The sequence below is a fragment of the Nocardia sp. NPDC057668 genome, from assembly GCF_042799795.1.
GTDB lineage: Bacteria > Actinomycetota > Actinomycetes > Mycobacteriales > Mycobacteriaceae > Nocardia.
Genome location: NZ_JBHVIC010000001.1, coordinates 1,793,712 through 1,850,481, shown reverse-complemented (window position 1 = coordinate 1,850,481; position 56,770 = coordinate 1,793,712). Strand labels below are relative to the sequence as shown.

At 70.0% G+C, this 56,770-nt stretch carries 52 protein-coding genes (2 of these 52 only partly in view); 33 read left to right on the top strand and 19 right to left on the bottom strand.

What is annotated here, in order from left to right:
• Positions 1–684, top strand: the 3' portion of a protein-coding gene (gene dapB / locus ACFVBH_RS08570; RefSeq protein ID WP_354990105.1) for a 4-hydroxy-tetrahydrodipicolinate reductase. 57 nt of this gene lie to the left of the window's left edge; only the last 684 of its 741 coding nucleotides appear in the window; its start codon lies beyond the left edge, outside the window; its stop codon occupies positions 682–684.
• A 62-nt stretch (positions 685–746) separates the two neighbouring features.
• On the top strand, positions 747–1,196 hold the full coding sequence (locus ACFVBH_RS08565) for a hypothetical protein (protein WP_354990104.1): 450 nt from the start codon (positions 747–749) through the stop codon (positions 1,194–1,196).
• A gap of 191 nt (positions 1,197–1,387) precedes the next feature.
• Here the strand turns inward: ACFVBH_RS08565 and puuE are convergent, their stop codons facing one another.
• The 7 genes from puuE to ACFVBH_RS08530 all read right to left on the bottom strand — a co-directional run bounded on the left by puuE (position 1,388) and on the right by ACFVBH_RS08530 (position 8,110).
• Complete coding sequence (gene puuE, locus ACFVBH_RS08560) at positions 1,388–2,305, bottom strand: allantoinase PuuE (RefSeq protein ID WP_379000908.1); 918 nt, start codon at positions 2,303–2,305, stop codon at positions 1,388–1,390.
• Positions 2,302–3,345, bottom strand: coding sequence for an allantoicase (gene alc, locus ACFVBH_RS08555; RefSeq protein WP_379000907.1), 1,044 nt, complete (start codon positions 3,343–3,345; stop codon positions 2,302–2,304). The genes puuE and alc overlap by 4 nt, the downstream gene beginning before the upstream one ends.
• Positions 3,342–4,556, bottom strand: coding sequence for a DUF6986 family protein (locus ACFVBH_RS08550; protein WP_379000905.1), 1,215 nt, complete (start codon positions 4,554–4,556; stop codon positions 3,342–3,344). Before ACFVBH_RS08550 ends, alc begins: the two co-directional genes overlap by 4 nt.
• Positions 4,553–5,299 carry an aspartate/glutamate racemase family protein gene (locus ACFVBH_RS08545; protein WP_354990103.1) on the bottom strand — a complete coding sequence of 249 codons (747 nt, stop codon included), beginning with the start codon at positions 5,297–5,299 and terminating at the stop codon, positions 4,553–4,555. The genes ACFVBH_RS08550 and ACFVBH_RS08545 overlap by 4 nt, the downstream gene beginning before the upstream one ends.
• Before the next feature lie 5 nt (positions 5,300–5,304).
• The gene (locus ACFVBH_RS08540) at positions 5,305–6,822 is read right to left on the bottom strand and encodes an NCS1 family nucleobase:cation symporter-1 (RefSeq protein ID WP_379000904.1); all 1,518 of its coding nucleotides are present in this window, start codon (positions 6,820–6,822) and stop codon (positions 5,305–5,307) included.
• 89 nt (positions 6,823–6,911) lie between these two features.
• Positions 6,912–7,646: a GntR family transcriptional regulator gene (locus ACFVBH_RS08535; RefSeq protein WP_354990085.1), complete on the bottom strand. Its 735-nt coding sequence runs from the start codon at positions 7,644–7,646 to the stop codon at positions 6,912–6,914.
• A 29-nt stretch (positions 7,647–7,675) separates the two neighbouring features.
• Positions 7,676–8,110: a MarR family transcriptional regulator gene (locus tag ACFVBH_RS08530; protein WP_354990084.1), complete on the bottom strand. Its 435-nt coding sequence runs from the start codon at positions 8,108–8,110 to the stop codon at positions 7,676–7,678.
• 86 nt (positions 8,111–8,196) lie between these two features.
• On the opposite strand from ACFVBH_RS08530, the gene ACFVBH_RS08525 reads away from it, so the two are divergent.
• The 10 genes from ACFVBH_RS08525 (at position 8,197) to acs (ending at position 19,739) form a co-directional block, all read left to right on the top strand.
• Positions 8,197–9,627: an MDR family MFS transporter gene (locus tag ACFVBH_RS08525; protein WP_379000903.1), complete on the top strand. Its 1,431-nt coding sequence runs from the start codon at positions 8,197–8,199 to the stop codon at positions 9,625–9,627.
• A 90-nt stretch (positions 9,628–9,717) separates the two neighbouring features.
• Positions 9,718–10,233 (top strand): peptide-methionine (S)-S-oxide reductase MsrA, encoded by a 516-nt coding sequence (gene msrA / locus ACFVBH_RS08520; protein ID WP_379000902.1) that lies wholly within the window; start codon positions 9,718–9,720, stop codon positions 10,231–10,233.
• 175 nt (positions 10,234–10,408) lie between these two features.
• Positions 10,409–10,861 carry a flavodoxin family protein gene (locus ACFVBH_RS08515; RefSeq protein ID WP_379000901.1) on the top strand — a complete coding sequence of 151 codons (453 nt, stop codon included), beginning with the start codon at positions 10,409–10,411 and terminating at the stop codon, positions 10,859–10,861.
• Complete coding sequence (locus ACFVBH_RS08510; RefSeq protein ID WP_379000900.1) at positions 10,858–12,033, top strand: sensor histidine kinase; 1,176 nt, start codon at positions 10,858–10,860, stop codon at positions 12,031–12,033. Before ACFVBH_RS08515 ends, ACFVBH_RS08510 begins: the two co-directional genes overlap by 4 nt.
• Positions 12,034–12,086: 53 nt before the next feature.
• Positions 12,087–12,866 carry a LytTR family DNA-binding domain-containing protein gene (locus ACFVBH_RS08505; protein ID WP_354990080.1) on the top strand — a complete coding sequence of 260 codons (780 nt, stop codon included), beginning with the start codon at positions 12,087–12,089 and terminating at the stop codon, positions 12,864–12,866.
• 610 nt (positions 12,867–13,476) lie between these two features.
• Positions 13,477–13,839, top strand: coding sequence for a hypothetical protein (locus ACFVBH_RS08500; protein WP_354990079.1), 363 nt, complete (start codon positions 13,477–13,479; stop codon positions 13,837–13,839).
• 1 nt (position 13,840) lies between these two features.
• A complete protein-coding gene (locus tag ACFVBH_RS08495) occupies positions 13,841–15,595 on the top strand; it encodes a cation acetate symporter (RefSeq protein ID WP_379000899.1) in 1,755 nt (584 codons plus the stop codon).
• Between the two features lie 168 nt (positions 15,596–15,763).
• Positions 15,764–16,117: a DUF485 domain-containing protein gene (locus ACFVBH_RS08490; RefSeq protein WP_354990077.1), complete on the top strand. Its 354-nt coding sequence runs from the start codon at positions 15,764–15,766 to the stop codon at positions 16,115–16,117.
• Positions 16,117–17,745, top strand: a complete 1,629-nt coding sequence (locus ACFVBH_RS08485; RefSeq protein WP_379000898.1) for a cation acetate symporter — start codon at positions 16,117–16,119, stop codon at positions 17,743–17,745. Before ACFVBH_RS08490 ends, ACFVBH_RS08485 begins: the two co-directional genes overlap by 1 nt.
• A 41-nt stretch (positions 17,746–17,786) precedes the next feature.
• A complete protein-coding gene (gene acs / locus ACFVBH_RS08480) occupies positions 17,787–19,739 on the top strand; it encodes an acetate--CoA ligase (RefSeq protein ID WP_379000897.1) in 1,953 nt (650 codons plus the stop codon).
• Positions 19,740–19,746: 7 nt separating this feature from the next.
• Here the strand turns inward: acs and ACFVBH_RS08475 are convergent, their stop codons facing one another.
• Entirely contained in the window at positions 19,747–20,151 is a 405-nt protein-coding gene (locus ACFVBH_RS08475) for a hypothetical protein (RefSeq protein WP_379000896.1), read from the bottom strand.
• Positions 20,148–20,672: a hypothetical protein gene (locus tag ACFVBH_RS08470; protein ID WP_379000895.1), complete on the bottom strand. Its 525-nt coding sequence runs from the start codon at positions 20,670–20,672 to the stop codon at positions 20,148–20,150. The genes ACFVBH_RS08475 and ACFVBH_RS08470 overlap by 4 nt, the downstream gene beginning before the upstream one ends.
• Before the next feature lie 229 nt (positions 20,673–20,901).
• Here ACFVBH_RS08470 and ACFVBH_RS08465 point away from each other — a divergent pair, with 229 nt between their 5' ends.
• Genes ACFVBH_RS08465 through ACFVBH_RS08455 form a run of 3 tightly spaced genes read left to right on the top strand, consistent with a single transcriptional unit; the run spans position 20,902 to position 23,889 of the window.
• A complete protein-coding gene (locus ACFVBH_RS08465) occupies positions 20,902–21,570 on the top strand; it encodes a response regulator transcription factor (protein ID WP_354991790.1) in 669 nt (222 codons plus the stop codon).
• On the top strand, positions 21,567–22,862 hold the full coding sequence (locus ACFVBH_RS08460; protein WP_354991791.1) for an ATP-binding protein: 1,296 nt from the start codon (positions 21,567–21,569) through the stop codon (positions 22,860–22,862). Before ACFVBH_RS08465 ends, ACFVBH_RS08460 begins: the two co-directional genes overlap by 4 nt.
• Positions 22,849–23,889 carry a hypothetical protein gene (locus ACFVBH_RS08455; RefSeq protein ID WP_354991792.1) on the top strand — a complete coding sequence of 347 codons (1,041 nt, stop codon included), beginning with the start codon at positions 22,849–22,851 and terminating at the stop codon, positions 23,887–23,889. The genes ACFVBH_RS08460 and ACFVBH_RS08455 overlap by 14 nt, the downstream gene beginning before the upstream one ends.
• 3 nt (positions 23,890–23,892) lie before the next feature.
• Here ACFVBH_RS08455 and ACFVBH_RS08450 read toward each other — a convergent pair whose 3' ends face one another.
• Positions 23,893–24,339 carry a hypothetical protein gene (locus ACFVBH_RS08450; RefSeq protein ID WP_354991793.1) on the bottom strand — a complete coding sequence of 149 codons (447 nt, stop codon included), beginning with the start codon at positions 24,337–24,339 and terminating at the stop codon, positions 23,893–23,895.
• Between the two features lie 147 nt (positions 24,340–24,486).
• Here ACFVBH_RS08450 and dapA point away from each other — a divergent pair, with 147 nt between their 5' ends.
• Positions 24,487–25,395: a 4-hydroxy-tetrahydrodipicolinate synthase gene (dapA, locus tag ACFVBH_RS08445; protein WP_379000894.1), complete on the top strand. Its 909-nt coding sequence runs from the start codon at positions 24,487–24,489 to the stop codon at positions 25,393–25,395.
• Positions 25,392–27,491 carry a ribonuclease J gene (locus ACFVBH_RS08440; protein WP_379000893.1) on the top strand — a complete coding sequence of 700 codons (2,100 nt, stop codon included), beginning with the start codon at positions 25,392–25,394 and terminating at the stop codon, positions 27,489–27,491. Before dapA ends, ACFVBH_RS08440 begins: the two co-directional genes overlap by 4 nt.
• A gap of 476 nt (positions 27,492–27,967) precedes the next feature.
• Here the strand turns inward: ACFVBH_RS08440 and ACFVBH_RS08435 are convergent, their stop codons facing one another.
• Positions 27,968–28,522 carry a hypothetical protein gene (locus ACFVBH_RS08435; protein ID WP_354991088.1) on the bottom strand — a complete coding sequence of 185 codons (555 nt, stop codon included), beginning with the start codon at positions 28,520–28,522 and terminating at the stop codon, positions 27,968–27,970.
• 28 nt (positions 28,523–28,550) lie between these two features.
• Entirely contained in the window at positions 28,551–28,940 is a 390-nt protein-coding gene (locus ACFVBH_RS08430; protein WP_354991089.1) for a DUF4189 domain-containing protein, read from the bottom strand.
• Positions 28,941–29,207: 267 nt separating this feature from the next.
• On the opposite strand from ACFVBH_RS08430, the gene ACFVBH_RS08425 reads away from it, so the two are divergent.
• Entirely contained in the window at positions 29,208–29,825 is a 618-nt protein-coding gene (locus tag ACFVBH_RS08425) for a TIGR03085 family metal-binding protein (RefSeq protein WP_354991090.1), read from the top strand.
• 174 nt (positions 29,826–29,999) lie between these two features.
• The gene (locus ACFVBH_RS08420) at positions 30,000–32,630 is read left to right on the top strand and encodes a DNA translocase FtsK (RefSeq protein ID WP_379000892.1); all 2,631 of its coding nucleotides are present in this window, start codon (positions 30,000–30,002) and stop codon (positions 32,628–32,630) included.
• A 30-nt stretch (positions 32,631–32,660) separates the two neighbouring features.
• Here the strand turns inward: ACFVBH_RS08420 and ACFVBH_RS08415 are convergent, their stop codons facing one another.
• Together ACFVBH_RS08415 and ACFVBH_RS08410 are read right to left on the bottom strand one after the other, a co-directional pair.
• On the bottom strand, positions 32,661–33,284 hold the full coding sequence (locus ACFVBH_RS08415; protein WP_379000891.1) for a GNAT family N-acetyltransferase: 624 nt from the start codon (positions 33,282–33,284) through the stop codon (positions 32,661–32,663).
• A 148-nt stretch (positions 33,285–33,432) separates the two neighbouring features.
• Positions 33,433–35,229 (bottom strand): hypothetical protein, encoded by a 1,797-nt coding sequence (locus ACFVBH_RS08410; protein WP_379000890.1) that lies wholly within the window; start codon positions 35,227–35,229, stop codon positions 33,433–33,435.
• 248 nt (positions 35,230–35,477) lie between these two features.
• On the opposite strand from ACFVBH_RS08410, the gene ACFVBH_RS08405 reads away from it, so the two are divergent.
• Positions 35,478–36,638 carry a YncE family protein gene (locus ACFVBH_RS08405; protein ID WP_379000889.1) on the top strand — a complete coding sequence of 387 codons (1,161 nt, stop codon included), beginning with the start codon at positions 35,478–35,480 and terminating at the stop codon, positions 36,636–36,638.
• A gap of 13 nt (positions 36,639–36,651) precedes the next feature.
• Here ACFVBH_RS08405 and ACFVBH_RS08400 read toward each other — a convergent pair whose 3' ends face one another.
• Complete coding sequence (locus ACFVBH_RS08400) at positions 36,652–37,344, bottom strand: hypothetical protein (RefSeq protein ID WP_379000888.1); 693 nt, start codon at positions 37,342–37,344, stop codon at positions 36,652–36,654.
• 149 nt (positions 37,345–37,493) lie between these two features.
• On the opposite strand from ACFVBH_RS08400, the gene ACFVBH_RS08395 reads away from it, so the two are divergent.
• Positions 37,494–38,966 carry a hypothetical protein gene (locus tag ACFVBH_RS08395; protein WP_379000887.1) on the top strand — a complete coding sequence of 491 codons (1,473 nt, stop codon included), beginning with the start codon at positions 37,494–37,496 and terminating at the stop codon, positions 38,964–38,966.
• 42 nt (positions 38,967–39,008) lie between these two features.
• Positions 39,009–39,623, top strand: a complete 615-nt coding sequence (locus tag ACFVBH_RS08390; protein ID WP_379000886.1) for a TetR/AcrR family transcriptional regulator — start codon at positions 39,009–39,011, stop codon at positions 39,621–39,623.
• A 67-nt stretch (positions 39,624–39,690) separates the two neighbouring features.
• On the opposite strand, the gene ACFVBH_RS08385 is transcribed toward ACFVBH_RS08390, so the two are convergent.
• Positions 39,691–40,116, bottom strand: a complete 426-nt coding sequence (locus ACFVBH_RS08385) for a hypothetical protein (RefSeq protein ID WP_379000885.1) — start codon at positions 40,114–40,116, stop codon at positions 39,691–39,693.
• A gap of 234 nt (positions 40,117–40,350) precedes the next feature.
• Here ACFVBH_RS08385 and ACFVBH_RS08380 point away from each other — a divergent pair, with 234 nt between their 5' ends.
• Together ACFVBH_RS08380 and ACFVBH_RS08375 are read left to right on the top strand one after the other, a co-directional pair.
• Positions 40,351–40,608: a GlsB/YeaQ/YmgE family stress response membrane protein gene (locus ACFVBH_RS08380; protein WP_354991099.1), complete on the top strand. Its 258-nt coding sequence runs from the start codon at positions 40,351–40,353 to the stop codon at positions 40,606–40,608.
• 278 nt (positions 40,609–40,886) lie between these two features.
• A complete protein-coding gene (locus ACFVBH_RS08375) occupies positions 40,887–41,735 on the top strand; it encodes an alpha/beta fold hydrolase (protein WP_379000884.1) in 849 nt (282 codons plus the stop codon).
• Positions 41,736–41,788: 53 nt separating this feature from the next.
• On the opposite strand, the gene ACFVBH_RS08370 is transcribed toward ACFVBH_RS08375, so the two are convergent.
• On the bottom strand, positions 41,789–45,712 hold the full coding sequence (locus ACFVBH_RS08370) for a BTAD domain-containing putative transcriptional regulator (RefSeq protein ID WP_379000883.1): 3,924 nt from the start codon (positions 45,710–45,712) through the stop codon (positions 41,789–41,791).
• A gap of 543 nt (positions 45,713–46,255) precedes the next feature.
• Between ACFVBH_RS08370 and ACFVBH_RS08365 the strand changes: the two genes are divergently transcribed.
• The 4 genes from ACFVBH_RS08365 to ACFVBH_RS08350 all read left to right on the top strand — a co-directional run bounded on the left by ACFVBH_RS08365 (position 46,256) and on the right by ACFVBH_RS08350 (position 50,782).
• Positions 46,256–47,758, top strand: coding sequence for an MFS transporter (locus ACFVBH_RS08365; RefSeq protein ID WP_354991832.1), 1,503 nt, complete (start codon positions 46,256–46,258; stop codon positions 47,756–47,758).
• A gap of 103 nt (positions 47,759–47,861) precedes the next feature.
• Complete coding sequence (locus ACFVBH_RS08360; RefSeq protein WP_379000882.1) at positions 47,862–48,887, top strand: NAD-dependent epimerase/dehydratase family protein; 1,026 nt, start codon at positions 47,862–47,864, stop codon at positions 48,885–48,887.
• A gap of 237 nt (positions 48,888–49,124) precedes the next feature.
• Positions 49,125–50,360: an MFS transporter gene (locus tag ACFVBH_RS08355; protein ID WP_379000881.1), complete on the top strand. Its 1,236-nt coding sequence runs from the start codon at positions 49,125–49,127 to the stop codon at positions 50,358–50,360.
• 29 nt (positions 50,361–50,389) lie between these two features.
• Positions 50,390–50,782: a nitroreductase family deazaflavin-dependent oxidoreductase gene (locus ACFVBH_RS08350; RefSeq protein ID WP_354987089.1), complete on the top strand. Its 393-nt coding sequence runs from the start codon at positions 50,390–50,392 to the stop codon at positions 50,780–50,782.
• A gap of 19 nt (positions 50,783–50,801) precedes the next feature.
• Here the strand turns inward: ACFVBH_RS08350 and ACFVBH_RS08345 are convergent, their stop codons facing one another.
• Complete coding sequence (locus tag ACFVBH_RS08345) at positions 50,802–51,689, bottom strand: LysR family transcriptional regulator (RefSeq protein WP_354987090.1); 888 nt, start codon at positions 51,687–51,689, stop codon at positions 50,802–50,804.
• A gap of 223 nt (positions 51,690–51,912) precedes the next feature.
• Between ACFVBH_RS08345 and ACFVBH_RS08340 the strand changes: the two genes are divergently transcribed.
• Together ACFVBH_RS08340 and ACFVBH_RS08335 are read left to right on the top strand one after the other, a co-directional pair.
• Entirely contained in the window at positions 51,913–53,151 is a 1,239-nt protein-coding gene (locus ACFVBH_RS08340; protein WP_379000880.1) for a hypothetical protein, read from the top strand.
• A 22-nt stretch (positions 53,152–53,173) separates the two neighbouring features.
• Positions 53,174–53,809, top strand: coding sequence for a class F sortase (locus ACFVBH_RS08335; protein WP_379000879.1), 636 nt, complete (start codon positions 53,174–53,176; stop codon positions 53,807–53,809).
• 108 nt (positions 53,810–53,917) lie between these two features.
• On the opposite strand, the gene ACFVBH_RS08330 is transcribed toward ACFVBH_RS08335, so the two are convergent.
• Entirely contained in the window at positions 53,918–55,381 is a 1,464-nt protein-coding gene (locus tag ACFVBH_RS08330; protein ID WP_379000878.1) for an MFS transporter, read from the bottom strand.
• A 155-nt stretch (positions 55,382–55,536) separates the two neighbouring features.
• On the opposite strand from ACFVBH_RS08330, the gene ACFVBH_RS08325 reads away from it, so the two are divergent.
• From ACFVBH_RS08325 to ACFVBH_RS08315, 3 genes are all read left to right on the top strand, one after another.
• Positions 55,537–55,902 (top strand): metalloregulator ArsR/SmtB family transcription factor, encoded by a 366-nt coding sequence (locus tag ACFVBH_RS08325; RefSeq protein ID WP_379000877.1) that lies wholly within the window; start codon positions 55,537–55,539, stop codon positions 55,900–55,902.
• Positions 55,899–56,408 (top strand): SRPBCC family protein, encoded by a 510-nt coding sequence (locus ACFVBH_RS08320; protein WP_379000875.1) that lies wholly within the window; start codon positions 55,899–55,901, stop codon positions 56,406–56,408. The genes ACFVBH_RS08325 and ACFVBH_RS08320 overlap by 4 nt, the downstream gene beginning before the upstream one ends.
• Positions 56,409–56,544: 136 nt before the next feature.
• On the top strand, positions 56,545–56,770 hold the 5' portion of the coding sequence (locus ACFVBH_RS08315; RefSeq protein WP_354987096.1) for a hypothetical protein. 308 nt of this gene lie beyond the right edge of the window; only the first 226 of its 534 coding nucleotides appear in the window; it begins with the start codon at positions 56,545–56,547; its stop codon lies beyond the right edge, outside the window.

Sequence of the window (56,770 nt, the reverse complement as noted above, 5' to 3'; positions counted from 1 at the left end):
GTCGAGGCGGCCGCCGATCTGGAGCTCGTGGCCCAGGTGGACAAGGACGACGCGCTCGAAGCCTTCGTCGAATCCGGCACCCAGGTCGTCGTCGACTTCACCCACCCCGACGTGGTGATGCCGAACCTGAAGTTCCTGGTGGAGAACGGCATTCACGCCGTGGTCGGCACCACCGGCTTCGACGCCGACCGCCTCGAGCAGGTGCGCGGCTGGCTCGCGGGCAAGCCGGAGACCGGCGTGCTCATCGCCCCCAACTTCGCGATCGGCGCGGTGCTGTCCATGCGCTTCGCCGAACAGGCCGCCCGCTGGTTCGACTCGGTCGAGGTCATCGAACTGCATCACCCCAACAAGGCCGACGCGCCCTCGGGCACCGCCTTCCGCACCGCCGGCATCATCGCCGCGGCCCGGGAGAAGGCCGGGGTCGGCCGCAGCCCCGACGCCACCAGCCAGGAACTCGAGGGCGCGCGCGGCGCGGACGTGGACGGCGTGCGCGTGCACTCGGTCCGCCTGGCCGGTCTGGTCGCGCACCAGGAGGTGCTGTTCGGCACCCAGGGCGAGACCCTGACCATTCGCCACGACTCCATGGACCGCACCTCGTTCGTGCCCGGCGTGCTGCTCGGCGTGCGCAAGATCCCGCTGCTGCCCGGTCTGACGGTGGGCATCGATCCGCTGCTCGACCTGTGAGCGCCGCCGACCCGAAGAAAGTCAATCGCGACGTCCTCAAGGTCGTCGCGTTCATCGGGGTCATGGCCCTGGTGCTGGTCTTCTACTTCCTGAGCCTGGGCCACCGTGCGATCTTCCTGCTGACCACCGACGACGAGCAGTACAGCGGGGTGATCTTCCGGGTCGTCGGCGTCGGCATCCTGATCCTGCCGTTCGTCGGCCTGTGGGCGCTGTCCTCCACGCTGCGCGCGGCCTGGGATCACCAGCGCCTGGCCCGGCGCGCCCGCGAGGAAGGCTTCGAGGTCGACGTCTCGGACCTGCCGCGCCGCCCGTCCGGCCGGCTCGAACGCGCCGCCGCCGATCAGCTCTTCGAGACGGTCAAGACCGAATTCGAGGCCGATCCCGACAACTGGCGCACCAACTACCGCGCCGCCCGCGCCTACGACTACGCGGGCGACCGCACCCGCGCCCGCGAGATCATGCGCCGCGCGGTCGACCTCGAGCGCGCGGAACGCACCGCCGCACAGTCCTGAACGGATACTTGCCCTTCGGGCTGACGGCCCGCCACGCGCGGCGCTGACCAGGCACCGCGCACGGAGCTGCTCGGCGGTCCGGATCAGCACCCGCCGCGGCCTCGATCCGACTCGGCGATCCGCCGCGGTGCGTCGTCCTCCCGTCATTCCGAGTGCCCGCCGCCCGGGTCCCGCGGCGGCGGGCGATCCCGTCAGCGGGGCGGGTGCGTGGCGCGCCAATGGTCGGCGATGTCGATCCGCCGGGTCAGCCACACGCCCTCGTGGGAGCGCACGTAGTCCAGGAATCGGGCCAGCGACGCGGCCCGCGCGGGCTTGCCGACTATGCGGCAGTGCAACCCGACCGACAGCATCTTCGGCGCGCCGGCCACCCCTTCGGCGTACAGCACGTCGAAGGCGTCGCGCAGATACGCGAAGAACTCCTCACCGTTGGCGAAGCCCGCGGGGGAGGCGAACCGCATGTCGTTGGTTTCCAGGGTGTACGGAATCACCAGGTGATCGGTGTCCGCGACCCGCACCCAATAGGGCAGGTCGTCCGCGTAGGAGTCCGAGTCGTAGGCGAAGCCGCCGTGCTCGACGATCAACTCCCGGGTGTACGGCGAATCGCGCCCGGTGTACCACCCGCGCGGCGGCGCGCCTAAGAGCTTGGTGATGATCGCGACGGCCTCCGCCAGATGCGCGCGCTCGGTCTCGCGATCGCTCATCTGATACGAGATCCAGCGCAGCCCGTGACAGGCGATCTCGTGGCCCAGCCGGGTGAAGGCCGCCACCACCTCGGGGTTGCGCTCGAGCGCGCGGGCCACCCCGAAGACGGTCAGCGGGATGTCCCGCTCCTCGAACAGCCGCAGCACCCGCCAGACCCCCGCCCGGGACCCGTACTCGTAGATCGTCTCCATCGACTGGTGCCGATTCGGAAACGATTGGGCGGGAACGATATCGGAGAGGAAGGTCTCCGAGCCCGCGTCGCCGTCGAGCACATTGTTCTCCCCGCCCTCCTCGTAGTTGAGGACGAAGTTCACCGCGATGTGCGCGTTGCCGGGCCAGTGCGGATGCGGGGGATTCGGGCCGTATCCGACCATGTCCCGGGGGTAGTCGAGATCGAAATCGCTCATCGGCGTTCCTCCTGTCCGTCCGCGAAGTACTGCGCGCGCAGGCGATCTCGCGCGTCGGCGGTGAGATTCCCGATCAGCCGCAGTCGCGCCAGCCCGCCGTCGGGGAAGGCGTCCAGGCGCACCGCGGTGACCGGCGTCGCCGACTCGATCGCGAAACGATGCCGGGTGTCGGGCTGTAGCACGGTGCGCGGCAACAGTTCCACTTCGGACCCGTCGGCCGTGATCCCGGTCAGCGCGGCCGCCCCGGGACTGTTGTACAGGAAGTACGAGGTGTCGATCTCGGCCAGGGTGAGCACACCCGCCCCGGCCAGGCGCACCAGCACCCAGTCGTTGCTGTCGCGGTCGCGCCGCCGCGCGGTCTCCCAGCCCTCGCCCATGCTGCGTGCCGGACCGGGCATGAGCAGTTGCTGCGGATGGGAGTAGAACCGATTCGAGCAGTCCTGTACGAGACCGCCGTGCTCGAGCGCCGCCAGGTCGAAGGGGCCCGAATCCAGCAGCAGCGGATCGGGTGTCGCGATGCCGTGCACCCGCAGCCGGGCGACGCCGCCGTCGGGGAAGATGCGCAGGCGCACGTGGGTCCAGCGCCGGGACGATTCGACCGGGAACGGATTGCGTGCGTCACCGAGCACCTCGGAGCGTTCCACGATGGTGGTCCAGTCGGTGCGCGCGGCCAGTTCGGCGGTGGACGGATAGCCCTGCACTGCAACGGCTTCCACCGATGCCTCCGGGGGGTAGTTGCCCTTGAACCACGCGGTGTCCACCACGATCCCGTGAATGATCCCCGGCACGCCCAGCCGCACGATCGCGGTGTCGCAGTCCGATTTCGCGGGGGCGTCACCGCCCGCGCCGCGCCGCCGCCGGGTCTCCCACCCGTCGTACACCTGCCCCCTGTGCCCGAACGTCGCGGGCGCGTACACCGATTCCGTTGCCCGGACGAGATTTTCCTTCTCCGCGAACGACTCGTCGTTCGCCCACACCACCGCACCACCCAGGGTGCGCACCGCCAAATCGGGCAGCAGCGTGAAATCAGTCTCGCTCATAGCGCCGGAATCTTCCTCTCTCGCAATTGACGCAGCACCTCGACGGTGGCCGCCGGGGTCAGCGCTGTCACCTCATCGGCCTCGATCGCCCCGCAGTCCAGTCCGCGCAGCACGACCGTGGCCAGGGCCTGGGCGGTGGCGGGTTCGTCGACCACCGCCCCGCCGCTGCGCTCCAGATACCGCCCGATCCGGGGCGCGGCCACCTCGAGCGCGCTCCGATAGAAGGCGATGGTCGCCAGCCAGCGCGTGACCAGGTGCCCGGCCCCCATGTCCCAGCCCTGGTAGTAGCCCCGTTCCAGCGATCGGGTGACCAGCCGGTAGTGCCGGGCCAGCGCCTCGCGGACCTGCACGTCGGAGCCGATCGGCAGCACCTGGGTGGAGCCGTCGCACACCCACACCCCGGTCTGCGCGGCGGCGGCCTGCATGACCGCCTTGGCGTGGTCGGCGACCGGATGCTCCAGGGACTGGAACTGCGGGGCGATACCGCAGGCGGCGCTGTAATCGTAGGTGCCGTAGTGCAATCCGGTGCAGCGCCCGGCCGAGAGCGCGATGGCCCGGGCCACCGTGGCGGTGCCGTCGGCGGCGATGACCGCCTGCGGACTCTCGATCTGCAGCTCGAATCGCAGGGACCGCTCGGGCAGTCCGTGCGCGGATTCCATGGCCTGGCACAGCAGTACGGCCGCCTCGGCCTGTTCGGCCGCGCGAATCTTGGGCAGGGTGAACACGAATCCGGGCGGCACCCCGCCCGCGCCCTCCAGCACCTTCTCCAGCGTGCGCACCGAGCGGCCCCATTCGGCGGGGGTGAGCCCCTTGGTGCGAATGCCGCGCGAGCGGACCTGTTCCGGTAGCGCGGCCAGTACCGCGCCCGCGCGCAGGGCGTCCCGGTCCTCGACCTCGTCCGCGCGCGTGCCGTAGCCGTCCTCGAAGTCCAGCCGCAGATCCTGAATCGGCCTGGCGCCCAGCATCGTCAGGGTGCGCGCCAGCGCCTGCGCCCCGCCCAGTTCGGTGAGCAGTTCACCGTGCCCGGCGGCCAGCTCGATCGCCGCCGCACCCCACTGCCCCGGCAGCCCGGCGTCCGCCTCGGCCGCGCTCACGTACGCGGTGTGGATGGGCTGGCCGGACCGATCACCCGGATAGCGCTGTGCCAGTTCGGAATCGAGGGCCCGGATGCGGCCTTCGAGATTGCCCAGCACATACGACGGCAAACTCACGCGCGCGGCTCCTTGTCATCGGTGGAGAATTCGGCGAGCAATCCGGTATACCGCTTGGGCAGCGGCGCGGCGTACTCGCCGCGCCCGGACTTGCGCAGCCCCATGGTGACCAGCGACTGCACGGTCAGCGTCGCCGCCGCGACCCCGTCCACCACCGGCACGCCCGTCTCCCGGGTCAGGTACTCGCACAGATCCGCCATGCCCGCACAGCCCAGCACGATGGCGTCCGAGCCGTCCGCCGCCACCGCTTCGCGGCACGCGTCGGCGATCACCGTGCGCGCCTTGGGATCCTCCAGTTCCAGCACCGGGATCTCGCACGCGTGAATGCCCAGGCAGAACCGTGCCATGCCGTACCGTTCGGCCAGTTCGGCGGCCCGCCCGCGCGTGCGGGCCAGGGTGGTGACCACGCTGAACCCGCGCCCGAGATGGCTCGCGGTCTGCATGGCGGCCTCCGCGACGCCGATCACCGGCCCGCGCGCCAGTTCCCGGGCCGCGTCCAATCCTGGGTCGCCGAAACACGACAGGACGTACCCGTCCACGCCCTCGGCCTCGCCGCGCGCGATCTCCGCGAGCAATCCGGGTACCGCGAGCGCCTCGTCGTAATGACTCTCGATCGAGGCCGGGCCCATGGCCGGGTGCACCCCGTCGACCAGGGTGCCCGGTGCGGCGACCGCACGCGCCGCCGCGGCGGCCATGACTGTCATGGCCGCCGTGGTATTGGGATTGATTACTCGAATGAGAATGTGTCTCACCTACTTTCGATCGTCTCCGGGGTCGTGATGCGCAGTGGTCCGCGGGTGGCCAGCAGGTAGTAGCAGCCCAGTGCCAGGCCGCAGCCGATGAACCAGCTGTACTGTGCCGCGGTGTACATCCCGGTGATCCGGCCCGAGGTCAGCACCGGGAAGACCGCCACCAGCGCGCCGATGATCGTCGTGGCGACCGCGGCCGGATTGTATCCACCCCGGTACCAGTAGGTTCCGCTCCCGGACATGGTGAACAGCTCGTCCACCGCGACCCGCTGTTTGCGCACCAGGTAGTAGTCGGCGATCAGGACGCCGAACAGCGGTCCGATGAACGCGCCGAGCGTTTCCAGGGTGTAGTGGATGACATCGGGATTGTTGTACAGGTTCCACGGCGTGATGAGCACCGACCCGATCGCGGCGATCATGCCGCCCATGCGCCAGCTGATGCGCTGCGGGCTCACGTGCGAGAAGTCGAAGGCGGGGGAGATGAAGTTGGCCACGATATTGATGCCGATGGTGGCGATGGTGAAGGTCAGCGCGCCGAGCACGATCGCGAAGGTGTTGTCGATGCGCGCCACGGTCGCCACCGGATCGGTGATGAGCTCGCCGTACACCGGAATGGTCAGCGACGCGGTGACCACCACGAGCAGCGAGAACACCAGGAAGTTCACCGGCAGCCCGAGCAGGTTGCCGCGCTTGACCGCCGCGAAAGTGCGTCCGTACCTGGAGAAGTCGCCGAAGTTCAGCATCGGGCCGGAGAAGTACGACACCACCAGCGCGATCGCGCCCAGCATCACCGGCACCGCCGACCAGCCCGTCAGGGTGACCCGCTGGCCCATGTTCAGATCGATTCCGCTCCAGCCGGCCTTGTAGATCAGGTAACCGCACAGGATGAACATCACCACGTAGACCGCGGGCCCGCAGAAGTCGATGAATCTGCGAATCGATTCCATGCCGCGCCAGAACACCGCCGCCTGCAATACCCACAGGATCAGGTAACTCGCCCAGCCCAGCGCCGACAATCCGAGAAATCCGTAATCGGCGACCACCGCGTACGGCGCCAGGTCCGGAAACAATTTGATCAATGCCACATTCAGCGCCGCCGAGGCGAGAAAGGTTTGAATGCCGTACCAGGCCACCGCGATCAGGCCGCGAATAATGGCCGGGATATTGGCGCCCAAAACCCCGAACGCACTGCGGCACATGACCGGATAGGGCACGCCCGTCACCTGACTGGGCTTGGCCACCAGGTTGCACAGCCCGTACACGATGGTGATGCCCACGACCAGCGCGACCAGCACCTGCCAGCTGTGCAGGCCGAGCGCGAACAGGCTGCCCGCGGTGACGTAGCCGCCGACCGAGTGCACATCCGACATCCAGAAGGCGAAGATGTTGTAGGTGCCCCACGTCTGCTTTTTCAGCGGCGCGAGGTCGTCGTTGACGAGCCGCGGGTCGTAGTCCGGAACACCGGTCGCTACGGGGGTCTGCACACTCGGTAATTCCGGCGCAACGGTATCGGTCATGTCGCACATCCGATCTCGAAATGTTCCGGCATCGCGGAACGTCGTGTGCGAAACGGTACTGAGCGGGTATTGCCCCGGCGTTGCGAAAACTATATATCTTTCGGCGGCGTCGAATCTGCGAACAATCCGGTATCGGTGGGCAGTCGCGACAGTACCCCGTGCAGGCGCGTGTGATGCGCGGCGGTGGCCGCCAGCAGGGCCTGCGCGTCCCCGGCCACGAAGGCGGCCAGCTGCCGGCTGTGGTCGGCGTGCAGCACCACCCGGTCGCCCGCGGAGGCGTGCACCATGGGCTGCACCGGTTCGGTGATGTTCCAGGCGTATTCGAGCATGTGCAGCACCCGCGGCATGCCGGAGGGCCGCACCAGCGCGAGGTGGAATTCCCGGGTCTCGCGGTGATAGGCGACCGCGTCCTGGGCCAGAGCGGCCTGTTCGAGCCGGGCATGGGTCGCGGTCGCCAGATCGTGATCGGCCGCGGTGGCCCGCCGGACTGCGGCCGCCAGCGCGGCGGTCTCGAGGCTCTCGCGCACCACATAGAGTTCGCGCAGTTCGGCGGCCGTCAGCAGCGTGACCTGGTAGCCGAAATTGGCCTTGTGCTCGACCAGGCCCTCGCCGATCAGCACCTGCAGCGATTCGCGGACCGGAATCACGCTCACCCCGAACGCGCGCGCCAGCTCGCCCAGCGGCAGTCCGGCGCCCGGGGGCAGGTTGCCCTCGCGGGTCAGCCGGCGCAGTTCGTTCAGGATCTCGGGCTGCGAATAGCCGCGTTTGGCGTCTTCGGCCGGGGTGAAGGTCGGCAGTACGGGTAGCCGCGGGCGCGGAGGCATCGGACCACGGTAGCGGTCCGATGGATTTTTCACAGTTCGGAGGCGTCGTATCCCAGGGCCTTGAGGGCCAGCTCGTGCAGGGTCGTGCGTTCGCGCGGGGTGAGGCGCACCAGCAGGGCGTCGGTGGCCGCGGCGATACGCACATCGGTCTCGAGGCGTTTGCGGTCGCCGGCGGGTGTCAGCGCCAGCCGGTACTTGCGCCGATCCTGGGCGTCGCGGGTGCGGCTGACCAGACCCGCCTTCTCCAGGGTGTCGATGAGCCGGACCACTTCGCTGCGGTCGATGGCCAGGGCATCGGCCATGTCCTGCTGGGTGATCTCGGTGAATTCCGCGAGGTAGGTCAGCACCCAGTGTTCGCGCAGTTCGGTGCCGAGCTCGGCGTGCACGCCCTTGTGCAGCTTCCCGAGGGCGTACGTGGGATATCGCAGCAGGCCCCGGGGGTGGTAGTCGCGGTCGTCGGTCACCCGCCGATTATATCTATTGTTGAGTTACTCAATCATTGTTAGCCTCAGCAGTGGAGGAACTCAATCACAACCGTAGGAGGGGTCCGATGACGCGTATGCGTTCGGATACCAATGCCCCCAACGACTTTCAGGAAGAGACTGCGGATCCGGACCGGATTCCGTCCCATGTGTGGCGCACCGCCGCGGTGGTGGTCTTCGGCGCGGTCATGGGCATGCTCGACACCTCGCTGGTGAACATCGGCCTGCACACCATCGGCGCGGACCTGCGCGCCGATCTGGCCACGATTCAATGGGTGGCCAGCGGATACCTGCTCGCCCTCGGTGTTTCGCTGACCCTGTGCGGCTGGCTGGCCCGGCGCGTGGGGGTCGGGCGGCTGTGGCTCATTGCCCTGGCCGGCTTCACCGTCGCCTCGGCCGCCTGCGCCTTCGCTCCGACCGCGGGCTGGCTCATCGCGTTGCGCATCGTGCAGGGCCTGGCCGCCGGGGTCATGATTCCGGCCGGGCAGACCATCCTCGGACAGGCCGCCGGACCCGCGCGCATGGGCCGGGTCATGGGTGTGGTCGGGATCGCGGTGGTCGGCGCGCCCGCGCTCGGGCCGACCATCGGCGGGCTGATGCTGGCCCACTGGAACTGGGAATGGCTGTTCCTGATCAACATTCCGTTCGGGCTCGTCGGACTGGCCCTGGGCTTTCGCTACCTGCCGCTGGGCAAGGGCGCGCCCGTGCAGCGGCTCGACCTCGCGGGCCTGGCGCTGGCCGCCGGTGGTGTGACCGCGGTGGTCTACGGACTGTCCGAACTCGCGGTCGACACCGCGTCGGCGCTGGTGACGGTCTGGCTCCCGATCGTCCTCGGCCTGGCCGCGCTCACCGGATTCGTGCTGCGCACCGCGCGCAGCGCCCGCCCGCTGCTGGACGTGCGCATGTTCACCGACCGGGTCTTCGCCGCGGCCAATACCGCAGGCTTCTTCGCGGGCGCGTCCATGTTCGGGGTCATGGTGTTGCTGCCCCTGTACTTTCAAGTGTTGCAGGGCCACGGCCTGATTCGCACCGGACTCTCGCTCATGGCGTTCGGGATCGGCGGGGTGGTGACCGCGCCGCTGGGCGGGCGGCTCGCCGATCGGTTCGGCGGCGGCGTGATCGCGGTCGGCGGCAATCTCGCGGTCGCGGTCACCATGGCTCCGTTCGCCTTCCTGCCCGCCGACGCCGATGTGGTCCTGGTGCAGGCGCTGCTGTTCGCGGCCGGGGTGGCGACCGCGCTGGCCGGATTCCCGCTCATCGCGGCCGCCTACGCCGCCGTGCGGCCCGAGCAGCTGCCCGACGCCGCGGCTTTCGTCAACATCCTGCAGCGGGTCGGCGGCGCGGTCGGCGTGGCGGTGATCGCGGTGATCCTTTCCCGCGCAACGGCATCGCGGTGGGACCTGGTTTCGGGCTACCACCTGGCCTTCGGCGCGGTCACGGCGATGTCGGTAGGCTCGGCGGTGGCGTCGACCGTCCTGCGCCGCCACCAGCGACGCTAGTCACGATCGCGGACGCCCCGCCCGGGATTATTCGGGCGGGGAAGTGGGTTCTACCCAAGCCGAAATGACACTCTTCGTGAAGGAGGCGGCGTGAGCGACACGCGCAAGGCGATTCTGGCCGGTGGCTGTTTCTGGGGTATGCAGGATCTGATCCGCAAGCAGCCGGGGGTGCTCGAGACGCGAGTGGGTTACACCGGCGGCAGCAATGACCGCCCCACCTACCGCAACCATCCGGGCCACGCCGAGGCCGTGGAGATCGTCTACGACCCGGCCGTCACCGACTACCGGGCGCTGCTGGAGTTCCTGTTCCAGATCCACGATCCGACCACCCTGGACCGCCAGGGCAACGACATCGGCTCGAGCTACCGCTCCGCCATCTTCTACCTCGACGAGGACCAGAAGCGGGTCGCGCTCGAGACGATCGCCGACGTCGAGGATTCGGGCCTGTGGCCCGGCAAGGTGGTGACCGAGGTGACGCCCGCGAGCACGTTCTGGGATGCCGAGCCCGAGCACCAGGACTACCTCGAGCGCTACCCCGAGGGGTACACCTGCCACTTCCCGCGCCCGGGCTGGAAGCTGCCCAAGCGGCAGTCGACCGCGAGCTGACGCGGGTCCCGGATCCGGCGGCGTTGTCCGCCGGGTCCGGCCGGTAGTCCGGGCCGCCGGTTCCTTCGAACCGGCGGCCCGTTTCGTTCTCCCACCCGAGCCGTGCTTGAACGACCACCGGACGCGGCCCGCGACGACGACGGAATCATCCGGACGCGGCGCTAGGCTCGACCCCGTGCCGACGCTGCTGCTGATCCACCACACGCCGTCCCCGCATATGCAGGAGATGTTCGAGGCGGTGGTGGCCGGGGCCACCGACCCGGAGATCGTCGGCATCGACGTAGTGCGGCGGGCGGCGCTCGCGGTGACCGCGAGCGATGTGCTCGCCGCCGACGGCTATCTGCTCGGCACGCCCGCCAACCTGGGCTACATGTCCGGCGCGCTGAAGCACGCGTTCGACACCTTCTACTACCCCTGTCTCGACTCCACCGGTGGCCGGCCGTACGGGCTGTACATCCATGGCAATCAGGGCACCGAGGGGGCCGAGCGCAGCGTGCTCGCCGCCGCCACCGGGCTCGGGTGGGAGCCGGGCGCGGCGCCGGTGATCCTGTCCGGGCCGCCGGGCAAGGCCGATCTGGAACGGTGCTGGGAACTCGGGGCGACCCTGGCCGCCCAGCTCATGCCGTGACCGCCACCGCGGTAGCGATTCTGGTGGCCGGGGCGCTCGTCGCGGCCGCGCTGCTGGCCTGGCCGCGCACGCGGCGCTCGGTGACGACCCCCGCCGAGCGTGCGGTACACGCGGCCCTGCACACCGCCGCGCTCGCGGCCAAGCCGCTGCGCCGGGGGCTCACCGTGGAATCGGCCGAGGCGGCCGCGCCGCACCTGCGTGCGCTTACCGGGGCCGAGGCGCTCGGGATCGCGGGCCCGGACGGTGAGCTACTGGCTTGGGACGGAACGCATTTCGGGCTGTCGGAGGTGTTCGGGGCCGCAGCCCGGCGCGCCATCACGGGAGAGCGGTCGGTCCTGATCCCCGGCGACGACGGATACACCCTCATCGTCCAGCCGTTGGTGAGCGAGCACAGCGGCATGGTCGGCGCGCTCGGTGCGGTGACCCGCGAACAGCCCGGTCCCGGTCTGCTCGGCGCGGTCGCCGAAGTTGCCCGATACGCCTGCGGCCAGATCGAATTGGCCGAACTCGACGCCTCGCGCGCCCGCCTGGACCGCGCCGAGGTGCGGGCGCTGCGGGCGCAGATCAGCCCGCATTTCATCTACAACGCGCTCAACACAATCGCCTCGTTCGTGCGCACCGATCCGGCTCGCGCCCGCGAACTCATCCTCGATTTCGCGGACTTCACCAGGTACTCCTTCCGTACGGCGGGCGAATTCACCTCCCTCGCCGACGAATTGGGCAACATCGACCGCTACCTCGCGCTCGAGCGCGCCCGCTTCGGCGACGCCCTGCGCGTGCGGTTGCAGATCGCACCCGAGGTGCTGACCGTGGTGCTGCCGTTCCTGGCCCTGCAACCCCTGGTCGAGAACGCCGTCCGGCACGGCCTGGCGGGTAAGCCCGGCGGCGGCACGCTCAGCATCCTGGCGGAGGACGCCGGCGCGGACTGCGTCATCAGCGTCGAGGACGACGGGGTCGGCATGGATCCCGAACTGCTGCGCTCGGGCGCGCTCGACGCCGTCGAAACGGGCTCCGGCACCGCCGAATCCGCCCACGTCGGCCTGGCCAACGTCGATGACCGGCTGCGGGCGGCCTTCGGCGACGACTACGGCCTGGTGGTCGAGACCGCACCGGGATCCGGCACCAAGGTCAGCATGCGGGTGCCCAAGTTCCGCGCCGGCATCCGCGCCTGAATCGTCCGTATCGCCCGGGCTATTCCGTTCGCTGCCGTTACTATGTACCGACTGTGACCAGGACCAGCGAGAACTCCGCCGGCGCGCTGCGCGTGCTCGCCGTCGACGACGAATCCCCGGCCCTGGACGAGCTGGTCTACCTGCTGCGCGCCCAGCCCGGCATCGGCGAGATCCACGCCGCCGGCAATGCCACCGGCGCCCTGCGGCTGCTGCGCGCCCACCAGATCGACGCGGTCTTCCTCGACATCAACATGCCCGGCCTGGACGGCCTCGAACTCGCGGGCATCCTCACCGAGTTCGCGCGCCCGCCCGCGGTGGTGTTCGTGACCGCCCACGAGGACCGAGCCGTCGCCGCCTTCGATCTCGGCGCGGTCGACTACCTGCTCAAACCCCTGCGCGAGGCCCGCCTGGCCGAGGCGATCCGCCGCATCGCCGCCGCCCGCGCCCAGCCCGCTCCCGCCGCGGTCGCCCCCGACCCGCACGAGGTCATCCCCGTCGAGCTCGGCGGCGCGACCACCCTGGTCCCGCGCGCCGGCGTCAGCTGGGTAGAGGCCGACGGCGACTATTCCCGTCTGCACACCACGACTGGCTCCCACCTGGTCCGCATCCCCCTCTCCGAACTCGAATCCCGCTGGCAAGACGCCGGTTTCGTCCGCATCCACCGCTCCTACCTGATAGCCCTGCGCCTGGTGACCGGCCTGCGCACGGTAGGCACCGGCACGGTGGTCTGCCTCCAAGCCGAAGGCACCGCCCGCGCGGTGGAGCTCCCCGTGAGCCGCCGCCAGGTCCGCGACCTGAAACAACGCCTCCTCCACCCCCGCCCCGGCCGATGACCCCCGCTCCCCACCACCCCCGGGCCGCCGTCCCCGCGATCGGCTGGCCTGCCCGCGTCGGCTTCCGGTTGCCGGGCGAACCCACCTGTTGGTCGGCGATCACCGGCTCGATACGGCGTACAGGTGCCCGCCCGATGACCGTGCCGTGCACCGAGAGCGGGAGGCGAAGCGCTGCGTGCGCCCCCACCCCGTCGAACTCGCGCGGCGGTGGGTCATCGGCCTCAGTGGCGGTCTTCGGACTGGGTGATATACCGCGCGCCACAGCGAGGTCGGCTCCCATGGTGACGCAGAGCGGCGTGCGAACAGCGGTGCCGTCGCGCCTCCGTGGTGCGCGGATCGCCCTGTTACTGGTCGGGTTTCGCGAATCGCGGCGCGGTGCGGTGCGCCCGGTTTCCGTGGTGGCGCGCGGCGGTGTGCGACCAACTCCCGCGATGTCGTTGCACGTCCGTGGTGCGCGGATCGCTGTGTTGCTTGTCGGGCTTCGTGATTTGCGGTGCGGTGCGGTGCGGCCCGTCCCCGTGGTCGCACACGGCGGGGTACGGGCAACCCCCGCGACGTCGGCGCGCGTCCATGGCGCGCGGGTCGCTGCGCAACCCGACGGACCCCGGGCATGACGGGGGAGCAGCGGCCTCGGGAGCGGGTCGTGCTGGCGGAGAGGCGGGGGGCGCGGCTCGTGCGGACCCGGGTCGAGGTGGCCGAGCAGACCGAGATCGGGGCGGCCATGATCGGGGGGTTGATCCGGGCGCAGTTCGGGCTGGCGGTGCGGGTCGCGTTGGTCGTGGTGGGGGTGTTGGGAGCGTTGCCCTTGTTGTTCACGTTGGGGCCGCTCGGGGCGGCGACGGTTTTCGGGGTGCGGGCGCCGTGGCTGCTGCTCGGGGTCGCGGTGTATCCGCTGCTGTACGCGGCGGGGCGGGTCTTCGTCCGGCTCTCCGACCGCAACGAGCAGGACTTCGGCGAATTGACCGGGGACTGAGGTGAACTCGCAACCGGTGTCGGGGCTGACCGTGGCGGCGCTGCTGCTCGCGGCGTTCGCCAGCATCGCCATCGGCGTCTACGGCGTGCGCCTGGCCCGCACCACCTCGGACTTCCTGGTGGCCTCGCGCTCGGTGGGCCCGCGCTGGAACGCGGCCGCCATCTCCGGCGAATATCTCTCGGCCGCATCGTTTCTCGGCGTGGCCGGGCTGATCGCCAAATACGGCGCCGACGCCCTGTGGTACCCGGTCGGCTTCACCGCGGGCTACCTAGGACTGCTGCTGTTCGTGGCCGCTCCGCTGCGCCGTTCCGGGGCGTACACCATGCCGGACTTCGTGGAGTTCCGGCTCGGCTCACGGCCGGTGCACAAGCTCGCCGCCCTGGTCGTCGTGCTCATCTGCGCGGTCTACCTCATCCCGCAATTCCAGGGCGCGGGCCTGACACTGCGGATCCTGCTGGGTGTTCCGGGCTGGGTGGGCGCGGTCGCGGTGGGCGCCATCGTCATCGGCACCGTGGCCGGCGGCGGCATGCGCTCGATCACCTTCGTGCAGGCCTTCCAATACTGGCTCAAACTGACGGCCATCGCGATCCCGGCGCTGGTGCTGCTGGCCCATTTCCTCGGCTCCGATCGCGAGATCGGCTCGCCCGCACCGCCGATCGTCGCCGAGCGCACCACCGTCGACATCACCACCGGCGTGGTGGTGCGCCTGGACGAGTCGCAGCGGCTGTGGGTCGAGGGCACCCTGGACGACCGGCCGATCGCGGACACCGTCCTGCTGCCGCCGGGCGAGCACGAGTTCGGCGCGGGCAGCACCCTGGTCCTGGACCCGGGCGCGCGCGTCCCGGTGGTCGTCGGCGCACCCGGCTCCGGCGCGGAATGGCTCGCTCCCGGTGGCGGACTCGGCGGCCCGCACCCGCTCTACCAGGTCTACTCGCTGATCATCGCGACCTTTCTGGGCACCATGGGCCTGCCGCACGTCCTGGTGCGCTTCTACACCAATCCCGACGGACGAGCCGCGCGCACAACGGCTTCCGCGGTGATCGGCCTGGTCGGCTTCTTCTACCTGTTCCCCGTGCTGCTCGGCGTGTGCGCGCGGCTGTACGTCCCGCAATTGCTGATCACCGGAGCCTCCGACGCGGCGGTGCTGCTGCTGCCCGGTTCGGTCCTGTCGGGACTGCCGGGCCAACTGCTGGGCGCCCTGGTAGCCGCGGGGGCGATCGCGGCGTTCCTGTCCACCTCCTCGGGCCTGCTGGTCAGCATCGCGGGCGTGCTCGGCACCGACGTCCTGCGGGGCCGCATTCGCGACTTCCGCCTGGCCGCGATCGTCGCCGGCGTTGTCCCACTGGTGCTTTCGCAGGCGGTGACCGCCCTGGACCTGTCCCGATCGGTCGGCCTGGCCTTCGCCGTGGCCGCCTCCACCCTGTGCCCGCTGCTGCTGCTCGGTATCTGGTGGCGCGGGTTGACCGCCACCGGCGCGGCGGCGGGCCTGCTGGTCGGCGGCCTCCTGTCGGGCGGCGCGACGGTGGTGTCGGTGCTCGGCGGCGTCCCCGGTGATCTCGCGGGTGGCTGGCTCGCGGCCGTGCTGAGTTATCCGGCCGCGGTCAGCGTGCCCCTGGCCACGATCGCGATGATCCTGGTCAGCCTGGCGACCGATCGGCAATCCGAGCGCACCATCGGCCGCGTCTTCATCCGCATGCACGCCCCCGAACCGCTGGGCATGGGCGCGGACCGCGAACGCGGCCTGCGCTCGGCGTGATCACCGCCGCGACCGGGTGATCGTCGCCCAACCGTTCGTCGCGCGAACCCGACCGTTCACCGCACAGCCCGGCACCTTCACCGAGTGAGCCAGGCCACACCATGTTTCGCGCCCGCCGACCTCGATACCGTTCCCGGTAGTAAGCCACATCACACGCTAGGAACACCGATGAGCAGTATCGAACTCGGGAAGGGTGAGCCCCCGCACACCCCGACCGCAGCGGACTTCGTCGCCGCCCAAGCCAGTCCGCAGTTCCAGGAATTGCGAAACCGGCTGCGCCGCTTCGTTTTCCCCATGACCGGACTGTTCCTGGCCTGGTACGTGGTGTACGTGCTGCTCGGCGCGTACGCCCACGACCTGATGGCCACCGAGGTATTCGGCAACATCAACGTCGGCCTGCTGCTGGGCCTGGGCCAGTTCGTGTCCACCTTCGTGATCACCGCGCTGTATGTGCGCTTCGCCGATCGTGAACTCGACCCCCGGGCCGCCGCGCTGCGCGCCGAGCTGGAAGGAACCAAGTGATGAGCCTGCTGGCCAGCGGCGAAACGGTCGGCAGTCCGATCGCCAACATCTCCATCTTCGCGGTCTTCGTCGCGGTCACCATGGTCGTGGTGATCCGCGCCAGCCGCAACAACTCCAGCGCCGCGGACTTCTTCACCGCGGGCGGCGGCTTCTCCGGCCCGCAGAACGGCATCGCCATCGCGGGCGACTACCTCTCGGCCGCCAGCTTCCTCGGCATCGCCGGCGCCATCGCGGTCTACGGCTACGACGGCTTCCTGTACTCCATCGGCTTCCTGGTGGCCTGGCTCGTCGCCCTGCTGCTGGTAGCCGAAATGCTCAGGAACACCGGCAAATTCACCATGGCCGACGTGCTGAGCTTCCGGCTCAAGCAGGGCCCGGTGCGCACCGCGGCCGCCCTGTCCACCCTCGCGGTGTCGCTGTTCTACCTGCTCGCGCAGATGTCGGGCGCCGGTGGCCTGGTGGCGCTGCTGCTCGACATCGATTCGCGCGCCGGGCAATCGGTGGTCATCGCGGTCGTCGGCGTACTCATGATCCTGTACGTGCTCATCGGCGGCATGAAGGGCACCACCTGGGTACAGATCATCAAAGCGGTGCTGCTCATCACCGGCGCTGCCGTCATGACCTTCATGGTGCTGGCCAAGTTCGGCTTCAACCTCTCCGAAATCCTCGGCTCCGCACAGCAGCACGTCTCCGAGTCGACCAACAAGGCGGTCGCCGCCCGCGACGTGCTCGCCCCCGGCGCGCAGTACGGCGGCAGCGAGACCTCCAAGCTGAACTTCGTCTCCCTGGGCCTGGCCCTGGTACTGGGCACCGCCGGCCTGCCGCACGTGCTCATGCGCTTCTACACCGTCCCGACCGCGAAAGAGGCTCGCCGCTCGGTGGTCTGGGCCATCGGCCTCATCGGTTCGTTCTACGTGTTCACCCTCGTGCTGGGCTACGGCGCGGCCGCCATCGTCGGGCCGGACAAGATCCTGGCCGCAGCCGGCGGGCAGAACTCCGCGGCTCCGCTGCTGGCCTTCGAACTCGGCGGCGTGGTGCTGCTGGGCATCATCTCCGCGGTGGCGTTCGCGACGATTCTCGCGGTGGTCGCCGGCCTGACCATCACCGCCTCGGCCTCGTTCGCCCACGACATCTACGCCGGGGTCATCAAGCGCGGCAAGGTCGGTGAGGCCGAACAGGTGCGGGTCTCGCGCATCACCGCCGTGGTCGTCGGCCTGCTCGCCATCGGCCTGGGCATCCTGGCGAACGGGCAGAACATCGCCTTCCTGGTGGCGCTGGCCTTCGCGGTGGCCGCCTCGGCGAACCTGCCGACCATCCTGTACTCGTTGTTCTGGAAGCGCTTCAACACCTCCGGCGCCCTGTGGAGCATGTACGGCGGCCTGATCTCCACGATCGTGCTGATCGTCTTCTCCCCGGCCGTGTCCGGTTCCAAGACCGCCATGCTGCCGAGCCGGGACTTCGACTTCTTCCCGCTCTCGAACCCGGGCATCGTCTCGATCCCGCTCGCGTTCGTGCTCGGCATCGTCGGCACCTTCCTGAGCCGGACCCCCGAGGATCCGGACAAGGCCGCCGAGATGGAGGTGCGCGCCCTCACCGGCGTCGGCGCCGAGAAGGCCGTCTCGCACTGAAACACCCCGCCCCGCCGCCCTTTCGAATGGAGACCCCAGCAATGACCAGCATGATGGAACGCGACCACGACGACCGGGCCGCCTATCCGCCCAGCGCCGAGTTCGCCGCCTCCGCCAATGCGAACCAGGCTCTCCTCGATCGGGCGGCGGCGGACCGGGAGGCCTTCTGGGCCGAACAGGCGAGCCGCCTGCACTGGGCCGAGCCGTGGAACCGCGTATTGGACTGGGACGACGCGCCTTTCGCCAAGTGGTTCGTCGGCGGCAAGCTGAACGTCGCCTACAACTGTGTGGACCGGCACGTGCTGGACGGGCACGGCGAGCAGGTCGCCATCCACTGGGAGGGCGAGCCCGGCGATTCGCGCGACATCACCTACGCGGATCTGCTGGCCGACGTATCCAGGGCGGCCAATCAATTCACGGCGCTGGGCCTGCGAGCCGGTGACCGGGTCGCGGTGTACATGCCCATGGTTCCCGAAGCCATCGTCACCATGCTGGCCTGCGCGCGACTCGGCCTGGTGCACTCGGTGGTCTTCGCCGGGTTCTCCGCGGGCGCGCTGTGGAACCGGATCGAGGACGCGCAGGCGCGCCTGGTGGTGACCACCGACGGACAGTGGCGGCGCGGTAAGGCCGCCCCGCTCAAGGAATCGGTCGACGAAGCGCTTGCCGGGCAGGAGAACTCACCGGTCGAGCACGTTCTGGTGGTGCGGCGCACCGGGATCGAGACCCCGTGGACGGCCGGGCGTGATCTCTGGTGGGACGAAACGGTTTCCGCCGCGTCGCCGGTGCACGAGGCGCAGGCGTTCGATGCCGAGCACCCGCTGTTCATCCTGTACACCTCCGGCACGACCGGTAAGCCCAAGGGCATCCTGCACACCTCGGGCGGGTACCTGACCCAGACCTCGTACACGCACCACAACGTGTTCGATCACAAGGCCGGGACCGACGTGTACTGGTGCACCGCCGATATCGGCTGGGTGACCGGGCACTCGTACATCGTGTACGGGCCGCTGTCGAACCGCGCGACCCAGGTCGTGTACGAGGGCACCCCGAACTTCCCCGACGAGCACCGGCACTGGCAGATCATCGAAAAGTACGGTGTGAGCATCTATTACACCGCTCCGACGCTGGTGCGCACGTTCATGAAATGGGGGCGGGAGATCCCCGACGCCCACGACCTGTCGAGCCTGCGGGTGCTGGGCAGCGTCGGCGAGCCGATCAACCCCGAAGCGTGGCGCTGGTATCGGGACGTGGTCGGCGCCGGCAAGACCCCGGTGGTGGACACGTGGTGGCAGACCGAGACCGGCGCGATCATGATCTCCCCACTGCCCGGCGTCACCGCTACGAAACCGGGCGCGGCCATGACCCCGCTGCCCGGCATCTCCGCGACCGTGGTCGACGAGGAGGGCAAGCCCGTCGTCCTCGGCGAGACCGAGGCGAACGGCTACCTCGTGCTGGATCAGCCGTGGCCCTCGATGCTGCGCGGGATCTGGGGCGACAACGACCGCTACCGCGAAACCTATTGGCAGCGTTACGCCGAGCAGGGCTGGTACTTCGCCGGCGACGGCGCCAAACTCGACACCGACGGCGACCTGTGGGTACTGGGCCGCGTCGACGACGTCATGAACGTCTCGGGCCACCGCATCTCCACGGCGGAAGTCGAATCCGCTCTGGTCGGCCATTCGGGTGTGGCCGAAGCGGCGGTGGTCGGCGCGTCGGACGACACCACGGGGCAGGGCATCGTCGCCTTCGTCATCCTCACCGCCGAGGCGAAGGACACCGGTGAGGACCTGGTCGCCGAACTCAAAGCCGAAGTCTCGAAAGAGATTTCACCGATCGCCCGGCCCCGGGAGATCCACGTGGTCCCGGAGCTGCCCAAGACCCGCTCGGGCAAGATCATGCGCCGGCTGCTGCGCGATGTGGCCGAGGGCCGCGAACTGGGTGACACCTCGACCCTGGTCGACCCCAAGGTCTTCGAGGCGATCACCCGGCGCTGACGGCCGCTCAGGCGCCCCGATACACCTTGCGCGCGGCCAGGATCATCGGAATCTGCAACGGCAGGCGCAGCAGCGCACCGGCCTTGAGCGCGGTGGGCTTGTCGCTGCGGACCCATTCGCGAGCCATGTAGAGATTGCCCGGGAAGACCCCGAGGAACAGCAGTGCGGCCAGCGCACCGCCGAGCCGCCGCGTGCGCGGCACGGCGAGCGCGGTGGCCACCGCCAGTTCCGCGACGCCCGAGCCGTGCGTGTAGGTGCGCGGCTTGCCCGGCAACTCCGGGGGGATCAGCGCGTCGAACGGTTTGGGGGCCACGAAGTGCAGCGCCCCCATCCCGAACAGGATCGCCGACATAGCCTTCGCGGTGCCGTGCGCACCCGAGGGTTCTTTCACCAACTCATGACTTTCGCTCATGACTCCGAGCGTACGGTCAGATCATCGAGCAGGATCATGACCTCACCCGCCGTTTTCACTACCTCCACGAGCCGGATCCGCAACCCCAGCAATTCCGCGTCCGCGATCGGCGGATGCAGCTTCACCCCGGCCCGCTGCCACTCCGGGCTCGCGTTCGAGCGGCTCAGCAACTCCTCGCGGGTTTCGTCCCCGGCCCCGGCGAAGCGCGCGAACACCCAGATCGCGGCGTGCGGCGACCGGACGAACAGATTCAACTCCGCGAGCGTGCCCGCGATCGAGAACGGCTGCCCCGGCTTGGCCGCGAGATCGACCTCGAGCCCGTCGGCCGCGTTCTTGATCAGCAGGGCCAGCGCCCGCGCGTCCTCGCCCGCTTCCCCGTCGGCGTACACGCCCGGATCCTTCACCGGCGCGCCCTCGGCGAACGTGGTCAGATGCGTCTGCGCCGCCCCGGCCCCCGCGAGTTCCCACTTGCCGGTGTCCTCGAAGTCGTCCAGCAGCACCTCGTTCGATGCGTCCGACATCCTCGACCGTCCCTTCATCAACCTCGTACGAGGGTCGTGTGACCCCGCCGGAAACCCTACAAGCCGAACATCCCCCGGTCAGCGCGGAAGAAGTGGCGTGCGGGCGCTCCGCGACAGATGTGCGTGAGTGCCCGGTTCCCCCGATTTCTGGTGGCTGACGCGTTGCGCACCTTTACGGTCATACTCGGTACGACGTTGTTCGGGTGTGTGGGAAGAGGTGACGGCCGCCATGGAGGCGCAGGATTCGGGAGTACGCCGCATCGGGCTGGTCGAAGATCATGAGTCGGTGGCGATCGGTTTGGCGGCCATGCTGGCCCCGCAACCCGATCTGGAATTGGTGATCACCGCGGGCACGGTCGCGGAATTGCTCGCGGCCCGGCCGCGATTGGATCTGGTGGTGCTGGATCTGCGGCTCGCCGACGCCTCCTCCCCGGAGGCCAACGTGCGCGCGCTGCGCGAATGGGGGACCGAGGTCCTCATCTTCACCGGCGCCGACAATCCGTTCATGGTGCGCGAGGCCGCCCGCGCGGGCGTGCTCGGCGTGGTCCGCAAGTCCGAGGACGCGCCGACCGTGGTCGCGGCGGTGCGCCGCGCCGCGCAGGGCGAACAGGTGGTGACCACCGATTGGGCGGCCGCCATCGACGGCGACCCGCAGCTGTCCAATGTCGGTCTGAGCCCGCGCCAGCAGCAGGTGCTGCAGCTGTACGCCTCGGGGGAGAAGGCGTCGCGGGTGGCCCGCATGACCGGGTTGTCCGAGCAGACGGTCAACGACTATCTGGGCCGCATCCGCCAGAAGTACGCGGACGCCGGCCGTCCCGCCCCGACCAAGACCGATCTGTACAAGCGTGCCGTGGAAGACGGCTGGCTGCCCGTGCCCGAGCGGAACCCGCGCGCGTGACCGCGACGGGCACGCTGGATGCCGCGCCCGCGCCGTACACCGACACCGCTCTCACCACGCTCGTGCGGCGCATGCGGGGTGAGCTGACCTCGAACTCGCAGGACGATCCGGCCACCGCCGCCTACGACCGGATCCTGCGCAGGCTCGGCATCTCGTGCGGCATCGCCGGGGTGATCGTGGGCCTGGTGGAACTGCCCGAGATCGCCGAGCAGGGCCGCCTGGTCCCGGGGTGGTGGACGGTCACCGCGGTCGTGCTGGCCTTCGGCTGGTATCCGGTGCTGGCGGTGGCCTCGGCGGTGGCGGGCTCGCGCGCGATCCGCTTCGCCGCGGGCTGTGCCGCACTGAGTTTCCTGGGCGCGCTTCTCACCATGCCCTTCGCCTGGGAGGCGTCGAGCGTGGCCGCCACCATCGTGTGGCCCTACCGGGTGACCGCGCTCGCGGTCACCGCGGGCGTGCTGGCCTGGCGACCGCGCTGGGCGGTGGCCTACCTGTTCGCGGCCGCGTCGGGCGCGGCCCTGGCCACGATCTACACGATCGCCGGCATCACGCCCTTCGCCGCGGTCGAGAACTTTCTGCGCGTCATGGGCCTGTCCTCGCTGTTCGTCTGGTGCTGCACCGCCGCCACCGGCGCCGCGGCCCGCGTCGACCGGGAATCGGCCATCGCCTCGCGGCGCGCCGCCGCGACGGCCGCCGCGCAGGGCCGGGACCGCGAGCGCGCCCGCTTCGCCGCGCTGATCCACGACGCCGTGCTCTCCACGCTGCTGGAGGCTTCGCGCGCGGGCGCGCAATCCGATGTGCTGCAACGTCAATCCGAGCGCACCCTGGAACAGCTCGACGAATGCCGCGGCCGCGAACGCGATCCCGATCTGCTCGACGCCCGCTCGGCGCTGTTGTTCGTGCGCCAGGCCGTACTCGAGGTGAATCCGAGCGTGCGCTTCGCCACCCGCACCTGGCCCGGCTACGACGATCTGCGGATGCCGGTGCACGCGGCGAGCACGATCGCGGCGGCGCTGACCGAGGCGGTCCGCAACAGCCTGCGGCACGGCGCGGTGCCCGGTCGCGAGGTGCGGCGCACGGTGACGGCCACCGTCAGCGCGGGCAGCATCCGCATCGTATTCGCCGATGACGGTGCGGGTTTCGACCTCGCCGCCGTCTCGGCCGACCGGCTGGGCGTATCGATGAGCATCCTGGGGCGCATGCGCCAGCTCGGGGGCGGATCCGGTTTCGTGGAATCGCAGCCGGGCGAGGGCACCACCGTGACCCTGGTGTGGGGTGGCGATGGCTCCCGCTGATCACGCCCTGGACCTGGACACCCGCTACAGCCTGCGCGAACTGCTCGGCCTGCGCGGCAGCGCGGCCTGGACCTTCCTGCTCATCCTCGAGGTGACCATCGCGCTCTACATGGCGCGCAACTTCGGTCAATCTCCGCTCTGGGCGGCCATTCTGGGCATGACCCTGCTGATGAGCGCCGGTGCGCTGGTGGTGGTGATCCCCATCGATCCGCTGCCGCTGCCGATCGCGGTGTTCGTCGCGGTCTCCGGTCCGGTGGCCACCGCGCTCACCATTCTCAATCCGACCGACAATCGCGCGCAGCCCTCGGTATGGACGGCCTTCGTGGCTTCCTATGTCTTCACCGGTCTGGTGCTGCGCGGCCGGGTGCGCACCGCGTGGGCGGGGGTGGCCGCCACCGCGGGCGTGCTCGTGGTGGCGGGCATCGGCGCGCATCTGCGCCCGAGCACGGTGCTGGGCACCCTGGTCCCCATCGGAACCGTCGCGGCCATCTCGGTTTTCGTCGCGGTCATGCGGCCCATGCAGAAGACGCTGATCATCCTGCGCGAGGACGCCATGATGCGGGCCTCGGCCGAGGCCGACATGGACGCCGCCGAGGGCGAGCGCTCCCGCCAGCTCGCTCGCCTGGACCGGGTGGCGCGCCCGATTCTCGAGCGCATCGCCGAGGGCGCGGAACTCACCACCGCCGAACGCGAGGAATGCCGGCTGCTCGAGGCCGAACTCCGGGACGGCCTGCGCGCACCGCAACTGGTCACCGACGAGCTCAGCGGCGCGGCCCGCGGCGCCCGCTTCCGCGGGGTCACGGTCGTGCTGTTGGACGACGGAGGCTTCGCGGGCGTGCCCGAATGGGTGCGCAAGCGCGTGATCGACGCGGCGACAAAGGAGTTGGACGCCGCCAATAGCGGGTCGGTAACCGTTCGCGTGCTGCCGATCGGCCGCCGCGTCCTGGCGACGGTGCTCGCGCACTCGTCCGACGACGACCGCCGCACCGAGATCGACACCGACGGTCAGGTCACCGTGATGGATTGACGCTCAGGCGTCCCAGCGTCCGCCCTTGCGCATCTGATCGCGCAGTGCGCCCTGCACCGCGGAGGACAGCCACGAGTTCAGCGATTGCCCGTTGTGCGCGGCGGCCTCCTCGGCGCGGGACTTGATCTGCTCGACCAGCCGCAGGGTGACCCGGCTGATGTCGCCGGTCATCTCCTCGAATGTCGGGGGCTGTTCGTCCTCGGGGCCAGTGGTTTTGCGCACATCCACGTGCGCGTCGGAGCCGACCACCGAGACGTGCACGGTGCGGTCACCGACCGCCGTGCTCACCTCGGCGGCCAGGTCCGAGAGCGCGGACAGCAGCACCAGGCGCGCGGCGTTCTCGGTGGCGGCGGCCAGCGCGGCGGCGGTGGCCTGTGTTTTCTCGTCGCCGAGCGCGGCGGCGGAGATCAGGTTGTCGCGCAGCTGCGCGGTGTACTTCTCTAGGTCCATGACACCAGTGTGATGTCATCGCTGACATCATTCAAGGAGAGATTTGCTGTCACCCCGAACCTTCGGCTACGAATTGCCGACACCGCCGCAACGGTTCAGGTATAACGATGCAAGAGCCGTTTCGATGACCGGGTAGCCTTCTGGACTATGACGAACGGTGAATCGACGCGGATTGAGCTGCACGCGTCCGGCACGGTTGGTGTCGCGATGGTGACCCCCTTTACCGCCGAAGGCAAGCTCGATGTCGACGCCGGTGTGGCCTTGGCCGCTCGCCTCGTGGACAACGGCGTCGATTTGCTCGCGATTTCCGGAACCACCGGTGAATCGCCCACCACCACCGAGTCCGAGAAGTTCGATCTGCTGCGTGCCGTCGTCGACACGGTCGGCGATCGGGCCACCGTCATCGCCGGCGCGGGCACCTACGACACCGCGCACAGCATCGAGCTGGCGCGTAGCGCCCAGCGCGCGGGTGCCCACGGTTTGCTGGTCGTCACCCCGTACTACTCGCGTCCCAGTCAGGAAGGGTTGCTCGCGCACTTCACCGCCGTCGCCGACGCCACCGACCTGCCCGTGACCCTGTACGACATTCCGCCGAGGTCGATCGTGCCGATCGCCTCGGACACCATTCGCCGCCTGGCCGAGCACCCGCGCATCGTCGCGGTCAAGGATGCCAAGGGCGATCTGAACGCGGGCGCGGAACTCATCGCCGAGACCGGGCTGTCCTATTACTCCGGTGACGACGTGCTGAACCTGCCGTGGTTGTCGGTGGGCGCCGTCGGATTCATCAGTGTCATCGGTCATTTGGTGCCCGACCGTTTGCGGGCCCTCATCGACGCCTACACCGCCGGCGATGTCGTGCGCGCCCGTGAGATCAATGCCAGCATGCTGCCCCTGAACCGCGCCATGGCGCGGCTGGGCGGCGTGTCCATGACCAAGGGGGCGCTGCGCCTGCTTGGTATCGAGACCGGGGAGCCCCGTTTGCCACAGATCATGCCTACAACCGAGCAGCTCGACGGCCTGGCCGTCGAGCTGCGCAGCGCCGGGGTGCTTGCATGAGCAGCCCCGAAGGACGCCGCCCGCGTCGCACCGCGTCCCGCGCCGCCGGCGCACCCGCCCCGGTTCCGGCCGAGTCGAAGCCGCCGGTAGCCGAAACCCCGGCCGCGCCGCGCGAGACCAAGGCCGCCCAGGCCGAGGCCCCGGCCGCGAAGACTGAAGCTCCGGCCGCACAGGCTGCCGCGCCGGCCGAGGCCGCGGAGACCCGGAACGGCCGCTCGCGCAACGGTTCCGCCGAACGTGCGAGAGCTGCCCAGTCCAAGGCCGCCGCGTCCGCCGAGTCCGCGCCCGCCAAGGCGCGCCAGGACGATTCCGCGCCCAAGTCGCGCCCCTCGGAGCGTTCGCGCAAGCCCGGCGGCGGTGGCCGTTCGCGCCAGTCCGGTCGCGGAGAGCGCACCGATCAGCAGCCCTCGCAGCAGCAGCGCCGCTCGATGCCCGCCCCGCCGCAGGCCCCCAAGGGCGGCCTGCGCGTGTTCGCCCTCGGCGGCATCGGTGAAATCGGCCGCAACATGACCGTTTTCGAGTACGGCGGCAAGCTGCTCATCATCGACTGCGGCGTGCTGTTCCCCGAGGATCAGCAGCCGGGCGTGGACCTGATCCTGCCGGACTTCGGTCCCATCGAGAACCGCATCGACGACGTCGAGGCCGTGATCCTGACCCACGGGCACGAGGATCACATCGGCGCGGTGCCGTTCCTGCTGCGCCTGCGCCGCGACATCCCGGTGATCGGCGCGAAGTTCACCCTCGCCCTGGTGGCCGCCAAGTGCCGCGAACATCGCCTGCAGCCCAAGCTGATCGAGGTCATCGAGGGCCAGCGCACCCAGCACGGCCCGTTCGACTGCGAGTACTTCGCGGTCAACCACTCGATCCCGGACGCGCTCGCCATCGCGGTGCGCACCCCCGCGGGCATGGTGCTGCACACCGGCGACATCAAGCTGGATCAGCTGCCGCTGGACGGCCGTCTCACCGACCTCGCGGGCTTCTCGCGCCTCGGTGACGAGGGCGTCGACCTGTTCCTGGTCGACTCCACCAACGCCGAGGTCCCGGGCTTCGTCACGCCCGAGCGTGAGATCGGCCCGGTGCTGGACAACGTGATCGGCAAGGCCAAGGGCCGGGTCATCGTGGCGTCCTTCGCGTCTCACGTGCACCGCATCCAGCAGGTGGTGGACGTGGCCAAGCGCTACGACCGCCGCATCTGCTTCGTCGGCCGGTCCATGGTCCGCAACATGCAGATCGCGGTGGACCTGGGCTACCTCGACATTCCGGACGGGCTGGTCGTCGACATCGATCAGGCCGCCAATCTGCCCGTGCACAAGCTGGTGCTGATCTCGACCGGCTCGCAGGGCGAACCGCTGTCCGCGCTCTCGCGCATGGCCCGCGGCGATCACCGCCAGATCAACATCCGCGCCGACGATCTCGTGGTGCTGGCGTCCTCGCTCATCCCCGGCAACGAGAACGCCGTCTTCGCGGTGGTCAACGGCCTGGCCCGCGTGGGCGCGACCGTGGTCACCCAGCAGAACGCGAAAGTCCATGTCTCCGGGCATGCTTCGGCGGGTGAGCTGCTGTACCTGTACAACGCGGTGCGGCCCACCAACGCCATGCCGGTGCACGGCGAATGGCGGCACCTGCGCGCCAACGCCGCGCTCGCGGTGGCCACCGGCGTGCCGGAGGAGCGGGTCGTGCTGGCCGAGAACGGCGTCGTGGTCGATCTCGTCGACGGCATCGCCTCGATCACCGGCCGGGTCCCGGTCGGCCAGGTCTACGTGGACGGCCTCTCGGTCGGCGACGTCGGCGAATCCACCCTCTCGGACCGTCTGGTTCTGGGGGAGGGCGGCTTCATCTCGATCACCGTCGCCATCGACGCCACCACCGGCAAGGCGGTCAGCTCGCCGGGCGTCAGCGGTCGCGGTTTCTCCGACGATCCCGACGCCCTGGCCGATACCCACGAATTGGTCGAGGCGGAGTTGCGCCGCCTGGCCAACGAGGGCGTGACCGACACCCACCGCATCGCCCAGAGCGTGCGCCGCGTGGTCGGCCGCTGGGTCGCGGAGAAGTACCGCCGCCGCCCGATGATCGTCCCCACGGTCATCGGCGTCTAGCTCGACCGCCCGAAAGGGCAAGCGCCACAACCCGGAAGCGCCCGGCAGCACCCGCTGCCGGGCGCTTCCGCGTAGTGCCCGCGGTGCGATGCGCCGAGCGGATGATCCCGGGATACCTAGATTGAAATATGCGCATTCAAGAATGTTGCGCGGGCGTGGCCGCCTGCCGCCGATTCGAATGATCAAGCGGTATGAACAAATTCGCCGCTACGCCCGGGGGCCTCGAGTCGGCCCCGCCGGTGTATACACGGCGCTCCCCGTTCGGGCGAGGGCATCCGGGTCCAGGCCGTCGAGGTCTTTGGCGGCGTGGATGAGTGAGTCCGGCACGCTGCGGCCCAGGCCGGTAGTGGTATCGCCGATCAGGCGACGTCGTCACTCTCGGCCGGACGGGTGTGGGTTGCCTTACGAGCGGTCGGCGAACCCGGGTTGCCCTGCGCCCCGGCAGCGGGGCTGCCGGGGCGGGTGTCAGCGAACGCTCACTCGTCCTGGCAGGCGGCGGAATTCAGGTTCGCGGCCCGCACCACGCGGCACGCGAACTGGTGGTCGACCTTCCACTGGTTGTCCTCGGCGACGAATTCGACGGTGGCATTGTCGACGGGTGCTCCGCCGATGGTGACCTTGGCGTCGGCCTTGATCTTGCCGTCGACGGGCTCGGGCACGCTGATGACCTCGACCTTGACGTCGTTCTTCTTGGCGGCGTCGACGAGCTTGGCGACCAGTTCGGGATCCTGGCCGGCGTCCTCGATCCAGGAGACCTTGGTCTTGGCGTCGATGGTCGGGTCGAACGCCTTGGTGATCTTGTCGTTCAGCTCGGCCACGGTGGGCTTGGCCAGATTCGGGATCTCCGGGGTGGACGGCGCGGCGCCGGTCTCCTGGGCATCGCCGGCACTGCCCTCGAACTTGCCGCCGGCCGCGGAGGTGGTGGTGCTCGGGCCGTCGGAGGTGCTCTCACTGGTGCTGCAGGCCACCAGGCCGAAGGCCGAGGCAGCCAGCGCCACGGCGGCGGTGGCGCGGAAAATGGTGTGCTTCAACGAATTTCTCCCCTGATGTAATTCGGAATTAGAGCGAGTAGCCGCTGGTGCAGTTCCAGTGGATGACCGAGGCGCCGGCGCCGTTGCGGTTCAGCGCCTGCGTGCGGGCGGCGGCCCGCGAGGAGTTCGCGCCGTAGGTGTACATCCGGGTGCGCGAGGAATACGCCACCGCGCCACAGCCGTTGGAGAACCACGCGACCACGCGGCAGTCGTTGTAGCTGCACTCGCTCATCGCGCCGTCCTGCGCGGCATTGGTGTTGCCGTAGTCGGCGGAGTAGCCGATGCGCCCGGTCGAGGGCGAGAGCGCGATGGCGCCGTAGTTCTGTGCGTATTGCGCGGTGGCGGGAGCCGTCGTACCGGCGAGCAGCGAGCCGATGGTCGCAACCATCACGGCCGCGCCGCTGACGATCTTCTTCAAGATGTTGCCCTTCGTAAGCTACGGTCCATGACCCTGATGGACCGAGTGATCAAGCTACCGACCCGAATTGGATGACGCCAACCCGGAACCGGGTGCGCGGCGGCGGTTTAGCGGTAGCCGTTCATTTGCCGCTGATGGATCCGATGCCATTCATGATCGGCGGCCGGGCTTATGGCGAACCGGGTGATTCGCTTAAGAAGGCTGCGGGGTGATGCCTCCCGGCTACCGCACGATGCGAGGGATGGTTTGTCCGGTTAGGGTTCGGGTATGAGCATGGCCCAGCGGGAACGTCGAGCAATGGTGCAGACGATGGCCGAAGTTGGCCCGGATGCCCCCACCCTGTGCGGGGAATGGACGGTGCGTGATCTGGCCGCCCATCTGATCGTGCGCGAGCGCCGCCCGGACGCCGCGCCCGGCATCCTGCTGAAGCCCTTCGCTCCGCATCTGGAGAGCGTGCAGCGCAAGGTCGCGCAGCGGCCCTTCCCGCAATTGCTCGAGCAGGTGCGCACCGGCCCGCCGCTGCTGCTGCGCCCCTTCGACTCCCTGATGAATCTCACCGAGATGTACGTGCACCACGAGGACGTGCGCCGGGCGAGCCCGGACTGGGTCCCGCGCGAGCTGTCCGCCGCGGACGAGACCGCGCTGTGGAACGTGCTGACCAAGCTGTCGCGCATGGCGTATCGCAAGTCCCCGGTCACCATCGCCTTGACGACCCCGGAGGGTGCGCGCGTGGTGGCGCACAAGGCGGGGGAGCGCACGGTGGTCCTGGCGGGCAAGCCGTCGGAGTTGCTGTTCCACGCGTTCGGCCGCAACGCGGTGCGCCTGGAGGCCACCGGTGATCCCGCGGACGTGGAAGCGGTGTACGCGCTGGACCGCAGCGTCTGATCCGTTCGCTGCCCGGGCGTGTTTTCCCACCGGTTCGGCCACACCTGTGTTCCACTCGATAGCGGCCGCGACCACCTGATCACCGGTGGACGAGGTGAGCGCCACATGGCCTGATATGCGTGGGTCGTGTGTTGCGGATGGTTTGTATGGTGCGGTTGCGGCTAGCCTGGACGCATGGCAGGGAAGGCCCGCGGTACCGCAAACCCACGTTCGCGAGCGGGATCGGCGCGGGGCCAGACGCCTGCGCGGTCCAAGGCCCGCGCTCCCCGTACGCCCGCGCGCGGTGCGCAACCGGCGGCCGGGCGAGCCCCGCGCCCGGCACGCCGCCCGGCTCCGGCGCGGCGTCCCGCGGTTCGAAGGTCCTCTGACACCGCGCCGCTGGCGGTGGTGCGCCGGGGAGTCACCACCGGCTGGAACATGCTCGCGCGCGGACTCGGCGCGGCCACCCGGGCGGTCAGCAAGGCCGGCGACATCGAGCACGGGCACCGGCGGGACGGGATCGCGCTGGGCCTGTTCGCCGTCGCGTTCGTGGTGGTGGCCGCGGTCTGGTTGTCCGCGGGCGGCCCGATCGGGAACTGGGTCGAGGCGGTGACCCGCTGGGTCGTCGGATCCGTCGCGGCCGCACTGCCTTTCGTTCTGGTCGGCATCGCGGTGATCCTCATGCGCACCGAGGCGAATCCGGAGATCCGCCCGCGCCTGGTGCTGGGCAGTCTGCTGACCGGGCTGCCGGTCCTGGGCCTGTGGCATCTGGCCGCAGGCGCGCCGACGGACTATCACGGTCGTGCGCATGCGGCCGGGTTCGCCGGTTTCGTCATGGGCGGTCCGCTGCGCGACGGTCTCAGCGCTTTCCTGGCGGTGCCCCTGCTGCTGCTGGCCGCGGGTTTCGGGCTGCTGCTGCTCACCGGCACGACCGTGCGAGAGGTTCCGGACGCGCTGCGCGAGATCTTCGGGACGGGCAGCGGCGGTGACGAATACGAGCGTTACTCCGACGAGCCCGGGCTCTACGATCCGGCCAACTACGACGCGGACGGCTTCCCGCTGCACCAGGGCACGCGCCGCCGGCGCGGGCGCAACCCCTCGGACAATTACCCGCCGGACGAGTTCGGCGGCTCGGATTCGGTCACCGAGATCATCGGCGAACCGCCGCTGCAGGCCGCCAAGAACGCGGTGGCGCCCGTGCCCGCGGCCGCCGAGGAGAAGCCGAAGGCCAAGGCGCGCAAGGCTCCGCCCAAGGTCGTCGATCAGACCCCGCCCCCGCCGCAGCAGCTCGAGTTCGTCACCGACCGCGAGGTGGACGGCGACTACCAGCTGCCGCCGCTGTCCCTGCTGACCGATGGCGAGCCGCCCAAACAGCGCAGTGCGGCCAACGAATCGATGATCGAGGCGATCACCGAGGTCCTGGTCCAGTTCAAGATCGACGCCGCGGTCACCGGTTTCGTGCGCGGCCCGACGGTCACCCGCTACGAGGTCGAGCTCGGCCCGGGCGTGAAGGTCGAGAAGATCACCGCGCTGGCCCGGAACATCGCCTACGCGGTCGCCACCGAGAACGTGCGCCTGCTCGCGCCCATCCCCGGCAAGTCCGCGGTGGGCATCGAGGTTCCGAACTCCGATCGCGAACTGGTGCGCCTGGCCGACGTTCTGAAGGCGTCCTCCACGCGCGGGGATCATCATCCGCTGGTGATCGGCCTGGGCAAGAACATCGAGGGCGAGTTCGTGGCGGCCAATCTCGCGAAGATGCCGCATCTGCTGGTCGCGGGTTCGACCGGTTCGGGTAAGTCCAGCTTCGTCAATTCCATGCTGGTCTCGCTGCTGCACCGGGCCACGCCCGACGAGGTGCGCATGATCCTGATCGACCCGAAAATGGTGGAACTGACCCCGTACGAGGGCATTCCGCATCTCATCACCCCCATCATCACCCAGCCCAAGAAGGCCGCGGCGGCCCTGGCCTGGCTGGTGGAGGAGATGGAACAGCGCTATATGGATATGCAGGCCAACAAGGTTCGCCATATCGACGACTTCAATCGCAAGGTCAAGTCCGGGCAGATCACCGCGCCGCTGGGCAGCGAGCGCGTGTACCGCCCCTACCCGTACATCCTGGCGATCGTCGACGAGCTCGCCGACCTGATGATGACCGCGCCGCGCGATGTGGAGGACGCGATCGTCCGCATCACCCAGAAGGCCCGCGCCGCCGGTATTCACCTGGTGCTGGCGACCCAGCGTCCGTCGGTGGACGTGGTCACCGGCCTGATCAAGACCAATGTGCCCTCGCGGCTGGCGTTCGCGACCTCCTCGCTCACCGACTCGCGGGTCATCCTCGATCAGCCCGGCGCGGAGAAGCTCATCGGCATGGGCGACGGCCTGTTCCTGCCGATGGGTGCGAGCAAGCCGACTCGCCTGCAGGGCGCCTTCATCTCCGACGAGGAGATCACGGCCGTCGTCGATTTCGCCAAGACGCAGGCCGAACCCGAGTACCAGGACGGCGTCACCGCCGCCAAGGCCGGGGAGAAGAAGGATGTGGACGCCGATATCGGCGACGATCTCGAATTGCTGGTCCAGGCCATCGAATTGGTCGTGACCTCGCAGTTCGGCTCGACCTCGATGCTCCAGCGCAAACTGCGCGTCGGGTTCGCCAAGGCCGGCCGCCTCATGGACCTGATGGAGACCCGCAACGTGGTCGGCCCGAGCGAGGGCTCCAAGGCCCGCGATGTGCTGGTCAAGCCCGACGAGCTCGACGGTCTGCTGTGGAGCATTCGCGGCGGAGGCGACGACGGGGGACCGGATTCCGGGGACGACGCCGACGACTGACCGGTGGCGCGGTGGCGCGTGTCGCCTGGCCTAGGGCTCGTACCGCATCGCCCATGTCCGGGGGCGACCGCCGGGTGGGTCGAGGACCCCGGTGGTCTCGAAGCCGAACTTCTCGTAGAACGCGACGTTGTCGCCGTTGCTCGTTTCCAGATGGGCGGGCAGCCGGTCGGCGTGGCAGCGTTCCAGGCCCCATTCCAGCAGTTCCCTGCCGTAGTGGAGCCCGCGCATGTCCGCGCGGGTGCCCAGGGAGGTGAGGTGCCAATGGTGTTCGGGCGCGTGCAGGGCCGCGACCGCGTGCGCCTGTTCGGTGGCCATGCGCGCGCGTCGCCCGAACATCCGCCATCCCTGTACGCGCTGTTCGAACGACGGACCGACCCGCCACGGGTACTGCGTGCTCTGCCACAGCGCGGCGCCGGTCATCACCCCGGCCGTGTCGGTCGCGATGTCGATTCCGTCGTTGCGGCGGTAGGCGTCCCACGCCGAGGACGCGATCAACCGTTCCACCTGTGCCTGGCGCCGGCTCGCTACGGGGAACCACCATCGGCTCAGCGGGTCGTCTTCGAGCGCTCGGGCCAGCAGCCGGGCGACGATCGGAATGTCCCCGGGTGTTCCCGGCCGCACGATCCGGTGGGAGGGCTGTCTTTCTGCGCGCACTTACGGATGTTAACGACATTTCGGGCCGTTTCACCAGCAATTTCGCGCGGGCGGGGCGGTTGCCGCGGGAGCGGATGTGCCGCCGCGGCAAGGAGTCGGCGGCCGCCGCCCGAAGGCCGCAGCCGCCACTGGGGTGCTCGGGTCGCCGTTAACCCAGGCTCTTGATGAACGCGGCCAGTTGCTGCCCGCTGTGGTCGGGTTGGCCGTCGTTCTGCACGGCCGCCGCGCCGATGGTGTCGACGTGGTTGTAGCCGGCCAGGGTCACCACCTGAGCCAGAGCCGGGGCGGGGAACAGCGTTCCCACGGCGGGCGGGACGGGGCTGTCACCGGCGAAGGCGACGAAGTTCGGCTTGGTGCGCGAGAGCGCACGCCCGGTCAGGGCCGCCATCTCGCCGGTGCGCGAGCCGCCGAATCCGGCGCCGATGTCGATCACCAGGCGCAGCGGGAAATAGGTCTCCCAGTAGGCGCCGGGCGATCCGGTGCCGAGCTGGCGGGAGACCTCGACGATGTCGGCGACCTCGTGATTCGGTGCGGTGTAGGGGATTCCGCGCACATCGTTGTAGTTGCGCCAGGTGTAGAGCGCGGCGCGGTCGGTGGGGAACACACGCTGCTGCGTGCCGGCGCTCATGCGCAGGAACGATCCGATCAGCGGAATCTGGGTGACCTCGCCCGGGGTCGGGAAGGACTTGAGCTCGACGGGTCCGCCGTCCAGGGCTCCCAAACCCTGCTGGGTCAGCACGAAGTTGGCCGAGTTGTTGTCGATCAGCATGCCCAGCAGCGCGGTGTTGGTGAACCGGAACTCGCGGATGGCGGCCGATCCGTCCGCGCCGTTGGCGGCGAAGCCCGCCCAGGTCGGGGAGGTCAGGAAGTTCAGGGTCAGTTCGATTTCGGGATCGCGCGGCAGGTGCGCGAGCAGTTGGCTCTCCCCGTCCGGGTCCAGGTGCGCGGCCAGCCCGGCCAGGCGGTACAGCAGGAAGGTCCGCGCGCCCAGCACCGGAATGGATCCGAAGGTGCGCGGTAGCATCCCGGCCCTGAAGCCGGTCTGCAGCACCCCGTCCAAGGGGGTGATCAGCGCGTCGGTGAGGTCGCGCAGGATCGGGGTGTTCTGCAGCGCGACGGGATCGGAGGAGACCATCGAATCCTGCGCGGCGAACGCGGCGCACTGGTCGGCGCCGTGCCCGGCGGCCCCGAAGTTCCAGTCGGCGAAGAACCCGGTCACCAGCCCGCCGAGCGAGATGCCGGTGCACACGAACTTCCGCTGCCGCTCTTCGCGTGTCGGCAGTTCGTGCCGCATGACCTCGAATTGATCCCACAGCACGCGCTCCATTCCCATGGAATCGAGCACCGCGAGTTGATCATTGGTTTTGAACCCGGGGAATCGCCGCCCCTCGAGTTCCTTGCCGTTGAAATAGAAGTCGACCGCGTCGAGGTAGTTTCCACTGCGCAGCGCGGCATCGAATCCGAAGGTCTCGTCCAGGCAGGTGCTGCGCCGTGCGAGCGCCCAGAACTCGATGTGCTGCCCCATCGATCGCGCCGACCGCACCGTATTGGCCGCCACCCCATCGGAATTGACCGCCCCGCCGCCGAGTCCCTGTTCCTGGATCACGATCCGGTCGGCTCCCGAGGAGTCCGCGGCCCCCTCGGCGGTCCGGTACCGCAGATATCCGACCCGGTCACACTCGGCCGGATGCGCCGGAGCGCCCGCCGGTAGCGGCAGCAGGTAACTCACGGACGAGACCACGATCCCGTCCCGCTCCGACAGCACCCGTTCCTGCCGGTCCACCGCCGCGCTCACGGCCTCGGGCTCCGCCCCGGCCGTCCCGGGCGTGATCGACAATCCCGCACACACGCCCAGTGCCACCGCGAGCGCGAAGTTGCTGCGGCGCGCCGAATTCCGCCCCCTGTGAACACGGGTACGCCATTGCACCCGAGTGCTTCTCGTCATAACTTGGGATGTTTTCACTATCCGAAATCACTGTCACTCGGCAGTTGAACGGAATTGTCGCCGCGCCTTTGTGCACTGTGATCGCGAAGGAATGGCCGATCGTGCCCGGCGCGGCGGGCCTTGATACGGTCGGGGCCGGTTCGCCGGGGACGAGTGGGGGTTGACGGGCAATGGACGAACGGATTGTGCGGGGCGATGCGGGTACCGCGAACGCGGTCCCTGCCGGCCGGGCCGAACCAGTGGTGTCGATGACCAAAGCGCCTGCGGCGCAGTACTATCCGGCCCCTGTGCCCGGACCGGCGAACTTCCCGGCGCCGGCGCCCGGCCGGCCGGGGTCGAACCGGCCCCGGATCTTCGCCGCGGTCGGTGCCGCCGTGGTGGTTCTGCTCGTTCTCGTCGGCGTCGTGACCCTCGCCGGAAAGGAATCCGGCGGCCCCGAAAGTCCTTCCTACGCGGCGATTTCGGTCGGCAGATCGACGGAGTTCGCGGATCCCGCGGTGGATTCCGGCACCGGATCGATCTACGTGTCCAATCAGGACAAGACCGTGTCGGTCATCGACGGCAGGACGAACCGGGTGACGGCCACCATCGCGCTCGCCGAGAGCGTGACCCAGCTTGCCGTCGACCCCGCACTGAGCCGCCTGTACGCCGTGTACCCCGGCGATCAGCGCGACAATCGGCCGGGCGGCGTCATCATCGTGGACACCGCGACGAACACGTCCGTCGCGACCGTGCAGACCGGCAAACAGGCACTGTCCATCGCTGTCGATCCGGTCACCCATCTGGTGTACGTCACCAATCTTCAGAGCTTCGAGTCGGTGCATCAGGCGCCCGCCGACATGGCCAACCGCCACTCCGCTCTCACGGTGATCGACCCGCGAACCGCGTCGGTTCTGGAGTCGATCTCCGTCGGTAGCGCGGCCTTTCACACCGAAATCGACGAGACCGCGCGCACGGCCTACGTCATCACCAAGTACCAGAATCCCGATCGGATGAATCCGGAGACGGGCATTCTGGTCGTGGATCTGGACTCCCGCCGGACGATCGATTTCATCGCGCTGCCCGCCGCCGGCAACGGCAACGATCTCGTGCTGGATCCCGTCTCGCGCACCGCGTACGCGAAGTACGACGACCTGATCTATGCCGTGGACCTGGCCCGCCGGACGGTGCTCGCCACCATCGACACCGACGGCCACGGCCTGCTGACCGCAGACCGCGCCACCCACACCGCGTACGTGACCCAGGCGGAATACCTCGACGGCGAGATCCTCGTCATCGACACCCTGAACGGGCAGTCGAAAGATTCGATCCCCGCGGGCGATTCACCGTTGTTCGGATTCGCGGCGGATCCGGTGACTCACACCCTGTACCTGCGCACCGCGGGTGAGCTGGTGGTCGTCCCGCGCTGAACGGCGTGCCGCATCATCGTTTGGGCAGTGGGGAATTGATCGTCGTGAAGTACTGGGCGGCGGCCAGCAGTGTCACGGGAGCGGTCACGAGCAGGGTGCCCGCGAGGGTGCCCAGCGGGCCGAGCGCCACGATGCCGCCAAGGCAGCCGACCGCCGCGGCGGGGATGAAGCCGCCGAACAGGCCGATGATCGCCGCCGAAGCGATGGTGGCCCCGGCTATTCCGCCCAGTACGCAGCCCACGGCCGCGCCGCCGATGCCGCCGACGGCGGTGCCGATGGCCGCGCCCAGTTGCAGGGTCGAGGTGAGCCGGGCCCAGGCGGCCTGTTCGCGTTCGTACTGGGTCTTCCAGGGGGCCTCGTTCTCGAAGGGCAGGGCGACGGGCCGGTAGGCGGCGTGCGCGAGATCCAGTCGCGGAGTGAGGGTGGCGTCGCGGCCGGTGATGGCGGCATCGATGGGGAAGACGAAATCGTCCACGCGGAAGGACATCTCGGCTCGGGCGAGGGTGTCCCCGCGCGGGGACTCGATGCTGAACACCCCGTTCTCGACCCGCAGTGCGCCGGCGTCGATGGTGATCGCCGTGGCCGTCTCGCCCGGTGTCACCGTGAACCGCACGTCGGCGGGGGACGCGGTGTCGGCGTGCGCGACGGCGGTGGCGAGGTTCGCGGCCGCGAGCAGCGAACAGGCCAGGATCAGGGGTTTCTTCATGGATTTCCTTAGTGCCGGAGCTGAGAATCCGTCACGTGCCGAGTGGCTCGCTGTGACGTGGGCAACACGATAGCCATAGAATCAACGATATGTCCATATTTCTCGACACAGTGTTGACTATTGCTCGCCGGGCATGAACCATGGCCTGCGTGAGCGATGTCCAACCCTTGAAATCCCTGAACCGGCGCACCCTGCTGGCCGGCTCCCTGGCGGCGCTGGGCGCACTGGCGCTGCCCCGAGGAGCCGCCGCCGCTCCGCCCGGCCCCGGCCTGCTCGACGCCGAGACGATGTGGCGCTGGGTGGAGCGCATGGCCGCGTGCGGCCCGCGATTCACCGGAAGCCCCGCGCACCGGCGCTGGATCGACTCTCTCGCAGCGGAATTGGCGTCGTTCGGCCTCGAGGTCGAACGGTTCCCGACCCCGCTGAAATATTGGAACGCCCGCGACTGGTCACTGACGGTGACCGAGGTGACGGGGGAGACGCACCGGATTCCGGTCGCCTACTACTGGCCGTATTCGGGTACGACGCCGGCCGCGGGCATCACCGGGCTCGTGGCCGACGCCGCGGGCGGAGCCGACCTGACCGGCCGGATCGCGCTCGTGGACCGGCCCGTCACCAAGCTCGTCGCGGGCGTGTTCGCCCCGGTCACCGTGACCGCGCGACCGCGCACGCTGCTACTGGACTCCGCGCTCGAGGACATCTCCAGGCTGTGGCTCGGCGCCACGGGGGAGAAGCTCAGCGCACTGCGTGAACGGGGCGCGCTGGCGGCGATCTCGATCCTGCCGTTCGCGCCCGAGGACGCGCGCGGTCAGTACACCCCGCATCAGCAACCGCAGGACGGGCTGCCCGGGCTGCACCTCGACCGCGAGCAGGGCGCCCGGCTGCGCGCCATGCTCGCGCGGGGACCGGTCACCGCGACCCTGACCCTGACCGCCGACACCGATCCCTCCGCCACGATCGACTATCTGGTCGCGAATGTGCCCGGCAACGGCAACAAGCCGGGCGCGGTACTGCTCATGACGCACACCGACGGTCAGAACGCCATCGAGGAGAACGGCGCGGCCGCCGTCCTCGCCATAGCCGACTACTTCACGAAAATCCCTGTCGAGCACCGCGATCGGGACATCTGCGTCGTCTTCTCGCCGACCCACATGACGGCGTCGAGCAGCGGCGTGCATCCGGATCGATGGCTCGAACAGCATCCCGAGATCAGGGATCGCATCGTGGCCGCCGTTGTCCCCGAACATCTCGGTGCGCTGCAATGGGATTCGGGCGCGGACGGCTCGTGGCAGGCGACCGGTGCGCCGGAAATGCTCGTCCTCGGCGTCGGCAACAACGAGCAGCTCACCGGAACCGTCGCGGCCGCACTGGATTCCAGCGATCTGGACCGCACCATCGTCGCGCGCCCGTACACGAACAACCTCTACGGTGAGGCGACAGGTCCCTTCCGCCTGGGTATTCCGACGGTGACCGCGATCGCCGGTCCGAACTACCTGATTCGGGTGAGTCCCGGCGGCGAGCTCGACAGGCTCGATCCCGTGCTGGCCCACCGCCAGACCCGATTCCTCACCGGCCTCACCGAGCAACTGCTGCGCGCACCCTGGCTGCCCGGCCCTCGGTAAGCTCGCCCGTGTGTATCGGGACGAACTGGCGAACGGGACGCGGTGACCGCGCAACAGGGCCGCGCGCCCGCTCGCGGCCGCCGCGGTCCCAGCAAGGGTGACCAGCGCGAGGCAGCCATCCTCGAGACGGCCCGCCAGCTGCTGGCCGAACAACCCCTGTCCGCCATCACCGTCGATCAACTGGCCAAGGGCGCGGGCCTGTCCCGCTCGACGTTCTACTTCTACTTCGACTCCCGCGACACCGTCGTCTACACCCTGGTCGCGGACAGCCTCGCCGAGCTCGGTGAGCTCATGAACGACCTGACCCCGCCCCTGCCCGAGGCTTTCCACCGCGCGATAGCCCGCTACCTCGACCGCTGGCGTCACCACGGTCCCCTCCTGCGCGCCTTCGGATCCACCGAGCGCGACGAGCGGGTCGAGACCGCCTGGGCCGAGGCGCACACGCGTATCCGTACGAGGCTCTCCGCCCTGATCGACGCCGAACGAGCCGCGGGCCGTGCCCCGTCCGGCCCGCCCGCCCCGCTCCTGGCCGATGCGCTGATGGCGATGATGTGGCGCGCCGGCTACGAACACTCCCTCGCACCCGATACCGACCCGACCGCCAAGGTCGACACCCTCACCGCGGTCTTCACCCGCACCATCTGGTGCACGCCGTAGCCGGATCGTCGAATGCGATGGCGGCCCAGCGGCAGTGGCGGTTCCGGATCGCCCGGCGGCGGGGTGCTCAGCCCCGCGCCGAGGCCGGCCGCGCGCGCCGCGTCCGCAGCGCCATCGACAGGCCGGTGACCAGCAGGGCCAGCAGCGGGAACAGCGGGATGTAGGACACCCATTCGATCGGCTCGGGCAGCGACAGGGCGACCGAGGTGGCGAGCACGCTCAGGGTGAAGATCACCGCCGACCAGCGGTGCACGGGCCGGACCCGCGACGCCGAGCCGGCCGCGGCGACGGCCGGGGTGCGCCGTGCGCCGGTGTACCAGCGCACGTACAGGTACGCCCCGGTGAGGAACGACAGCGCCAGCGGGAACAGCGGCAGGTAGTACAGCCAGTCCGGCCCGGACAGCGCCAGTCCGAGGAACACGATCAGGATGGTCGCCGCGAACGCGATGCCCAGCCACCGGTGCGCGCGCCGAATCCGGATGTTCGAGTCCATCGAGTCCTCCACGTTCCTGGTGCCGTTGACCCCGGCGATCTCCTCGCGCGGGTTTCCGTGCCGAACGCCTGCTACGAGCCTGTGACCAGCGATTCTCGGTTCTCTCTCGATACTGCCAGCAAGAAAACACAGATTTCGATGTCCGCGACCGGCGTGTCAGCGTCCGATTTCCGCCGATGGACGGGTGACCATGGGAAGACCACGGAACTGCACCGGCGATCGGTAGGAGATGTGATGCTCGCACTCGGGTTCTTCGGATGGATCATCATCGGCGGTCTGGCCGGCTGGATCGGCAGCAAGATGATGGGTACGGACGGTCAGCAGGGCGTGATCATGAACGTCGTGGTCGGCATCGTCGGCGGCCTCCTGGGCGGGTTCCTGCTCAACCTCCTGGGCGTCGACGTCCGAGGCGGTGGCCTGATCTTCAGCTTCCTGACCTGTCTCGGCGGCGCGGTCCTGCTCCTGTGGATCGTGAACAAGGTTCGCGCTTAACCCCTTTCGCCCTGTTCCACCGACGGCTCATCGGCCCGCCCAACGGGTCCGGTGAGTCGTTGTCGTTCTCCGCCGCCGCACTCGCCCGGCCCGGTGAATCACGCTGCGGGCGCCATGAATTCACCCCGTGAGCTGCCCGTTCCGAGATCGTTCAGTCGTTGTTGAGTCGGTGGGACAAGTGTTGGGGCCGGCGCTCACCCCGAGTGCCGCGGCCGGACGATTCCGGCCGGTTGCGCAGACACCCGCGACGAACGACTTCGGAAGAGGCATCACCCCCCATGCGTACATCGCTTCGCCGGTCCGGCCGCACCATGATCCTCATGGGCGCGCTCACCCTCACGCTGGCCGCCGCGGCCTGCTCCGCCGACAAGCCCGCCGCCGCCCCCGAGGCCGCACCCGCCACCGTGCCCGCCGTCGACCCTGGCAAGCCCGGCGTCCTGCTGGTGCACGGCGCGTTCGCCGACGGATCCAGTTGGGGTGGCGTCGCGGAACAGTTGCAGGCCAAAGGGTTTCGGGTCACCACCGCCGCGGTGCCGTTGCGCGGGCTGACCTACGACAGCGCCTACATCCGCGGTCTGCTCGACGCCATGCCGGGTAGGACCCTGTTGGTCGGGCATTCCTACGGCGGCGCGGTCATCACCAATGCCGCGGCCGGGTCGGCCAAGGCCGCGGGGCTCGTCTACGTCGCGGCGTTCGCCCCGGACCAGGGCGAATCCCTCGGCGAACTCGACGGCCGCTTCGGCGGGCCCGCAACCGAGATCACCGTCCCGCACCCGGTGGGCGGCGACCCCGTTCCCGAGTTGCGCATCGCGGACGAGAAGTTCCCCGGGTACTTCGCCCAGGACGTCGCCCCCGTGCGGGCGGCGGTTCTCGCCGCCGGTCAGCGCCCCATCTCGGTCGCGGCCTTCACCGAGCGGACCGCCGAACCGGCCTGGCGCACCCTGCCGTCCTGGTACCTGGTCGCCACCGACGACCGCATGATCCCGCCCGCCGGCCAGCGCGAGATGGCCGGCCGCGCCAAGGCCGTCGTCACCGAGCACGCGGGCAGCCACGCGATCGCGGTCTCGCACCCCGACGCGGTCGTACGCGTCATCGACCAGGCCGCGGCGGCGGTGGCGGCCCGCTGATCCGCGCTCGGCTGTCCCGGATCCTGCACGGCAGTTCGTTGTGAGCGTCCGTACTAGGTGATCGGGTCGGCGGGATTCGCGGCCGTCGCGGCGATGGCCGCCGTCATCGTGTCGATGTCGGTGAGTTCGCGGGCACCGATGCGGGCGGCGAGTTCCCGAGCCTGCCCGAGCAGGTGTGCGGGGCGGGTGGGATCGCCCGTCGCGTGGAGGGCGCGGGCGAGGTCGATCAGGGCGGGGATCAGTTCGACGGGGCTGTTCTGGGTGCGCAGGATGGTCACGGCCTCGTCGAGCATGTTCGCCGCCGGGCCGTCCGGGGCTGCCGAAGCTCTTGCGCGCAAGGCTCTTCCGATGGTCGCGGGAGTGTTCCAGCGTTCGGCCAGGGCCAGTTCCTCGTCCGCGAGTTCGCGTGCCCGGTCGAGTTCGCCGAGCCGGGCGAATTCCATGGCCGCCGCACTGCGCCAGGGGATGTGGGCGGGGTTGGTGATGCCCACGACTGCGGCCCGTCGCCCGCATTCGAGGAAATAGCCGATCGCCGCGCGGGATTCGCCGCGCGCGGCGCACAGCAGGCCGCGAATGTGCAGGACCACCGTCCACTCCCAGGTCTCCGGGCTCGCGCCGGCGGTGCGCCGGTCCAGCCAGTGCCCGGCCTCGCGCAGCCGCCCGAGGCCGATCAGCGCGTGCGCGTACTGCGCGACCACCGCGGCGGGCGGAGCGATCAACTCGTCGTCGATATCGCCCAGCACCGGCCCCAATTCGGCCAGCACGCCGCGAAAGTCGCCCGCGCGCAGCATGATTTCGGAGCGCAGTATGACCCGATAGGTGTCGATCGCACCGAAATGCTGGTCCGCGCGCTGCTCGGTGAGCGTCAGCGCGGTGTCCAGCTCACCGGCCCACATGCGCAGGTGCGCAAGCAATCCGAGCAGCCGGCTCGGCAGCGTGCCGTCGGCGTGCCCGGGGGCGAGCGCGCGCACTGCGGTCCGCGCGTCGATCCGGACGCCGAAGGCGTCGGACCAGGTCATGACGGACGCGGAGATGAGATCGGGTGCGGCGCGATCCCGCTGCGCCGCGACCAGTTCGCGCCACGTCTGAGCGGAGAGCCCGGCGATCATCCACATCGAGGCGCGAATCGCCGCCGCGCCGTGCGGATCCCGGTCCTCGGTCTCCGCGACCACGGCGTCGAGCATGCGCATGGCGGCGCTCGCCTCGCCGCGAATCGCCATCGTCCAGGCCAGCGGCACGGCCGCGGTCGTCGCCGTCGCGTGCGCGCGCTGCCCGAGCAGCGCCTCGGTCAAATGCGCCCGCGCCGCAGCGGGATTGGTCCACAGCTGCACCTGCCCGAGCCGCACCAGCAGCTCGTCCCGCTGTTCCGGTGTGCAGATCCGCAGCGCCAGCTCCAGCCAGCGCACCGCCTCCACGATGACGCACTCGCGCAGGCACTCCTCGGCCGCGTCCACCAGCACCACGGTCCAGCGGCTGAACTCCGGTCCGCACAGATCGCGCAGATAGCGCGCCACCCGCCGCGCCGAATAGCCCCGGCCGCGTTCGTGTTCCGCGGCCGCGGTCCGGAATCGGGCCGATTCGCCGAGGCTGCCGAGCCAGTGCAGGGTCGTGGCGATCAAGCGGTGCCGGAACCGCGGCGGTTCGGCGGCCGCGAGAATCCCGGCGTCGGTGAGCAGTTCGCAGCGGTGCCGGACCTCGCTCGGCGGCTGATCGCACGCGGCGGCCAGCGCCGTCACCCCGGGCTCGAACTCGTCCAGGGCGGCCAGCGCCCGCGTCATCGCCGACCCGCGCGCGGAGAACCCGCGCAGCAGGAGTTGCGTCGCCCGCGAATAGCGCCCGTCCAGCAGCTGTTCCGGCACCCGCCCGCGATCACCGCGCTCACCGATGTCCGCGATCAGCGCGTCGACCAGCAGGGGGATGTCCGCGCCCGCGGCCGCGATCTCCGCCGCCAGCTCGGGTGGGCACGCCACCCCGGTCCGCCGCCGATACAACTCGCCGACCGCGGCGAGCCCCAGCCGCCGCAGCCGCAGCACCGCGACCGCCACCGGCTCGAGCCGCGCGTGCAGCTCCACCGCCCCCGGATCCCAGAAACGCCCGTCCAGCGCCATCACGATCAGCGCCCGCGACCGCCGCAACGCCGGCGCCAGCGCGATGAGCACCCGCACCGACCGCTCATCCATCACCTCGGCCCCGTCGACCAGCACCAGCACCGCCTCGCCGCTGCCCAACTCGCCCAGCGCTTCTCGCAACCGCCCCGCGATGGCGAGCTCCCCGTCCCTCCCCGCCGTCGTCACCGACGTGCCGTGGGGGAGCACTCCACCCGGGTTCCGGCCACCGGCCGCCGTCGCCGCGGCGCGTACGAGAACCGCCGTCAGTTCGCCGGCCAGGTCCTCGTTCCCCGCGGTCAGCTCGATACTCGACGCGCGCGGGCTCCGCAGCGAAAGTTCCCGCAGCAGTGCGGTCTTGCCGTATCCCGGCCGGCCGGTGATAACGACCAGCCCGCCGGCTCCCGCTGCCGCCCGGCGTTGCAGAGCGGCGAGCTCGGCAAGCTCCCGATCCCGGTCGACCAACGCTGACACCTGTGTATCAGGCGTCGGCACAGCACCATTGGCGATCAGGCCCATCCCCGATGAACCAATAGCCGGTGCCACGACCGCCGCCGAGGAATTGTCCGCATGTACGACCACTGCGGGCGCTGCGGCTGCCGGTTCAATCGATACGGGTGCGACCGCCGCCGATCCGACCGCCGGCGGGGCCGTTGCCGATCCGACCGCCGCCGAGTCGAGTGCTGCCGGTGTGGCCGCTGCCGATCCGACCGCTGCCTGTGTGGCCGTTGCCGAGTTGTCCGGCGCTGGTGTGGCCGTTGCCGATTCGGCCGCACTCGAGTCGGCCGTCGTCGATCCGGCCACCGCTGGTGGGGCCGTCGCCAGTGTGGCTGTCGCCGAGCCGGGCGTTGCAGGCGTGGCCGCTGCCGAATCGAGCGCTGCGGGTGTGGCGGCCGCAGCACCGAGCGGCGCCGGAATGTCCGCCGTCGAGTTGGCCGCTGCATGGGCCGTTGCCGAGTTGGCTGTTGCCGGTGTGGCTGTACTCGAGGTGGTCGTTGCGGGTGTGGCTGTACTCGAGTTGACGGTTGCAGAGGTGACCTTTGCCGGTGTGGCCGCTGCCGATCCGGCCGACGCCGGCGCGACCGGCGGCGTCGGGGGCACGGCCTCCCAGCCGGCGAGAATCCGATCCTGCAGGGCGCGCAGCTCCGCGCCGGGTTCCACGCCCAGCTCGTCGACCAGCAGCCGTCGCGTATCGCGATACACCGCCAGGGCCTCCGAGCGCCGGCCGCGATCGGCGAGCGCCCGCATCAGCACCGCCCGCGGGCGTTCCCGCAGCGGGTGCTCGTTCGTCAACCCCCGCAGCGTGTCGATCGCCTGGTCGGCCCGGCCCCGCGCCACCGCGAGTTCGAGGCTGTCCTCCAGGATCGCGAGCCGCCGTTCGGTCAGCGCCGCGCGCTGCTGCTCGGCCCACGGACCCGGAATGCCCGCGAGCGGCTCGCCCGAGCACAGCGCGAGCGCCTCGGCGTACCGGCGGGCGGCGAGCTCGCCGTCGTCAGCGCGGCGCGCCCGGTCCGCTTCGGCCACCAGCCGCTCCAGCACCCCGAGGTCGACCTGATCGTCATCGATCCGCAGCTGGTACCCGCCGTGCCCGGACAGCAGCACCGCCGCCGGGGTGCGCGGCGCCCGCGTCGGTTCGAGCACCCGCCGCAACGCCGAGATGTGGGTTTGGATCACCGCGGTCCCGCTGGCGGGCGGCTCGTCCTCGTACAGCGCGGTGAGCAGTGCCGCGGCCGAAACCCATTGCCGCCGCCGCATCGCCAGCACCGCGAGGATCCCGCGCCGCTGCGGCGGGCCCAGCGACCGCACCTCACCGTCGATGCGCGCCTCGACCCCGTCGAGCAGGATCAGCTGTAGCGCGCTCGCCCGCCCCATGCACCTCTCCACGCCCGTAGCCGAATTCACCGGCGCGACCCCGGGGGCTCGCGCCACGCCCGCGTCGTATCCGATGGCGGCGGGCGGCCGATCAGTCGCTTCCGGCCTGCCTCGCGCCCGGAAAATGACATGTCACCGACGCGGAGACTCTACTGAGTCCGGAGCCGTTCGCCCCGCGGGCCCTCGCCCGTGCACCACGCCACGGGGCCGCCGCACCCGGCATGTCATGGCCGAACACCTATGTGAATCAGGCCGAACCGTGCGGCGCCCGCGCGCTGCGCGACCCCGGCCTGTGACCGCCTCTGCGCCGCGCGACCCGGCACATGACCGCCTGCACCGCGCGACCCGTCACGTCACCGCCTGCACCGCGCGACCCGTCACGTCACCGCCCGCGCCGCGCAACCCCGCCCGCGCCCGCCCGCGCCCGCCCGCGCCGCGCGACCCGGCGTGATCTTCCGGATTCGGGGTATCCGCGTACCGTTGCGCTCGCTGATCAGCGCAATCGCGGGTAAGTCGGACGTGCTTCGAAACCGAGGAGTCGTGATGGCGGAGCAAGCCGGTGCGGACGGCACCGTGCGGACATTGATCCCGGCCCGGATCGATCGATTGCCGTGGTCGAGATTCCACACCCGCATGGTGGCCGCGCTCGGGGTGGCGTGGATCCTGGACGGCCTCGAGATCACCGTGGCCAGCGCGGTCGCCGAGACCCTGACCGAGCCCGAGACCCTGAACCTGTCCTCCACCGCGGTCGGCCTGCTGGCCACGGTGTACCTGGCCGGTGAAGTGGTCGGCGCGCTGGTGTTCGGCAACCTCTCCGACCGGCTCGGGCGGCGCAAACTCTTCCTGATCACCTTGGGCGTGTACCTGTTCGGCAGCGGCCTCACCGCGCTGACCCTGGGCAGCGGTGCGGGCTGGATCGCCTTCCTGTACGTCACCCGCTTCATCGCCGGCATGGGCATCGGCGGCGAGTACGCGGCCATCAACTCCGCCATCGACGAGCTGATACCGGCGCGCTACCGCGGCCGCGTCGATATCGCGGTCAACGGAACCTATTGGGCCGGAGCCATTATCGGCACCATCGGTACGTACATCCTGCTCAATATGGTGACCCTGTCCGTCGGCTGGCGACTGGGCTTCCTGATCGGCCCGGTGCTGGGCCTGATCATCCTGTTCGTGCGCCGCCACCTGCCCGAGAGCCCGCGCTGGCAGATCATGCACGGCCGCACCGAGGACGCCGAGCGGTCCATCACCGAGATCGAACGAGAAGTGCACGCCACCGGGGTCGAACTGCCGCCGGTCGACGAGTCCAAGGTGCTCGAGGTCAGGCCCGCCGATCAGATCGGCTACGTGGCCCTGACGCGGGTGTTGTTCCGCGAGTACCCCTCTCGCGCGGTGCTGGGCGCGAGCCTGATGATCAGCCAGTCCTTCCTCTACAACGCGATCTTCTTCACCTACACGCTGGTGCTCGGCAAGTTCTACGGCGTGCCCTCCGAGACCACGCCCCTCTACCTGATCGCCTTCGCGGTCGGAAATCTGCTCGGCCCGTTCACCATCGGCCACTACTTCGACACCATCGGCCGCCGCACGATGATCTCGGGCACCTACCTGCTCTCCGGCGTGCTGCTGGCGATCTCGGCGGTCCTGTTCTACGCGGACGTCCTCAACGCCATCACCCAGACCCTGTGCTGGTGCGTCATCTTCTTCTTCGCCTCGGCCGGCGCCAGCGCGGCGTACCTCACCGTGAGCGAGATCTTCCCGCTCGAGGTCCGAGCCAAGGCCATCGCCGTATTCTTCGCCATCGCACAGTGTTTCGGCGCGCTGGGGCCGGTCATCTACGGCGCGCTGATCGGCGACGGCGACCACCCGTTCCGCCTGTTCCTGGGCTATCTGCTCGGCGCGGCCGTCATGATCACCGGCGGCGTCATCGCGAAACTGCTCGCCGTGGACGCGGAGAACCGTTCGCTGGAGGACATCGCCCTGCCCCTGGCGGCCCGGCGCGAACCACCCGCCCGTGCGGAGGGCGCGGGCACGCCCTTCGGCACCTGAGCACCCTCGCGACCCGGAGCGCCCGGGTCGCGCGGGCACAGTAGACTCCGCCCGACGGTAGGGGTGGGGGAGCGATTCCCTATGAGCGGCAGAGGAATTGCGCATGGACACGGTCCTGGTGACCGGAGCGACCGGTTTCGTCGCGGGGCACTGCATCACCGAGTTGCTCGAACACGGCTACCGCGTGCGGGCGACCGTCCGGGACCTGTCGGACGCCGGCAGACGCGCCCACCTGGTGGACATCGCGAACCGGCTCGGCGGTGCGCTCGAGTTCACGCAGGCGGACCTGACCTCCGACCACGGCTGGGAGGTCGCCGCCAAGGACTGCGATCACGTCCTGCACGTGGCATCCCCGATTCCGAACGGGCGCAAGGAATCCGAGCGCGAGATGGTCGAAGCGGCCGTCGAGGGCACCCTGCGCGTCCTGCGCGCCGCGGCCGCGGCCACCACCGTGCGCCGCGTGGTGCTCACCTCCTCGATAGTCACCATCAATCAGGGCCACGACGCGGATCGGGTGTTCACCGAACAGGATTGGTCCGACCCCGACCGGGTGAGCGGCTACGACAGGAGCAAAACCCTCGCCGAGCAGGCCGCCCGGCGTTTCGTCGAGGCGCCCGGCCTCGGATTCGACCTGGTCACCCTGCACCCCGCCATGATTCTGGGCCCGGTGCTGCACCGCCAGACCAACATGTCCCACGAGCCCGCGATCCGCCTGCTCGGCCGCAAGGTGCCCGGCAACCTCAATGTCGGCTGGTCCACCGTCGACGTCCGCGATCTGGCCCGCGCCCACCGCGTCGCCCTGGAGACCCCCGAGGCCGCCGGCCAGCGCTACATCTTCGCGGGCGAGCACTTCTGGATGCGCGATATGGCCGCCGTCCTCGCGGTCGAGTTCGGCCCGCGCGGCTTCCGCGTCCCGCTGCGCGTGCTTCCCGACTGGCTGGTGCGCGTAGCCGCCCTCGCCGATCCGGGCATCAAACGCGTGGTCCCCGCCCTGGGCAAACTCGAACGCCTGAGTTCGGCGAAAGCCGAAGCCGAACTGGGAATCTCCCTGCGCCCGAAACGCCAGTCCCTGGTCGACACCGCCGAAAGCCTGCTCGCCCACGGCGTGGTCACCCCGCCCACCCGGTAGTCCCGGCCGCGCGAGCCGCTATCGCGTCCGAGCGGTCGGCGCCGAAATCTCCTGGCATCCCGGTGCGCTGTCGCCCGGAATGGCGAGGAACACCGTTCGTGGCCTGCGGCAGCGCAACCCGGGCCGGCACCCCGCGCCCGAGATCAAGTTCTGGACCGCGGGGTGGTCCGGCGCTCGCCCGTCCCGGCCCCGAAAACCCTTGGGCAGCGGGCGGTGGCGTCTGCGAGAATCCTGCCGGTGACGGGGTCGACCGGTATCGCCGGGCTGCTGCGCGGCAACCGCGGGTTCCGCCTGCTGTGGACCGCGCGCTCGCTGTCGTTCCTGGGTGATTCGCTCACCCTGGTCGCACTGATGCTCTACGTCGCCGATACGACCGGGCAGGCGCTGGCGGTGGCGGCCCTGTTGCTGGTGGGCGATTTCGCGCCCGCGCTGCTCGGTCCCTTCACCGGCGCGCTGAGCGATCGATTCGACCGCAAACGCGTCATGGTGATCTGCGACCTCGTGCAGGGCGCGCTGGTGCTGACCATCGCCCTCTGGCTGCCGGCGCTGTGGCTACTGCTGGTCCTGGTCGCGGTGCGCGCCGTCGCCGGCCAGATCTTCCAGCCCGCGTCCCGTGCCGTGGTGCCCGCGCTGGTTCGCGACCGTGAGCTGGAAAGCGCGAATGCCGCAATAGGTTTCGGCACCAACGTGGGCGAGACCTTGGGCCCGCTGGTGGCCGCGGCGCTGTTCCCCTTCGTGGGTCTGCGCGGCGTCCTGCTGATCGATGCCGCCACCTTCCTCGTCTCCGCGCTCCTGCTCACCTTCCTGCCGACGAAAACAACTCGCACCCAAGATGATTCGGAGCCTGCCACCCTGTGGTCCGAGACCCGGGCCGGTCTGCGCTATCTCACCGCCGCGCCGCTGCTGCGCGTCATCGGCCTCGGCTACGTCGCCATCGTGGCCTGCAACGGCGTCGACGACGTCGCCCTGGTCTTTCTCGCGAAAGACACCCTGCACAGCGGTGATTCGGCGGTCGGCCTGCTGCTGGCCGGTGTCGGCATCGGCCTGCTGGCGGGCTACGCCCTGGTGGCGCGCACCCGGTTCACCATGCCCGTCCTGCTCGTCGCGGGCTTCGCGATCAGCAGCGCCGGGAATCTGCTGACCGGCCTGGCCTGGGCGGTGGCCGCGGCCTTCGTCGTCCAGACCACCCGCGGTCTGGGCATCGCCGCCATGGACGTCGCGGCCAACACCCTGATCCAGCGCGCGGTCCCGGAAGCCCTGCTGGGCCGCGTGTTCGGCAGCCTCTACGGCGCGATCGGCATCGCGGCCGCGCTGTCCTACCTCGGCGGCGGCCTGCTGCTCGATCGCACCGATCCGCGCGTCGCCTTCGTGGCGGCCGGGGCGGGTGGACTGCTGGCCACCGTGGCCACGGCGGTGGCGCTGCGCCGGGTCGTGCGCCCGCGCGCACCGGACCCGGCGCCGCCGGACCACTAGGCTGCTCACCGCAACCAAAGGAGTTCGGAATGACAACCTTCGATCGCGGTCCCTCGATGTTCCCGGCGTGGTTCGATCGGCTACAGGTCAAGTACATGAATCCGGCCATGCGCCGCGTCGCGCCCTACCTCCCGGGCTTCGCGGTCATCGAGCATCGCGGCCGCAAGTCGGGCCGGGCGTACGCGACGCCGGTCAACGCCTTCAAGTCCCGGGGCACCTTCGCGGTCGTGCTCGGTCACGGCATCACCGACTGGGCGCGCAACGCGGTCGCGGCGGGGGATACCACCGTGCGCTCGCAGTTCCGCACCATCCGGATCACCAACGCGCGGATCGTGGCCCCCGGCCAGGGTGGCGCGGAGCTCCCCAAGCCCGCCCGCCTCGCGGGCGGAAAGTTCAACATCTTCCTCGCCGACATCGCCTAGCCGCCGCGGCCCCGGCCGGTCAGAACGTCACGCCGTATTCGGCGAGCAGCGTGCGTGTGAACGCGGCCGCCGCGGGCGTGGAACGTCCGGTGGGTACGGCCAGCCCGAATTCCCATTCGATGGCCGGGGTCGTGTGGACGGTGTGCAGTTCGGGGAAGCGTTTTGCCGCCGATTCCGGCAGCAATGCGGGTCCGAGTCCACTGCGCACCAGGTCGGCGATCATCTCGAGCGCGGCGGCCTCGTACCGGAACTCGAGCCGCACATCGGCGTTCGCGAGCGCGTCGTTGATCACCTCGCTGATGATCCACTCCTGCGGCAGCGCGACGAAGCAGTCCCCGGCCAGCTCGGGCAGCGACACCGAGGCCCGCTGTTCCAGCCGGTGCCCGGGCGGGCACAGCAGCACCACGGCTTCGCGCGCCAGCGGAACCACGCGCACCCCGGGCGGCGGCTGCACGGGCCGGGCCACCAGCGCCAGGTCCAGCGATCCGTCGGCGATACTGGCCATCCGTTCCGCCGCGCGGGCGGCCGGTTGCGTCAGCCGCAGCCGCACCAGGGGATGTTCGTCGTGGAACCGGGCGAGCACGGCGGTCAGATCCACCGAGCCGTGCGAGAGCAGAATCGCGAAAGTGACCGAGCCGCTCAGATTGTCGCGATAGTCGACGACGGAGTCGGCCGCGCGGCGCGCGGCGTTCAGCACGATCCGGGCCTCCGGCAGCAGGGCGGCTCCGGCCGCGGTCAGCGAGATCCGCTGCCTGGAACGATCGAACAGCGCGGCGCCCAGATCGTTTTCGAGCTTGGCGATCGACGCCGACACCGCCGACTGCACCACGTGGACCTGTTTCGCGCCCTGCGAGAAGCTCAACTCGGTGGCGACGGCGACGAAGTACTCCAATTGCCGGAGTTCCATAGCGAGAGGCTACCAATTGTGGGGGTCGTCTCCGTGACATCCCGCGTCCGGCTCGCACGACCGGGCGGTATCGCCATCGTCGATGAGCCGAATCGCGTGCGTGCGTTGGACTCGCATCCGCGGCGGGCCGAGCCTGGGGGCGAGTAATTCGCTCAATGGTTATCGGGGCATCCTCCGGCAGCGCGGCCGACCTGAAGGCCCTGCTTCACGGGATGAGAAGTACATGATCAGCAAGCGTGCAATCTCGGTTCGTCAGCGCTCTATTCTCACGCTGGGGGCCTCGGCCACGGCACTCTCCCTGCTCTTTATCGGCGCGCCGGCCGCTGTTGCCGATCCGTCGCTGGGCATCGATACCGGATCCGCGGGGCTCGGTGCGGTCCCGGGTTCGGCCGGTGTGGATGCCGGTCCGATCGGCGTCGGCGCGGTGACCGGCAGCGGCGACGTCCCGGGCACGGGCTCGGCGGCCACGGACACCGGCAGCACACTCGCGCTCGGAACCGGCAGCGGCGCAGGCGGTTCGGAGGTCGTGGATGCGGGCAGCGCCGCGGCATCCGGTAGTGCCGGAGCTCTCGCGGCCGGTAGTTCGCAGGCCCTGGACGCGGGGAGCGCGGGTGCGGCGGGCAGCGCCGGTGCGGGTAGCGCGGCCGCGACGGGCAGTACGGACGCGAGTAGCGCCGGTGCCGCGGGTAGTGCGAGTGCGGGCAGCTCGGCGGCTGAAACCGGCAGTGCCGCAGTGGCTCTGGGGCTCGGATCGGCCGGTGCGGGTGCGGCTGGAGCCGGTGCTGCCGGGGCGGGGGCTGCCGGTGCGGCGGGGGCCGGCGCCGCGGGAGCCGGTGCGGGTCTCGGCGGCGCGGCTCTCGGGAGTGCGGGTCTCGGCAGCGCCGGGGCGGGAAGCGCGGACTCCGGAAGCGCGGCGGTGGGCAGCGCCGGCATCGGCAGTGCCGCGGTGGGTAGCGCCGCTTTGGGCAGTGCCGGGGTCGGCAGCGCCGCCCTGGGCAGCGCGGCGGTCGGTAGTGCGGCACTCGGTAGTGCGGCGGCCGGCGGAGCCGCGGGCGGCACGGCGCTCGGAGGTGTGCTGCTGGGCCTCGGTGCCGGCGGTCCCGGCCGGAACGGTCAGACCGGCCCGGGTCAGAACGGCCCGGGTCAGGACCCGAACGGACAGAACCGGAACGGGCAACTGCGCGGCGTCGGTCCCGCTCCGATCCACCCCGCACCGGACACGTCCGGCCGCGATGGAACAGCGCTCACCCCCGCCGAAACGGTCTATTCGCAACAGCCGGACACCGCCGGAACCCCCGGCGCGGCCGCCTATCCCGTCCCGCTCGGCCACCCCGAAACCGGTGCGGGCGGTCTGGTGACGTCCGATCGCGCCCTCCTGGCCGCCTTCGGCCTGCTCTCGCTCCTGGGTGCGGGCCTGCTGGTGTCGCACAGCGTGCGCCGCCCGGCTCGCGCCGAGTCCTGACTCCGGCCCGGATACGAAGCGCATGTCCAAGGTTCGATCAGCCCTGTCCTGGGTCGTCGTCGCCCTGCTGCTGGCGGTGGGCGCTGTCCTGCTCACCGCCAACGGCGCCGTCGGGCAACGGAATCCGCCGCCCACGGCCATCGACGCCGGTTCGGGGGCGCCGCCGCCCGCGGTGCCTCCGCTCGCGCGCTCGGCCCCCGTAACCCTGTCCATCCCCGCCCTGGGCCTGACCACCACGCTCGACCGTGTGGGCTTGACACCCGATGGCACGGTGCAGGATCCGGCCTCGTTCGACCGCCCGTCGTGGTACCGCCCCGGTGCGACCCCCGGCGAACGGGGATCGGCGGTCATCCTCGGCCACGTCGATTCCTATCGCGGCCCGGCGGTCTTCTTCCGCCTCGCCGACCTCCGCCCCGGCGATGCCATCGACGTCACCCGAACCGACGGCCGCACGGCCCATTTCATGGTGACCCGCACCGAAACGGTCTCCAAGAACGATTTCCCCGCGCGGGCCGTCTACGCTGATCACGGCGTGCCCGAACTCCAATTGGTCACCTGCGGAGGCGAATTCGACATCGGCAACCGCTCGTACCTGTCCAACGTCATCATCTATTCCGTGCTGACCGACCCGTCAGCCGCCGCGACCCGCTCCGGGTAGCCGCGCCGCACACGCCGGGCGCACCGTCCGCTGCCGGACACGCGCCGCCCCCGCATACGCCGACGGCGTGGCCGCGGAATCCACGGCCACGCTGTCGAATTCGAGTGATCAGTGCGCCTGCGCCGCACCCTGCTTCGGCAGTCCGAACACCACCGCGAACGACACCGCTGTCAGCGCGATCGCCACGCCGGTGACCGATCGAATCGCGGTCAGCGCCACCTCCGGCCCGTCCCCGAGCGCGAAGCCGCTGAAGAACACCGTGCCCAGCACCGCCACGCCCAGCGCCGCCGCACCCTGCTGGAAGGACTCCAACATGCCCGAGGCCGAACCGATCTCGTGATCCTGGAGCTCACCGACGATGATGCCGAACAGCGGCACGAAGATCATGCCCATGCCGAGGCCGTAGGCCAGCAGCGCCGGCGCGAGGGCCGCGGGAGTGGGCGCACCGTCGCCGCCGAACTGCGCGAACAGCGCCACGAGCCCGATCAGCATGCCCGCCAGTCCCAGGTGCAGCACCTTGCGCCCGAGCTTGGGGGCGAGCCCGGCGCTGACCCCGGAGCCCAGGAACGCCCCGACCGCCCACGGCGCCATGGTCAGGCTCGCCCGCAGCGCGCCGTATCCGAGGCCCAGCTGCAGGAACAGGCCGACCGCCAGCGAAAAGCCGCCCACCCCACCGAAGAACACGGTCACGAACCCGATACCCGACGTGTAGGAACGCTTGGCGAACACGCTCATCTCGATGAGCACGACCCGGCCGTCCCGCGCCCGCCGCACCTGGTCGAGGACGAACAGCCCCAGCACCGGAATCGAAGCGATCAGCGTCGCCACCATCCACCACGGCCAACCGGCTTCGCGACCCTCGACCAGCGGGTACAGCAGCATGCCCATACCGAGGCCCGCGACGACGGCGCCCCGCAGATCCAGCGTCAGCCCCGGCAGCGGCGCGGCGGCGGGCAGCGTCCACACGGCCAGTGCCAGCGCCACCGCGCCGAGCGGCAGGTTCATCAGGAAGATCGAACGCCAGCCGGTGCCGAGGACGTCTGCGTCGATGAGCAGCCCGGCCACGATCGGACCCGCGATGGTGGCGATGCCGATCATCGGCCCGAAAGCCGCGTAGGCCTTACCGAATTCGCGCCCGAACAGATCGCGGATCAGCCCGAAGCACTGCGGCACCATCACCGCCGCGAACAGGCCCTGCGCGACCCGCCCGGCCAGCAGCATGTCGATCGATCCGGCGACGCCGCACAGCACCGAGGTGATCAGGAACCCGCTGAGCCCGATCAGCAGCACCCGCCGCCGCCCGAACATGTCCCCGAGCCGGCCGCCGGTCAGCAGTCCGATCGCCATCGCGAGGGTGTATCCCGCGCTGAGCCACTGCACGGTGGCGGCCGAGCCGCCGATGTCGCCGCGGATCGCGGGCGCCGCCACGTTGACGATGGTGGCGTCGAGCAGATTGAGCAGCGTCGCGGCCAGGATCGCGATGAGCCCGATCCAGCGCCGCGGCATGGGTGCGCCCGAATCCGTTGTCGTCGTGCCTGTTTCGATCACTGGTTGATCGGTGGTGATTGTCACTGCGGTCTCCCTGACGACTGTCCGTTTCAGGAACGGAATGTTCGGTTCCGTTCAATTAGAACAGAATGATCCATTCCGTTCAAGTCGTATCGGGGGATAGTCCGTCCGGGTGCGTGGTCCGCGAAAACGCGTAACCGATGTGTTACGCTTTTCCGGTGGACGAAGTAGCCGCCGCGATCGCCGATCCGGTGCGCCGGGAGATCCTGCTGCTGTTGCGCACGGACCGGCTCACCGCGGGGGAGATCGCCGAGAATTTCGCGATCAGCAGACCCGCGATCAGCCGGCACCTGCGGGTGCTGCGCGAATGCGGTCTCGTCCGCGACGAAGTGGCCGGGCGGCAGCGGTTCTACACCCTCGACGCCCAGCCGCTGCGTGAGATCGCGGGCTGGATCGCGCAATTCGAGCGCCGCGACGCCTGGGAGCGGCACTTCGACGCGTTGGAGACCGAGGTGTACCGCACGCGCCGCGAGCATCGCGCCGCACCGGCGGACACCGGGACAGCAAGGGAGAACACCGCATGACCAATCCACCCGCCGGTCGCGTCGTGCCCACCGCGGCCGGTCGCGACCTGATTCTGCACCGGACCTTCCGCGCCCCGATCGAGGACGTGTGGGCGAGCATCACCGAATCCGACCGCACCGCCCGCTGGTACGGGCAGTGGAAGGGCGAACCCGGCGTCGGCCGGACGATCCAGGTGCAGATGGCTTTCGAGGAAGGCGCGGGCTGGTCCGACATGCGCATCGACGCGTGTGACCCGCCGCGCCGGCTCGCGCTCTACGCGGCCGACGACTACGGCGTCTGGAGCCTGGACCTGGAGCTGACCCAGCAGGACGAGATCACCACCCTGCGCTTCACCCACCACCTCGACGACAAGGCCGAAGTCGAGAACGTCGGCCCGGGCTGGGAGTACTACCTCGACGCCATGGTCTCGGCCTACAACGACGGCCCGCAGCCGAATTTCGACGACTACTACCCGGCCATGAAGGCGTACTACGAGGCCCAGGACGCGGGATCGGGCGCGAGCTGAATACCCGGTCTACGTTGCACGGTCATAGATGATCCGAATCAAGTTGCAGCACTTCTGATTTCGTCATACTTCCCGGTCCGCCGCTGGTACCGTCCGCCCCGGCGCCGCTCCCCCCGGCGCCGGAAGGAAGTAGACAATGACGAAGTCCCGCTTGGCCCTGGGCGCGGGTGTGTGCGCCGCGCTGGCCGGTTCGGCGCTGGCCGCCGGTTCCGCGCACGCCGCCATCGACAGCATCGCCGCGGTCGGGCCGACGCCGGGCGCGGCGTGCCGGGTCGGGGCGGCCTGCACGATCGTCGCGACCACCACCGGCTCCGACCGCTTCGCGACGGTGGAGTTCCTGGTCGGCGACGTGGTCGTGGGAT

What these genes read in the sequence shown, in the direction of transcription:
- ACFVBH_RS08565 (WP_354990104.1), top strand. Translation starts at nt 747, where the DNA reads ATGGCCCTGGTGCTGGTCTTCTACTTCCTGAGCCTGGGCCACCGTGCG.
- puuE (WP_379000908.1), bottom strand. Translation starts at nt 2,305, where the DNA reads ATGAGCGATTTCGATCTCGACTACCCCCGGGACATGGTCGGATACGGC.
- alc (WP_379000907.1), bottom strand. Translation starts at nt 3,345, where the DNA reads ATGAGCGAGACTGATTTCACGCTGCTGCCCGATTTGGCGGTGCGCACC.
- ACFVBH_RS08540 (WP_379000904.1), bottom strand. Translation starts at nt 6,822, where the DNA reads ATGACCGATACCGTTGCGCCGGAATTACCGAGTGTGCAGACCCCCGTA.
- ACFVBH_RS08535 (WP_354990085.1), bottom strand. Translation starts at nt 7,646, where the DNA reads ATGCCTCCGCGCCCGCGGCTACCCGTACTGCCGACCTTCACCCCGGCC.
- ACFVBH_RS08525 (WP_379000903.1), top strand. Translation starts at nt 8,197, where the DNA reads ATGACGCGTATGCGTTCGGATACCAATGCCCCCAACGACTTTCAGGAA.
- ACFVBH_RS08500 (WP_354990079.1), top strand. Translation starts at nt 13,477, where the DNA reads ATGACGGGGGAGCAGCGGCCTCGGGAGCGGGTCGTGCTGGCGGAGAGG.
- ACFVBH_RS08490 (WP_354990077.1), top strand. Translation starts at nt 15,764, where the DNA reads ATGAGCAGTATCGAACTCGGGAAGGGTGAGCCCCCGCACACCCCGACC.
- ACFVBH_RS08485 (WP_379000898.1), top strand. Translation starts at nt 16,117, where the DNA reads ATGAGCCTGCTGGCCAGCGGCGAAACGGTCGGCAGTCCGATCGCCAAC.
- acs (WP_379000897.1), top strand. Translation starts at nt 17,787, where the DNA reads ATGACCAGCATGATGGAACGCGACCACGACGACCGGGCCGCCTATCCG.
- ACFVBH_RS08475 (WP_379000896.1), bottom strand. Translation starts at nt 20,151, where the DNA reads ATGAGCGAAAGTCATGAGTTGGTGAAAGAACCCTCGGGTGCGCACGGC.
- ACFVBH_RS08470 (WP_379000895.1), bottom strand. Translation starts at nt 20,672, where the DNA reads ATGTCGGACGCATCGAACGAGGTGCTGCTGGACGACTTCGAGGACACC.
- ACFVBH_RS08465 (WP_354991790.1), top strand. Translation starts at nt 20,902, where the DNA reads ATGGAGGCGCAGGATTCGGGAGTACGCCGCATCGGGCTGGTCGAAGAT.
- ACFVBH_RS08455 (WP_354991792.1), top strand. Translation starts at nt 22,849, where the DNA reads ATGGCTCCCGCTGATCACGCCCTGGACCTGGACACCCGCTACAGCCTG.
- ACFVBH_RS08450 (WP_354991793.1), bottom strand. Translation starts at nt 24,339, where the DNA reads ATGGACCTAGAGAAGTACACCGCGCAGCTGCGCGACAACCTGATCTCC.
- dapA (WP_379000894.1), top strand. Translation starts at nt 24,487, where the DNA reads ATGACGAACGGTGAATCGACGCGGATTGAGCTGCACGCGTCCGGCACG.
- ACFVBH_RS08440 (WP_379000893.1), top strand. Translation starts at nt 25,392, where the DNA reads ATGAGCAGCCCCGAAGGACGCCGCCCGCGTCGCACCGCGTCCCGCGCC.
- ACFVBH_RS08425 (WP_354991090.1), top strand. Translation starts at nt 29,208, where the DNA reads ATGAGCATGGCCCAGCGGGAACGTCGAGCAATGGTGCAGACGATGGCC.
- ACFVBH_RS08420 (WP_379000892.1), top strand. Translation starts at nt 30,000, where the DNA reads ATGGCAGGGAAGGCCCGCGGTACCGCAAACCCACGTTCGCGAGCGGGA.
- ACFVBH_RS08410 (WP_379000890.1), bottom strand. Translation starts at nt 35,229, where the DNA reads ATGACGAGAAGCACTCGGGTGCAATGGCGTACCCGTGTTCACAGGGGG.
- ACFVBH_RS08405 (WP_379000889.1), top strand. Translation starts at nt 35,478, where the DNA reads ATGACCAAAGCGCCTGCGGCGCAGTACTATCCGGCCCCTGTGCCCGGA.
- ACFVBH_RS08400 (WP_379000888.1), bottom strand. Translation starts at nt 37,344, where the DNA reads ATGAAGAAACCCCTGATCCTGGCCTGTTCGCTGCTCGCGGCCGCGAAC.
- ACFVBH_RS08385 (WP_379000885.1), bottom strand. Translation starts at nt 40,116, where the DNA reads ATGGACTCGAACATCCGGATTCGGCGCGCGCACCGGTGGCTGGGCATC.
- ACFVBH_RS08380 (WP_354991099.1), top strand. Translation starts at nt 40,351, where the DNA reads ATGCTCGCACTCGGGTTCTTCGGATGGATCATCATCGGCGGTCTGGCC.
- ACFVBH_RS08375 (WP_379000884.1), top strand. Translation starts at nt 40,887, where the DNA reads ATGCGTACATCGCTTCGCCGGTCCGGCCGCACCATGATCCTCATGGGC.
- ACFVBH_RS08370 (WP_379000883.1), bottom strand. Translation starts at nt 45,712, where the DNA reads ATGGGGCGGGCGAGCGCGCTACAGCTGATCCTGCTCGACGGGGTCGAG.
- ACFVBH_RS08365 (WP_354991832.1), top strand. Translation starts at nt 46,256, where the DNA reads ATGGCGGAGCAAGCCGGTGCGGACGGCACCGTGCGGACATTGATCCCG.
- ACFVBH_RS08360 (WP_379000882.1), top strand. Translation starts at nt 47,862, where the DNA reads ATGGACACGGTCCTGGTGACCGGAGCGACCGGTTTCGTCGCGGGGCAC.
- ACFVBH_RS08350 (WP_354987089.1), top strand. Translation starts at nt 50,390, where the DNA reads ATGACAACCTTCGATCGCGGTCCCTCGATGTTCCCGGCGTGGTTCGAT.
- ACFVBH_RS08345 (WP_354987090.1), bottom strand. Translation starts at nt 51,689, where the DNA reads ATGGAACTCCGGCAATTGGAGTACTTCGTCGCCGTCGCCACCGAGTTG.
- ACFVBH_RS08340 (WP_379000880.1), top strand. Translation starts at nt 51,913, where the DNA reads ATGATCAGCAAGCGTGCAATCTCGGTTCGTCAGCGCTCTATTCTCACG.
- ACFVBH_RS08335 (WP_379000879.1), top strand. Translation starts at nt 53,174, where the DNA reads ATGTCCAAGGTTCGATCAGCCCTGTCCTGGGTCGTCGTCGCCCTGCTG.
- ACFVBH_RS08320 (WP_379000875.1), top strand. Translation starts at nt 55,899, where the DNA reads ATGACCAATCCACCCGCCGGTCGCGTCGTGCCCACCGCGGCCGGTCGC.